This window comes from Streptomyces sp. NBC_00873, assembly GCF_045207415.1.
GTDB lineage: Bacteria > Actinomycetota > Actinomycetes > Streptomycetales > Streptomycetaceae > Streptomyces.
In genome coordinates this window covers 4,521,847-4,578,470 of the sequence record NZ_CP108803.1, presented here as the reverse complement: position 1 = coordinate 4,578,470, position 56,624 = coordinate 4,521,847, and the positions used below count along the sequence as shown (strand labels likewise).

The window sequence follows — 56,624 nt, the reverse complement described above, 5'->3', positions numbered from 1 at the left end:
GGCCCGACCTCCGCCTCGATCTTGGCGAGCGCGAGGCCGGCGAGCTGGCGGTCCAGCGTCAGCGACGTCAGCAGCTTGTGCTCGCCCGCGTGGTAGACCTGCGCGCCCTGGCCGCAGACCGCGATGCCCTGGTAGCCCAGGTCGTCCAGGATGTGCCGGGTCCACGGGACGGCCCGCCCGGTGACGATGATGTGCGCGGCACCGGCCGCGGTGACGGCGGCCAGTGCCTCGCGGGTGCGCTCGGAGACCGTGTCGTCGTTACGCAGCAGCGTCCCGTCGAGGTCGGTGGCGACGAGCTTGTACGGGAAGGTCACTTGGCGACCGGTTCCAGGACCTCGCGCCCGCCCAGGTACGGACGGAGCACCTCGGGCACCCGTACCGAACCGTCGGCCAGCTGGTGGTTCTCCAGGATCGCCACGATCGTGCGCGGTACAGCGCAGAGCGTGCCGTTCAGCGTGGCGAGCGGCTGGAGGACCTTCTTGCCGTCGCGGGTGTCGCGCATCCGGACGGAGAGGCGGCGCGCCTGGAAACCGTCGCAGTTCGATGCGGACGTCAGCTCGCGGTACTTGCCCTGGGTCGGGATCCACGCCTCGCAGTCGAACTTCCGGGAGGCCGAGGCCCCCAGGTCGCCGGTGGCCACGTCGATCACCTGGAAGGGCAGCTCGAGGCCGGTGAGCCACTGCTTCTCCCAGTCCAGAAGACGCCGGTGCTCCGCCTCGGCGTCCGCCGGGTCGACGTACGAGAACATCTCGACCTTGTCGAACTGGTGGACGCGGAAAATGCCCCGGGTGTCCTTGCCGTACGTACCGGCCTCGCGGCGGAAGCACGGCGAGAAGCCCGCGTAGCGGAGCGGCAGCTTGTCCGCGTCGATGATCTCGTCCATGTGGTATGCGGCGAGCGGGACCTCGGAGGTGCCGACCAGGTAGTAGTCGTCCTTCTCCAGGTGGTACACGTTCTCCGCGGCCTGGCCGAGGAAGCCGGTGCCCTCCATTGCGCGCGGGCGGACCAGCGCGGGGGTCAGCATCGGGATGAATCCGGCCTCGGTGGCCTGCGCGATCGCGGCGTTGACGAGGGCGAGCTCCAGCAGCGCGCCGACACCCGTCAGGTAGTAGAAGCGCGAGCCGGACACCTTGGCGCCGCGCTCCATGTCGATCGCGCCGAGCGCCTCGCCGAGCTCCAGGTGGTCCTTGGGTTCGAAGCCCTCGGCGCCGAAGTCGCGGATGGTGCCGTGCGTCTCCAGGACGACGAAGTCCTCCTCGCCGCCGACCGGCACGTCCTCGTGGACGATGTTGCCGAGCTGCAGCAGCAGGCTCTTGGCCTCCGCGTCGGCCTCGTCCTGCGCCGCGTCGGCCGCCTTGACGTCGGCCTTCAGCTGCTCGGCCCTCTTGAGCAGCTCGGCGCGCTCCTCGGGAGAAGCCTTGGGGATGAGCTTTCCGAGCGATTTCTGCTCGGAACGGAGTTCGTCGAAGCGGACACCGGACGACCTGCGCCGCTCGTCGGCGGAGAGAAGGGCGTCGACAAGCGCGACGTCCTCTCCACGGGCGCGCTGGGAGGCGCGAACACGGTCGGGGTCCTCACGGAGCAGGCGAAGGTCAATCACCCCTCCAGGCTACCGGTGTGCGCTTCCGTAGCTCGAACCGATATTGCCAAGCGTGTCATTTTGCCCGAATTGCCGGAATTGGTAAAAGGGGGGAGAATTATCGCCCGTGATCGATCCCGGCTGTCAATAAGGAGCCCCTATTCCCCTAAATGGGGCAGAAAGAGCTTTCGCCCTTGACGTATCAGTCATGCATGTAAGGGGGGTTGGGGGCGCTTGTCCACAGGGGTAGGGAGTCCTCCAGGGTTATCCACAGGCTGTGGGGGAGGTCTGTGGATGCAGGAAGAGATCATTCCGAAAGCCGCATGAAGGGTCATGGATTCCCCGTTCGAACTCACTTCACGCACTCATTCGGGTGGGAATTCCTCGCCCTAAGGAGTTGATCAATGGAATTGAGATGACACGGGCAGCCTGTAGTCCTGTGGGCGGATGTGGGGCGAGTGGGGCGATTTGTCGACCATGTCATGTTGAGGTGTCGACTTGTCCCCAGGTCGAGAACTGACCCTGTGGATAACTCTTGTGGATTGTGAAAATCGGCAGGTAATACCGGCGATGTGCGCACGCAGCCGTTCCAGGGACGCCAACTCCGCTATCGGCCCAGGCGCCGGGCAGGGTTTCAGCGCCGGCCGTCACCCCGGGCCCATCAGGCTCGATCGTCCGGTTCCCGGTCAGGCGCGGCCGTCCTGGACCCGGGCCAGCCAGTCCGAGGCGTCCGTGAACTCCCTGTCCGACGTCCCGTCGCGCAGCGGTCGCATGTCCTCCGGCGCCACCCCCGCACGCGGATACGAACCGAGGAACCGCACCTTCGGGCAGATCCGCTTCAGCCCCATCAGCGCCTCCCCGACGCGACGGTCCGCGATGTGTCCCTCGGCGTCGACCGCAAAGCAGTAGTTCCCGATGCCCGCCCCGGTCGGCCGCGACTGGATCAGCATCAGGTTCACCCCGCGCACCATGAATTCCTGGAGGAGTTCGAGCAGTGCGCCGGGGTGGTCGTCGCCCAGCCAGATGACCACCGACGTCTTGTCCGCGCCGGTCGGCGCCGCGGGCCGGGCAGGGCGCCCCACCAGCACGAAGCGCGTCTGCGCGTTCTCCGCGTCGTGGATCTCCGTCACCAGCGGTTCGAGGCCGTAAGTGGCCGCCGCGAACTCACCGGCGAAGGCGGCGTCGTACCGCCCTTCCTGCACCAGCCGCGCACCGTCCGCGTTGGACGCGGCCGACTCCCATACGGCCTCCGGCAGATGGGCCGCCATCCAGTTGCGTACCTGTGGCTGTGCCGCCGGGTGCGCGGTGACGGTCTTGATGTCGTGCAGCTTGGTGCCGGGCCGCACGAGCAGCGCGAAGGTGATGGAGAGCAGCACCTCGCGGTAGATCATCAGTGGTTCGCCGGTGGTCAGCTCGTCGATGGTCGCGGTGATGCCGCCCTCGACGGAGTTCTCGATCGGTACGAGGGCGGCCGCGGCAGCCCCGCTCCGTACCGCGTCCAGAGCCGCCGGTACGGAGACCATCGGGACGAGTTCCCGAGTGGCGGCTTCCGGGAGTGTACGGAGGGCGACCTCGGTGAAGGTGCCTTCGGGACCGAGATAGGCGTAGCGCGTGGCGGACATACCGTCACCCTAATGCGCCGTGCCCGCTCAGGACTCCAGGAGCCGCTGCCCCACGTATTCCCCTTTCGCCGCACCGCCCGGCACTGCGAAGAGGCCGCTCGCCTCGTGCCGGACGAACGGCGACAGCGCGTCGCCCCGGTCGAGTTTGCGCTGCACCGGTACGAATCCCTTCAGCGGATCCGCCTGCCAGCAGATGAACAGCAGCCCGGCGTCGGAAGTGCCGTCGGCCGCGATGCCGTCGTGGTACGAGAAGGGGCGCCGCAGCATCGCAGCCCCGCTGTTCCGCTCGGGGGAGGAGATCCGGGCGTGGGCGTTGTCCGGGATCAGCAGCCTGCCGTCGGGGCCCGCCTTGTCGAGGTCCATCGGGGTGGTCTCGGTGCCACCGCTCAGCGGCGCGCCGTCCGACTTGCGCCGCCCTATGACCCGCTCCTGCTGTGCCACCGGGAGTTTCTCCCAGTCGTTGAGCAGCATCCGGATCCGCCGTACGACCGCGTAGGAGCCACCGGCCAGCCAGGCGTACTTCGCCTCGTTGCCCGCCTTCGGCTGAGACGGTACGAAGATGCGCCGGTCGAAGTCGCTCTCCGAGGGTTTCGGGTTCCCGGTGCCGTCGATCTGCCCCATCAGGTTGCGGGCGGTTGCCGGCGCGGCCGTGGCACCGGGGGTGCGGTTGAAACCGTTCATCTGCCAGCGGACCCGGGCCGTTGTGGCGGCCTCCTTCTGGATGGCGCGCAGGGCGTGGAATGCGACGAGCGCGTCGTCGGCGCCGATCTGCACCCAGAGGTCGCCGTGGGAGCGCTTGGCGTCGAGCCGGTCGGCGGAGAACGGCGGCAGGGGATCCAGCCCGGGCGGCCGGTGGTCCGCCAGGCCCGTGCGTTCGAAGAAGGTGTGCCCGAAGCCGAAGGTGATGGTCAGCGAGGAGGGTCCGGCGTCCAGCGCTATCCCGGTGTCGTGTTCCGTGCCGTCCGCGCTGCCCCCACGGGTGGGTTCGCCGGCCATCAGGCGCTGGGCCACGGCCGACCAACGGCGCATCAGGGCGGCGGCTTCCTTCCGTCCGGTGCCGGGTGCCAGGTCGAAGGCGATGAGATGGCCACGTGCTTGAAGCGGAGTGGTGATCCCCGGTTGATGTTTCCCGTGAAACCTTTCCTCGGTCGAGCCGACCGTCGTCAGTGCTGTCGGCTCGTCGGGGCGGGCTGCGGCGTAACCGATCGCACCACTTGCCGCGCCCAGCACCACTCCGGTCGCCCCGGCCGCACCCACGGTGCCGAGCAACCGTCGCCGGGAGATCTCGCCGGTGGAGCTCTCCTCGTTGTTTCCGCTCTTCTTGCTGTCTGTGCTCACGATCCCGCTCAGCCGATCTTCACGTTCTTGCCGATGGTGGTCTGATCGATGTCCGACGTACGGACCGTCACCGTGACCGTCCAGTCGCCCGCCATCGGGATCTGGATGCTGCTCGCCGTCCAGTGCCCCTCGGTGAGCCGGTCGGGGAGGACGGGCAGCGGCCCGATGTCCTTGGACTTCAGGGTGAGGGCGAGCTTCACCTCGGGGACGTCCATGGGCTGTCCGTCGGGTCCGTCGATCCAGAGGTGAAGCCCGTTGGCGCCGGTACGGCCGGGGTCGATGTCCATCCGGACCGTGCCCTTGCCGTTTTGGCCTCCGGTGTCGAACGGCAGGCTCAGCGTGACGGGTCCTTCGGCCGCGGGCGCGGATGCGCCGGTCGAGGCCCGGGCCGCTTCCTCCTCGGTACGTCCCGGCTCGGTCGAGGTCAGTACGGTCGTCACTGCCAACAGCGCCACCGCGACGCCCACTTCCGCCAGCACGGAGCGGCGGAGTCCGGACCGCTCGGGGTCGGCATCGCGGATCCGCTTCTTCGTGGCGGTTGCCACAGCGGCTTTCTGCCGGGCGAGCTGGGCGGCCCGTGACGGGTCCTCGGACTCGTCCGCAGGTTCGCTCTCCACCTCGGCGGAGGCATCCGCGTCCGTCCGGGGGTCCACCGGGGTCCCGACCTCGGTCGGGGCCGCCGTCAGCCGAGCCGTCCATCGTCGCGAAAGCCACGCGACCCCGACCAGTACGGTGACGAGTCCCACCTTCACGAGCAGCAACTGCCCGTACCCCGTGCCCGTGAGCGCGGACCAGTAGCCCACCTGGCGCCAGGACTGGTAGAGCCCGGTCGCGGTGAGTACGAGCACGCTGCCGAACGCGACACGGGAGAAGCGCCGTACCGCCGTGGCTCCGATGTCCGGCGTCCGGTACAGCGCGACCAGGAGCGCTGCGAGTCCGCCCAGCCAGGCGGCGACGGCGAGCAGATGCAGCACGTCGACCGGCATGGCGATGCCGGGCTGGATCCCGGTCGAGGCGTGCTCGGCGAGCGCCCACGTCCCGGCGATCCCGGCGGCGATGACCGCGCCGCCGATGGCCAGTCCGAAGGTGAGGTCCTTCTTCTCCCGTTCGTCCTCGCGCTTCGCGTACGCCCCGAACAGGACGGCGATGAAGAGTGCGGCAGCCCCGAGGAGCAGCAGCCGTGAGACCAACGCGGCCCCGGCCTTGGTGTCGAGCACGGCCTTCAGGCCGTCCAGGTCGAAGGCGTCCGCGAGCTTTCCGGAGCCGGTGTACGGGCTCCGCAGCAACAGCATGGCCAGGGTGGCTGCGGTGAGGGTCATCCAGCCGCGCACGACCAGACGCTGCAGCGGGCGCGCGCCCGCCCCGCGCTGCCAGCAGGCCAGGACGAAGGCCGCGCCACCGGCCAGCACGATGAACCCGGCGTACGCGGCGTACCGCGCGATGCCGTAGAGCGCGCCGACCAGGCCACCGCCGGCCTCGTCCGACGGGAGGGCGACGGTGGTCTCGGAGGGGGCCCCGATGGAGAAGGTGAAGGCACCGGAGACCGGGTGGCTGTCCGCGGAGACTGCCTGCCAGGCCACGGTGTACGTACCGTCGGGCAGCCCGGAGTGGAGCGTGACGCCGTACTTGACGGTGGAGCCGCTCTGCAGATCACGCGGAGCCGCACCGGTGTCGGCGCGCTTGCCGCCGGGGTCCAGGACCCGGATGGCACCGTCGCCCATGGCGACCTGCTCGGAGAAGGTGAGCGTGACATCCTTGGGTGCGGTGGCGACCACCGCCCCGTCCTGCGGATCGCTCCCGGTGAGCGCGGCATGTGCGGACGCGGGTGCCGCGCCGCCCAGCAGCAGGCCCGCCACCATGGTGACGAGCGCGGCGAGGAGTGCGGCCGCGGCGAGTGGCCGGCGCATCGGGGGCACGGACGGGGACGGCCCGAAGTGCGGGGCGGTGGCTGTCATGGTGTGTCAGTCCCTCACTGCTTCTTCGGGTTGTGGGTGGTCTCCTTCACGGGAAGGTCGACCGTTATGGGGTCGGCCTTCTCGAAGTGCAGTTCCACGGTCACCGTCTCGCCCTGCTTGGGCCGCTCCTTGAGTGCGGTGAACATGATGTGGCTCCCGCCGCGCTCCAGATCCAGCTCGCCGTCGGCGGGCACCTCGAAGGACGTCACCATGCGCATCGTCTGGTTCTTCGTCTCGTGGATCGTGACGTGGTCCGAGAGCGGGCTGGTGACCGACGTGAGCCGGTCGGAGCTGCCGCCGGTGTTCCGTACGACGAGGAAGCCCGCCGCCATGTCGCTGACGGGCTGCGGCATGAACGCGCCGGTCACCTTCAGCTCGGGCTTGCTGTCCGAGGCCGAGCATCCCGCAAGCGCCAGTCCGGTGGTGAGGGCGAGGGCGCCGGCGAGGGTGGTGCGGCGATTCACGGAGTCTCCCCCTTGATGATCTTGGGGAGGTCCTTGGTGTAGTCGTCGGGCGAGGTGTCCTCGCTGTACAGCACGTACCCCTTGTCGGTCTTCGGGGAGAACGCGATGACCTGCGACCCGTGCATCGAGACGACCGTGCCGTCCTTCTCCTTCTTCGGCGGGTCGATGCCGATGCCGATCTGGCGTGCGCCCGCCTGGATGGTCGGGAAGTCGCCGGTGAGGCCGATGAAGGAGGCGTCCTGGGCCTTGAGCCAGCTGCCCAGCGAGGACGGGGTGTCCCGCTCGGGGTCGGTGGTGACGAAGACGACCCGGAGCTTGTCCTGGTCGGCCTTGGGCAGGGACTTCTTGGCGATGGCGATGTTGCTCATGATCAGCGGGCAGACATCGGGACAGTTGGTGTAGCCGAAGTAGATGAGCGTCGGCCTGCCCTTGGTCTGCTCACGCAGGTCGTACTTCTTGCCGTGGGTGTCGGTCAGGACCAGATTCGGCTTGGTGAACGGCTGGTCGAGCACCGTCGCGGCCTTGGTCTTCGCCTCGGCGGAGACATCGGCGATGGGCTTCTTGGCACTGTCGTCGCTGCTGCCGCAGGCCGACAGGGTGAGTGCGGCCGCGGCGACGAACGCCGCGACCAGCACAGTCTTCTTACGCATGGATCGCTGATTCCTGATGGGTCGGTGAAAACGGTGGGGCTCGGGGCCCTCTTCCGGATCAGGCCGGGCTCCTGGGCCCGGGACCGCGCGTCTGCGGCCCGGTCCGGAAGAGCGGCCTGATCCGAAAGAGAGGGCCGGGGGGTCTCAGACGCTGCTGCGGCGGCGGCCTGCGAGGACGCCGAAGGCCACCCCCGCGATGCCGATGGCGATGCCGACCACCCCGAGGACACGAGCGGTGGTGTCACTGGAGGACGAGGCGGAAGCAGCCTCCGTGTGCTCGTCCTTCGCCTCGTCGGCGGTCGCCGCACCGCTCTTGTCGTCGGCGCTGCTGCCGTGCCCGTCGGTGGTCGCGGCGGTCAGTTTGAGGACCGGCGCCGGGCTCTCGGGCTCCTCGGCGCCGTCCTTCGGCTCCTCGATCCAGCGGACGACTTCCTTGTTGTCGTACGTCTGGATGGCCTTGAAGACCAGTTGGTCGGCGTCCTCGGGGAGCTGGCCGACGGAGAGCGGGAACTGCTGGAACTCTCCCGGGCGGATACCGAGGTCGTTCTTGCTGCCCTCGGCGGTCCAGGTGACCTTGGAGACGGCCTCGTTGATCTTCTGGCCGTGCATGTCCAGCGGCTTCGCCAGCTTGCTCTTGGTGACGTCGATCTTCCAGCCGGGCACCGGCTGTGGCATCACGGAGGCCAGCGGGTGGTCGGTCGGGAAGTTGACCTCGAGCTTGGTCGTCGAGGCGTCGTCGCGCTCGTTGGGGACCTTGAAGTTGATCGTGGCGTAGCCGCCCTTGGCTGCCTCGCCCTGCGGTTGCACGCTGACGTGAGCAGAGGCCGTACCGGCGAGGATCAGCACGGTGGACGCGGCGACGCCGCCGACCAGGGCGATGCGGGAAACGTTCATGGCAGGAATCACTCCACAGAAGCACGAAGGAAGGGTGGTGCGCCGCGCAGGTGCGCGACGGCATCGCGACACCTCTTCCGCACGTGCGGCGTGCGTGCACCGTGCCGGGCGGGCGCCACCGGGCATGGGCCGGGTGATGACCGCGAACGGTTCGTGCGTGCTACGAGTGGAGGGCGTCGCGTCAGGCTGCGAGGGTGACTACGGACGGAGGCCCGCGCCTGATCACCTGGTGCTGCAGTGGATCGCCGGTGACCGGAGCCGGTGCGTCCGCTGCGGTACGGAGGGTGCGCGGCCCGGTCGCCGCCTCAACCGGGAGACCGGCCCGCAGCGCTCGTACGAGAACGAGCGCGGCCCACAGCGCGCGCAACCGGGCCCCGGCCGCGAGTTGCTGGGCGCCGTGCGCGGACAGCCTGGCCAGCTTGAACAAGGCGATCTCGCCGCGCCGCAGCAGCCAGCCCGTGGCCAGCGCGGCCAGCAGATGGCCGAGTAGCATGGGCAGGCTGGGCAGCAGACCCGTGAGGGTGGTCGGGGCGCCTCCGGCGGCGGCCATGGACTGATGGCCCATGCCTGTCACCGTCGCCGGATCGATGCCCGCGTCGCTGACGATGCGGTGGGCTTCGGCGGCGTTCAGCTGCGCCGGTCCGGCACCGCACACCAGGCTTGCGGCGAACCGGATCAGGGAGCCGTCGTCCGCCGCTGCCTGCGCCGGCTTACCGGACGCGCTGTGCGTGCCCAGCCCGAACAGGGTGTGCAGGGCGAGCTGTCCACCGGCCAGGGCGGCGGCGATGGACGGCAGGGAACGCTCGCGTCCGGCGAGCGCCACCACCACCGCGAAGACTCCGAGGAAGCCTGCGAGCAGCGTCCACCAGGGGACGCTCGCGCAGGAGGCCAGTGCATGCCCTGCAGCGGACAGCGCGACACAGACCGCGGTGAACACCGCGGCCCTCAGGAGCCGCAGACCGGCTCCGGCGCGTGCGACAGGCGTAGACATGGCCGGGCCATCATCGCACTGCGCCCCGGGAATCGGTACGGCAGGTCCGGAAGGTCGCCTTCCGCCTGATTGGGTGCGCGGCGTTCCTGCTGTCGGGCCTGGCATACACGGGTGCTCCAAGTGCGGGTATCCGCCGAATGAGCGGTTTCACATCAGGTCTGTGCTTACGAACCGCCCGGTGCGGCAATACGTATCGGTATGTCGAGCCGCAGCCAGGAGGCTGGAGCATGAGCATGTGGTGGTCCCTCCATTTGCGGCGCGAAGCTGCGAGCGTTCCGCTCGCCCGTCGTTTCCTGCTCGGCACCATGGAGACCGCCGGCGTGGATCCGGACATCTCCTTCGATCTGTCGGTCGCGCTCAGCGAAGCCTGTGCGAATGCCGTCGAGCACGGCGGGGACCGGAGAGACGCCGGCGACGTCGACGCCCCCCGGGCCCCATGGGACACATGGGACGCCTGGGACGAGCAGTCCGGTTCGGCCTCTGGGCAGTACCGGGTCACCGCGTATCTGGACGGCGAGAAATGCCGTATCGAAGTCGCCGACTCGGGGCCCGGTTTCCCCGCGCGTCAACATCAGCAGCAGTTCCTGCCGCCCGTCGGCGCCGAGGACGGCCGGGGGCTCTGTCTGATCGAGCAGCTCGCCGACCACGTCCACTTCGGCAACCGCCCCGGCCGCGGCGCGGTGGTGAGCTTCGACAAGGTTCTGAAATGGCGGGAGGGCGCCCTGCTCATGGTGTCCTGAGCAGGGCGCCCTCCGGCGCACGGGTGCGGATTCCCGGTGGTCAGCCCTTGAGCTGGGCCATCCAGGCCTCGATCTCGTCGGCCTGGCGTGGCAGCTTGTCAGAGAGGTTCCGGTTGCCCTCCTCGGTGACGAGGATGTCGTCCTCGATCCGGACGCCGATGCCGCGGTACTCCTCCGGCACGGTCAGGTCGTCGGCCTGGAAGTACAGGCCAGGTTCGACGGTGAGGCACATGCCGGCCTCCAGCGTCCCGTTGACGTACGTGTCCGTGCGCGCGGTGGCGCAGTCGTGGACGTCCATGCCGAGCATGTGGCCCGTGCCGTGCAGGGTCCAGCGGCGCTGGAGACCCAGCTCCAGGACCTTCTCCACGGAGAGGTCGCCCAGCAGGCCCCAGGCGACGAGCTTCTCGGCGAGCACGCGCTGCGCGGCGTCGTGGAAGTCGCGGAAGGCCGCGCCCGGCTTGACGGCGGCGATGCCCGCCTCCTGGGCCTCGTACACCGCGTCGTAGATCTTCCGCTGCAGCGGCGTGAACGTGCCGTTGATGGGAAGGGTCCGGGTCACGTCGGCGGTGTAGAGGTCGTTGGTCTCGACGCCGGCGTCGAGGAGCAGCAGATCGCCGGAGCGCACGGGGCCGTCGTTGCGCACCCAGTGCAGGGTGGTGGCGTGCGGGCCGGCCGCGCAGATCGAGCCGTAGCCGATGTCGTTGCCCTCGACGCGGGCGCGCAGGAAGAACGTTCCCTCGATGTAGCGCTCACTGGTGGCCTCGGCCTTGTCGAGGACCTTCACGACATCCTCGAAGCCGCGCGCCGTGGCGTCGCAGGCCTTCTGCAGCTCTGCCGTCTCGAAGGCGTCCTTGATCAGTCGCGCCCCGGAGAGGTAGATCTTCAGTTCCTCGTCGCGCTCCGCGGTGACCTTGTCGGTGAGCGCGGCCTCGATGCCCGCGTCGTGGCCGCGGAGGTTGCGGACCGGGCCGGTGGCCTCGGCCAGCGCGGCCGGGAGCTCGCGCACATCCTTCGCCGGGAGGCCCAGCAGCTGCTCGGCCTCGGTGAGGGAGTGGCGGCGGCCGACCCACAGCTCGCCCTGGCCGTCGAGCCAGAACTCGCCGTTCTCCCGGTTGGAGCGCGGCAGCAGGTAGATCGTCGCCTCGTGGCCGTCGTCCTTCGGCTCCAGGACCAGCACACCGTCCTGGGTCTGGTCGCCGGTGAGGTACGCGTACTCGGTGGACGCGCGGAAGGCGTACTCGGTGTCGTTGGCGCGGGTCTTCAGTTTGCCTGCGGGAATGACCAGACGCTCGCCGGGGAAGCGGGCGGACAGCGCGGCGCGGCGGTCGGCGGTGTGACCGGCCTGCGCGATCGGCTCGAGGCCGTGCAGCTCGGTGTCGGCCCAACCCGACTTCATGCCGGCGGCGAGCTCATCGGAGACGCCCGGGTACAGGCCGTTCTTCCGCTGCTTGACCGTCTCGTCTTCTTCGGTCTCCGGGTTCTCCGGGTTCTCCGGGATGAGCTCCTCAGACACGGCTTGACTCTCCTTGATACGACACTGGATCCCGTCCATCGTACGGGCGCACGGAAGGGGGCCCAGGGCCGTAGGACCTCTTACACACGGAAGCCGGAAGACACCACTCAGCCGAAATGATCGGTTCAGTCGAAGCGTGCGGCGAGGATCACGACGTCCTCCGTGCCGTCGGCCTGGTCGAGCCCGTCCGGAAGGACGGTCCGCAGGACATGGTCGGCGACGAACCCGGCGTCGTGGCGCAGCGCCCTCGGCACGCTCGCGGCCGCCGAGTGGAGCCGTGCGAACGCCCGGTCCATCGAGTCTCCGGTACGGCGCAACAGCCCGTCGGTGTAGAGCAGCACGGTCTCGCCGGGCGCCGGGGCGATTTCCACGCTCGGCGCTTCCCAGCAGGCAAGCATGCCCAGCGGTGCGGACAACGAGGTCTCGACGAACTCCGTGCGCCGGTCGCCGATCACCAACGGCGGCGTGTGCCCTGCGCCGGCGAGCAGGATCCTGTGGCGGGCGGGTTCGCAGTAGGCGAAGAGTGCGGTCGCGGACCGGGCGGGTTCGGTCAGCCGCAGCAGCAGTTCCAGATCGGACAGGACGGCGACCGGATCCTCGCCCTCCATCACCGCGTACGCCCGCAGGCCCGCCCGCAGCCGTCCCATGGCGGCCAGGGCGCTCGGCCCGGAACCGCCCACCGAACCGACGGCGAGACCGAGTGCGCCCTCCGGCAGCGCCAGCGCGTCGTACCAGTCACCGCCGCCGCGCGGTGCCGTGCGATGGCGGGCGGCCAGCTGTACGCCGATGACCAGGGGCAGCCGGCTGGGCAGCAGCTCCTCCCTGATGGTGGCGACGTCGGCCCTGGCCCGTTCCAGCTCCAGCAACCGGGCCAGATGCTCACTCGCGTACCCGGCATACAGGCCGACGAGATGACGTTGGCGCTCCAGCGGCTCGGCGGGCTCGTCGTACAGCCAGACGGCTGCGCCGAGTCGTCCGGTCGCGTCGGTGGTGATCGGCAGGGCGTAGCTGGCGGCGTATCCGAGCCGGGCGGCGACCTCGCGGTGGCGGGGGTCCACGCTTGCGTCGCCGAGAAGGTCAGGGCTGGTCAGTGGGGTTTCGGTGGCTGGAAGGCCGTCCAGGATCCGGCCGTACGAAGTGGCGCTGCGCGGCACCGTCTCGATGTGCCCGAGCTCGGCATGGGCGAGCCCGAGACCGATGGTGGAGACCGGGCCGCGACGGTCGGAAGGTTCGAACACGATCAGTCCGCGGCGGGCGCCGACGAGAGCCGCGCCGGCATCCAGTAGTTCGTGCAGTGCGTCGTCGAGGGTGCTGGTTCTGGCCAGTCGCTCGGTGAGTTCATGGAGCGTCGTGAGGTCGGACACCCAGCCGGCCAGACGGTCCTGGATGAAGGCTCCCGGTGCGGCGGCCGCATCGGCCAGGGGCCCGGCAGTGTGCGCTGAAACAGGAACCATGGGATCGATTCCAGCCACTTTCGGCAGGTGAGGGGCGCTCATGGCAACCGGCTTTCCGACCAGTGCGTTTCGTCGAATAGCATCGCAAACCCCCATGTCATTCTGCGCCGCTATCAGTGCATCCACATGTACACGCACAAGTGAGCCGATGTCCAGCATTGTCCCTACGGCATTTGTGGTGTCCATGGGACCACCAAGTTGGCCAAAAAATGCACCCTATGGCGTCTAATTGCGGTCGACTGGGTCTGGCTCGACAGGGGGTGCCCGCGGGGTGAAGTCCCGGCGGGAGCGTCATTCCGGGCCTGCGGGGTACGTAATCGGTGAGGAACCAGGGGCAGTTCCGGTCGCCCCGGAACCTGGCAGAGAGCCCGGGCGTCCTCACTACGACGACCGCGCCCCACCCCCGAGTGGCGGGGTTGTGCACCATCGGACGGCAGGCGCGACGCGCGCTGCCCCTCGCCATGCTCATGCTTTTGGCTGGACCTGGCTCAGCTCGACTCGGCTCACGCTCGGTACCGACGGGTGACCCCGTACCGCAGACATAGAGAGCATGTACGCACGGTGAAGTACTGCACACGTGATGTGACGCGCACGTGGTGTGATGTGGCCCTCGGCGTTCAACGGAAAGGAACGAGCGCTCATGCGCGAGATCCTCGGAAGGCGACGCAGGCTCCGGCTCCGGCGCAAGGCAAGGCCCGCTCAGCTCGACGCGGCCCTGACCTGCGCCACTGCATGGCAGTGGCCCGTGCTCCCCGGAGTGGGACTGGACGCAGCCGGTGGCCGCGGTGACCGTGGCCGCGACTGTGCCTGCCCCGATCCCGAGTGCGTCGTACCCGGCGCACACCCCTTCGACCCCGGTCTCCTCGCGGCGACCACCGACGAGCGCATGGTGTGCTGGTGGTGGAACAACCGGCCGACCGCGCCGATCGTGCTGGCCACCGGTGGCCGTGCCCCGTGCGCTCTGAGCCTGCCGGCCGTGGCCGGTGCCCGGGCGCTGGCCGGGCTCGACCGCATGGGCATGCGGCTGGGCCCGGTGGTGGCGACACCGACCCGGTGGTCGCTGCTGGTCGCCCCTTACACCCTCGAACGGCTGGGTGAGCTGTTGCATGCCAAGGACTGGGTCCCCAGTTCGCTGCGCTTCCATGGCGAGGGCGGCTATCTCGTCCTTCCCCCGTCGGGGGTGGGTGCGGGACAGGTGCGCTGGGAGCGGGCTCCGCTGCCCGGCTCGGCGACGCCCTGGCTGCCGGACGTCGAAGCCGTCCTGGACGCACTGGTCGAAGCGAGCACCAGCGCTCCCGACGGCGGCAGTCGGCTCGCTTACTGACGGGCGCGGCTACCGGGGCCGGCGTACGAGCGGGTCGGTGGACGGCCGGGGGCGGATCGGCTCACTCCTTCGGGTGTGAGCCGGTCCGGGTTCTGCGGTGCGCGGGCGTGCTCCACCCGGGTGCCCCCATGGCGCCGATGCCTTCGCGCAGCGTCAGGAATTCCCGTCGGCTGAGAGGTGGGACCACCATGAATCTCCGCATGATCATTATGGCGGGTGTGGTGGTGTCCGCCGTCGTGCTCCCGCTCGTCGCTTCCGCCGAGCCCACGGAAAGCCTCGATTCCGTACCAGGCCATGCAAAGTCTGCCCATGTAAAGTTTTATGTCGACGGGCTTTCTGATGCACCTTCCGAAAAAGGTTCGGAGGGCGTTATGGGCACTGCCGCAAAGGGATCTCCGGACGGGAGTTTCGGTGTCGGACTTCTGCCCGATACTGACCGCTCACGGGGGGCGGTGAGGCCAGGGTGGTCCCCGGATTCGGCGTCGCCACCGGCCCCGGCGCTGCTGGTTCCGCTCCGCGGACCGTTGCCCGCTGCGGCCCCGAGCTGATTTCCCCGGGGGCGTCGAGGCGCAGACCCGCGTCATGACCGAAGGCCGGGGCACCTGGGCGCGCAGCTCCTACCGCAATACGACGGGTGGCGAACTCCGGTCCGTACTCATCCTGATGGGGCTCGGCGGCCGGACCGTCGAAGTGCGCTGCACAGTGGACGCACAGGACGAGCCGGGGACTGCGAAACGCCTCGCCGCTCGTCACACGGAGGCCCCGACGCGTACACGGCAGTGGCTGAGTACGCGGGCGAGGGGCGGCCGAGGAGGCTCCGCTCCGGCTGAGGGCCGGTTCCAATCCGGCGTCCCCTGCGGCGGGTTGACGCCGGTCCGCAGCTGCTGTGCGCCAGGCGCCGTCCGCTCAGTGGACCGCGCCGCGCGCCGGGTCCGGGCATGAGAATGCCCGATCGCTGGCGACGGGGGATGCACCAGCGACCGGGCTTCTAGAACCGTAACAAGAGATCTGCCGTTCGCAAATTCGATCTCACTTATTCGGACAGTGATTTACCTGCGGGTACGAAAGGTGTGACGTGAGTCACCGGGCGGCCCGCAGGGGTCGTCACGTCCGCACGGTCAGCTGAGCGTCACCTGGCGGTTGGTGAGCCCGCCACGGGCCCGGCGCTCCTCGGCGGTGAGCGGGGCGTCCGAGGCGAGCGCCGTCGTCAGCCGCTCCGCGAGCTCGGCTGCGGGCTTCTCGCACTCCTCCGCCCCCATCGCGCTCGGCAGGTCCCAGACCGGAACCATCAGCCCGTGCGCGCGGAAGGATCCGACCAGCCGGGTCCCTTCGCCGAGCGAGGAGGTGCCGGCGGCGTGCAGCCGGGCGAGCGCGTCGAGCAGCTTCTCCTCGGGGTGCGGCATGACCCAGCGCAGGTGGTTCTTTTCCGGGGTCTCGCACCAATACGCGGCGTCCACCCCGGAGAGCAGAACGGTCGGGATCGCCGCTTCGTTCGCGCGTTCCAGGGACGCGGACACCTCGGGCGTGGCGTTCTCCGCGTCCGAGACCCAGAACTCGAAGCCGGAGTGGACGGCCGGCTCGAACGCCGCTTCCGGGTCGAGCAGGTCCTGCAGGCGTGGACCGTCGGCCGGTACGCGGCGGGCGGCGACGGGCGAGCCGGGCTCGGCGGCCAGTGCACGCTGCAGAGTGTCCGCGAGGTCTCGGCTGAGGTCACCGGAGGAGGTGTCGTTCTGCAGGGCGACAAGGACGGAACCGTCGTCGCGGCGCAGTGCCGGCCAGGCCATCGGCAGCACGGTCGCGAGCGTCACGGACGGAACGCCCTCGGGCAGCCCGCCCTTGAGTGTCAGTTCGACGGTGGCGGCGGGCACCAGCTCGCGCAGGGCGACCCAGTCGCACTCGCCCGCCAGGCCCTCGAAGGGGCGGTGGACCAGCTCGGTCACGGCCTGGGCGGCGGCGCGACCGTGGCACGCCTTGTAGCGGCGGCCCGAACCGCACGGGCAGGGCTCACGAGCCCCGACCACCGGGATCTCTCCGTCCTTGAGTTGCTGCTTCCCGGCCTTGGTCTGAGGGTGCTTCTTGGCCATGGTGGGCTTTCTCCCGATTGCGACAGTGCGGTCTGGGCCGCGAGCCTAGCCGCCCGTGTCGGGTACGGGGCACAGACGCCCGGGTGCCTGCGTGTACATACGCCGGAAGATCGGCCGGGACACCGGTCGGCACGCGTGCCGGTACGCGGCCCGCCCGCCGGTCCGTACAGCGGTCTGTCCGCCGGGCGGCGCCTCTGTTGCGTCCAGGCGGCGCGCAACGGGTGTGTCGGCGTCAGCCCGCGTCGTCGAAGGCGTCGGCGAAGTTCAGCCCGTCGAGCCCCGGCACGTGTCCGTTCCCGGCCCCATGGCCTTCGCTGACCACCACCCAGACGGTGACCTCGCCGGACGAGCTGTCGCGTACGCCCCACTCCTCGGCGAGCGCGCTGATGATGTTGAGCCCGCGTCCGCCGCGCGCCGTCACCGAAGGCGTGGCCGGAATCGGTCTGGTGGGACCACCTCCGTCGGTCACTTCGACGGTCAGTCCGCCTGTTCTGTCGACGCGCCATGCGGCGCGGACGTCACCGTCACCCACATCTGTGTGTCGCCCCAGCGGCCTGCCGTGTCGACAGGCATTGCTGAGAAGTTCGGAAAGGATCAATACAGCATCGTCGACGACCGAATCCGACACCCCGTGGCTGCGCAATTGCTCGCGCATCCGGTGCCGCGCCTGGCCCACGCCCGCAGGGCCATGGGGTACGGCCATGCTCGACGACGTGGGCACTTCCTGTGCCACCACCAACGCCACCCCCGAGACCTCCTTTGCCCCACGCCACGGAGTGAATGCCCTCCTGGACTGGGCCGGAAACCGGCCAATGGTCTGCCAGTGACGCACTCGTAACGATCGAATACAGACCGAATGCGCCGGTGTACTCCCTGTAACTGATGTTAAAGATGACCCAGTTGCGACAGGACCTGTTTTGGGCGATTCGTGATGATTGCCTCGACGCCCAGGCGGGTGCAGAGCTCGACGTCCTCCGGTTCATTGACCGTCCAGACGTGCACGCGGTGGCCCGCGCGGTGCAGTCGCTCGACGTAGCCGGGGTTACTGCGTACGATCCGCAGGCCCGGACCGGCGATCCGGGCACCGGCGGGCAGTCGCCCGTCGCGCAGCCGCGGCGAGACGAACTGCATCAGATAGACGGTGGGCAGGGTGGGCGAGGCGGCCTGGATGCGGTACAGGGAGCGCGCCGAGAAACTCATGATCCGTACCGGCGAGGGGCCGTCCGCCGGTGGCGTGTCGAACTCGTACCGCTTCAGGAGGTGCAGCAGCCGTTCTTCCACCTGGCCGGCCCAGCGCGTGGGGTGCTTGGTCTCGATGGCCAGTTGCAGGGGGCGCCCGGCGGCTCGCGTCTCGACGACCAGCTCGAGCAGCCGCTCCAGAGTGAGTACGGAGGTGAGCTCGCCCGGCACCGGGTCCCAGTCCGGAGACTCCTCGCGGTCCTTCCAGGAGCCGAAGTCGAGTGCGGCGAGTGCGGAGAGCTCCAGGGCGGAGACGGCACCCCGCCCGTTGGACGTGCGGTTCACCCGGCGGTCGTGGACGCAGACGAGGTGGCCGTCGGCGGTGAGACGTACATCGCACTCCAGGGCGTCGGCGCCGTCCTCGATCGCCTTCCGGTATGCGGCCAGGGTGTGCTCGGGTGCGTCGTCGGACGCTCCGCGGTGTGCGATGACCTGGATGGGGTGGTGCAGGGTGTGCTGCCGTGCGTGGGTCACCACGTCATCGTGTCACCGTGGGGCGACGGGCGCGTGCACCTCGCAGCGAGGGACCGTTTTGCCGGATATAAAGATTGGTGTGCGGACACACAGGTCCTGCTTACAGTGGCCTGACGGGTCATGGGAAAAGCTGGCTCCAGGCACGTGTACAGCGGATCTCTTGCCGAAACTGATGAGGAACCGAGGAGTAAAGAGCTGTGAGCACAGAGAACGAGGGCAACGAGGGCACCGCGGCTCAGGCCGTTCCGTCCGTTCCGTCCGCACCTCCCGTGCCGGCCGCTGCTCCTGAGGGCGCGTCTGCGTCCCCGCCGGCGCCCGCGAGCCCGGAACCGTCGGAGGCGACGGCAACGGAGCAATTCCAGCAGCCGGAGCAGCCGTCTCAGCAGCCGCAGCGCTCGAATGACTGGCCGCCGCCGCAGCCGCCGCAGTCCCAGCCCGCGGGTACCTGGCCGTCTCCCCCGCCCGCTGTTCCCGCGTATGCCCACGGTGGTCCCGTGTGGGGTGCCCCCGGCCAGCCGCAGACGCCCGAAGCCCCGCGCAAGCGGCGAGGTGGCGGCCTGGTGGCGGCGGTGGCAGTGGCGGCGCTCGTGGCGGGCGGTGTCGGCGGCGCCCTCGGCTACTGGGCGGCCGACCGGAACGACAACTCCTCCGGTTCGACCACGGTCACGGCATCCAACCCTCAGGTCCTCAAGCGCGATCCCGGTACGGTCGCGGGCGTCGCGGCCAAGGCGCTGCCGAGTGTGGTCACCATCGACGCGCAGAGCGGCGACGGCGAGGGCGGCACGGGCACCGGTTTCGTGTACGACAAGGAAGGCCACATCCTCACGAACAACCACGTGGTGGCCTCCGCGGCGAACAGCGGCCAGCTCACGGCGACGTTCTCCAACGGCAAGAAGTACGACGCCGAGGTGGTCGGCCGCGCGCAGGGTTACGACGTCGCGGTGCTGAAGCTGAAGAACGCACCGTCGGGTCTTACGCCGCTCGCCCTCGGAAACTCGGAGCAGGTTGCGGTCGGTGATTCAACGATCGCGATCGGTGCGCCATTCGGTCTGTCCAACACGGTCACGACGGGCATCATCAGCGCCAAGAACCGCCCGGTGGCCTCCGGCGACGGTTCCGGCGGCAGCAGCTCGTACATGAGCGCACTGCAGACCGACGCCTCGATCAACCCGGGCAACTCCGGAGGTCCGCTGCTCGATGCGCGTGGTGCGGTCATCGGCATCAACTCGGCGATCCAGTCCACCAGCAGCAGCGCCCAGTCGCAGGCGGGATCAATCGGCCTCGGCTTCGCGATCCCGATCAACCAGGCGAGGAATGTCGCCCAGCAGCTGATCAAGACCGGTCAGCCGGTCTACCCGGTGATCGGTGCCACGGTCACGATGGACGAGAAGACCGGCGGAGCCGTCATCTCGGACCAGGGCTCGGGCGGCACCCCGGCCGTCTCGCCGGACGGTCCGGCGGCCAGGGCCGGTCTCAAGGCAGGCGATGTCATCACGAAGTTCAACGAGTCGGTGATCGACAGCGGCCCGACCCTGATCGGCGAGATCTGGACCCACAAGCCGGGCGACAAGGTGATGCTGACATATAAGCGCGACGGCAAGGTGTCGACCGCCGAAGTCACCCTGGGACAGCGCAAGGGCGACAACTGACCGGACCGGCTGTCCGCAGTCAGGAAAGATGCAGGTGAGGGGGGCCGAGCGATTCGGCGGCCCCCCTCGTGCGTCCCACAGTGCAGGGCCGAGGCGGTCGCGGTCACTCGTCCGCAGGGCGCGGCAGTCGTTCAGCTCGTGTCGATGCTGCGGATGGGTGCCGATTCGTCGTGCGTATCGCGGCCCCGTTTGGGGATGCCGGCCTCGATGGCCGCACGGGCCACCGACCCGGTGAGTCCTTGGGCGACGGTTTCGGACGGGACACCTGCCCGAAGGAGCGCGCCGTCGACGTCGATGCCGAACCAGTCGGCATGGCTGCGCAGATGCTGCACGGCCTCTGCGAACCGCACGCGACCCGCTCGTCCGCACCTCTGGCATGGACATCCGGATCATGTGCGCGGTCGTGCCGCGCACACCGAACAAGCCCGACGGCTCCCTGGCATTCGTTACGGCTGCCCAGGACCGGGCCTGCTCAGCCCTGGGCACCACCCCACGCGTTCTGTCGGTGCTGTCCATGCGCGAAGCCTTCGCTCATGCCACGCTCGGCAACCGGGACTCCACTCACCGGGCGATCGCGGAAGCGCACCGCCACTTCGAGCAGATCCGCCTGGCCCGGAGTAGATCAGGGGCTGGATGGGTCCAGGATGCCACCCTGTCTCCTCCTGGACTTCGCGGGCTGCCGCCCGCGGCCCCTCTCGATCGGTCTCCTGGATCTCAGACCGATGCAGAGTCGGACGCGAGTTCGGCTCTTTTCGCGTCAGTGTGACGAGATGGTCTTGCGGCACCGTTCAGTCGGGCAGCTTCATGCGCCTGCGGTGCAAGGTCCTGTGCTGTCCCTTTGCCCCGTCATTGAAGACGAAACGCCAGATGAATCGAGGGGTGACGGCGAGGAAGACAGCGACGACAGCGACCCCCAGGCCGGCTCCAGCACCGACGACGCACACGCGGCTCAGCCAGATGTGATGGTGGTCGTCGGCCCAGGCGCCAAACAAGGCTGCCCCGAAGAGGAGCGCAGCGCCAGGGACGGCAGCGAGGGCGAAGCGCAGGCGGACACGCATGGTGATTCACCTCCGCCGCTCTTCGTGCACCAGGCCGCCACGGCGTCCCCGCCACCGCCAGATCACCCCGGCCAGCACCGAGGCGAACACCAGCGGCCCGGCGACACAGCGAATAAGGGCCGTCGGCCAGCCCAGCTCCTGGATGTCCATCCAGCTCACCACCTCGGCAATGAGGGACACACCCAGCACCACGTAGCCGACGCCCCAGGTGCGGATGGCCCACGTGGGAGCTTGCATGATTTTCGGAGACTGCCGGGGTCGTCGTACGCCTGTCCACCCCAGCCACACGCACCCCACCCCCAGGACCAACATGAACACGTTCGCGGCCTTGTCCAGCAGCTCGAACATGGTCCCGAGCATCCACCCCACCACCTCACGCTCATCCGCTCAGCGCCGGTCGGCAGCCCATCCGGCGTTGATCACCCGCCATGATGACCGCCCGACCGGGCTCGCGCGCCTGCCCAACATGGCAAAGAGGTCACGCCTCGGCCTTCCGGCGCCTGGCAATGAGCCTCACCCGCCCCTCACCTCTGGCCGGACCGAGCCGAAGACCTTGAGCGTATGGGCAGGTCTGCGCCCGGCGCGGTGAGGTTCCTTCATTCTCAATGGACCCCGTGTGGACCACGACCCCCGCGCACCGCGTGAGGCCGGTACGCTGTACCCGCTCCGACCCTGGTGGGCCGGGGCGAGGGTGGGTTGCCCGAGCGGCCTAAGGGAACGGTCTTGAAAACCGTCGTGGCAGCGATGTCACCGTGGGTTCAAATCCCACACCCACCGCACCACCTGTGAAGGGGCGTCCGAGAGGGCGCCCCTTCTGCGCTGCCTGCCCGGCATGTCCGGTCAAGGCGACCGGTCGGAGCTGCCCTCCGGGCCGGCGGGGCGGCCGGAGGTGAGGCGGGCGGCCGAGGCGATGGTGGCGCGGGCTTCGTGTTCGGTGAGGCCGGTGCGGACGGCGGCCCTGGTGAGGGCATCCGCGAGAGCGTCGCCGAAGCCGTGTTCGTACGCACGGCAAGCTGCCCAGAAGAGGCGAGTGTTGCGCTGTCCTTCGTGTGCCGCGAGGACGAACTGGACCAGGCCCCGGCCGTGGTGGGGGCGGGGCGAGGGGCGGTGAGGGCGCGCGGGGGGTGTGAGCAGCCGCAGGAGTGCGCGGGGGCAGGGGGTCGGGGAGAGATCGGCGGCGCCAGGGGCGAGTCGGTAGGTGCCGCCGGTGGTGACCGAGCCGGGGCCGACCAGGTAGCCGCCGGCGCCGCGGATGTCGATGCCGGGGGCGAGGCGGCCGGCGGAGTTCGGTACGGGCACCCCGGGCGGACCGGTGAGCCAGATGTGGCGCCCGCCGCTCGGTGTGATGACTGTGACGGTTGGCGGGATGGTGAACAGATGGTGCAGGGCCAGCTGCTGGAGGGCCGCCGCGGAGTCGTTGCGGCCATAGGCATCGATGTCGAGGTCGATGCCGATGAGGTGGTGCGGGGCCCGTCCGCAGGCGATGCCGTAGCCGGTGGCCCACGGAGCGGCGGCGAACAGGGCCCGTACGGCGGCGGGGTTCGTGGTGGCGTCATGGACCCCGTGTCCGGGAAGGCCGCAGGCGCCCCGGCAGCTGACTGGCCGGTCGTCGCCGCGGTGGGGGGAGCGCAGGGCGGGGAGCTTGGTGGCGGACAGCGGGATGACGGGAAGCCCGTGCTCGGCGGCGGAGAGCGCGTGGGCGAGGGCCAGGGTGGCGGTCTGCCAGTCGGTGATGGCCATAGTTCATTTTCGTACAGGTGTTCGAGAAAAGGAAGGGGGTGAGGTGGGATCGGCGTGTCGATGGGTGGGCTTGCGGGCGCTTGGGCGCAATGGGGTGGATTGGCAGAAAATGTGCAGGAACGCTTTTCCTTCGGGGTGTGCGGTTCGCGTGGTGCGGATCCATGCGGGGGGTGTGAACCGGGGCTTTGAGGGCGTGCGGGAGGTTTATCGGGTGTTCCTCATGCTTGCGGGGGAATCATGGATCATGGGTGGTTCGTGGGGGATTCGGTGGGCAACTTTGGTCTCGCGACGTCGTGACCAACACCGGGGCGGTCGGCCAACTGCCTTGGGACAAGCTGCACTTCCGGTTCCTGGAGGAATTGACATGGCAAGCATCCGTACCGCTCGCGCCCTCGCCGCTGTTGTCGCACTGCCTCTCGCCGCCGCACTCTTCAGCGGCGTGGCCCAGGCCGACAACGGCTCGTCCGCGAACGATGGATCGAACGCGGGCGTTGCGACGATCAGCGGCAGCGGAGTCGGTGGGGACAACTTCGGTAATTCGTCCACGTCGCAGCAGCAGGCCACCGGCTCCGGGGCGTCGAACCGGAGCAACTCGGCGCAGGTGAACGGCTCGGCCTTCACCGTGATCGATCAGTCCAATAGGAGTATCGCGGTGTACTTCACCAATCTCTGGTGAGCCGGGGGCCGCCGCGGGCCGGTCGGGGGGCCGGGGCGCGGCGGGGCGAACAGCGGCCTGTGCGAGGACACTTCGGTTTCCTTGCGCAGGCTGTTCGCGTTCCGGAGGGGGCGGGCGGGGGTGTTCGGGCGTCGCCGGCCTTGACAGCGATCAGCAATCTGACGGACAGTCAGAAACCCTGATCCGCCCGCCCGCGCCCGGGAGGCCGCCGCCGTGCACCTCGCCCCGACGGAACGTCAGCGGCAGCTGCGCGCTGAACTCCGCACGTATTTCCGCGATGTGATCTCCGGGACGGATCCGGCCGCTCGAGCCGACACGGCCCGCGGGACGGACGGAACTCCTGGGGCGGAGGGGAAGCCCAGGCCCCGGGCGGCGCCCGAGGACCCGGTCGAGCAGCGTCGGCTGGTGCGGCGTATCGGTGCCGACGGGATGCTCGGGCTCGGCTGGCCCGTCGAGTACGGAGGACAGGGCCGCGGACACGACGAGCAGTTCGTCTTCTTCGACGAGGCGTACCGGGCGGGCGCACCCGTGTCCATGGTCACGCTCAACACCGTCGGCCCGACGCTGATGAGGTACGGGACCGAGGTGCAGAAGGATTATTTTCTCCCGCGGATCCTGAGCGGGGACCTCGTTTTCGCGATCGGCTACAGCGAACCCGAGGCCGGCACGGACCTGGCCGCGCTGCGGACCAGGGCGGTGCGGGACAGAGGAGGCACCTCACGCTCGAGCGAAGCCGAGAGCGGGGGCGACTGGGTGATCGACGGGCAGAAGATCTTCACCAGCAATGCGCAGAACGCGGACTGGATCTGGCTCGCCTGCCGTACGGATCCGGAGGCGCCCAACCACAAGGGCATCTCGATCGTCCTGGTTCCGACGGACGCGCCGGGCTTTTCCTGGACCCCGATCGAGACCGTGGGCGGACTGATCACGACGGCCACCTATTACGACGGGGTCCGGGTGCCCGCCACGAACCTGGTCGGCGAGGAGAACGGCGGCTGGGGACTGATCACCAACCAGCTGAACCACGAGCGGGTGGCGCTCGCGGCGATCGGGATGCAGGCCGAGGACTTCTACGAGGCGGCGCTCGCCTTTGCCCGCACCCCCGATCCGGCGACGGGGCGGCGTCCGGTTGACGAGCCGTGGGTGCGGTCCCGGCTGGCCGAGGCGTATGCCCGGCTGGCGGCAACCCGCCTGCTCAACTGGCGTCTGGTGGGGGACGTCGGGGCGGGCTCGGTGGCCCCCGGGGACGCGAGCGGCGTGAAATTCGTGGGAACCGAATCGGCCGTCGAGGTGTATCGAATGTGCCAGGAAATCACGGGCGAGGCCGGGATGGTCAGGGGCGGATCGCCCGGCTCCTTCGGGGACGGGGAGCTGGAGCGGATGAACAGGGCGGCGCAGATCAACACCTTCGGGGGCGGGGTGAGCGAGGTGCAGCGGGAGATCGTCGCGACGATGCGGCTCGGCATGAAGAGGGGGAAGCGGTGACGGACGCAGGGGACCAGTTGCACGGGAGGCTCAAAGCGTACGAAGGGCGCGCGGCCGCCACGGCCGGCGTCGGCAAGGACCTGGTCAACGAGGCGATGATCAGGCACTGGTGCGAGGCGATGGGGGACGGGAATCCCGCGTACGTGGGGCCGGGGGCGATCGCGCCGCCGACGATGCTGCAGGCGTGGACGATGGGCGGTCTGTCGGGGCACACCGACCGGTCCGGGGCGTACGACGAGCTGTTCGGCCTGCTCGACGGTGCCGGGTACACCTCGGTGGTCGCGACCGACTGCGAGCAGGAGTACCTGCGGCCGCTGCGGCCCGGGGACCGGATCACTTTCGATGCGGTGATCGAGTCGGTGTCGGAGCGGAAGACGACGAAGCTGGGGACGGGCTATTTCATCACGACGCGGATGGACCTCCGAGCGGCCGGTGAACCGGCCGGGACGCATCGCTTCCGGATCCTGAAGTACACGCCCGCAGGGGGGAAAGGGGGGCAACGGGGTGGAGGACGAAGGTTGAGGCAGGGCGGCCGGAGTCTGCGGCCGAGACCGGTGATCAACCGGGACAACGCCGGTTTCTGGCAGGGCGTCGCCGAGCACAGACTGCTCATCCAGCGGTGCCGGGAGTGCGAGACCCTGCGTTTTCCCTGGCTCCCCGGGTGCAATGAGTGCGGCTGCCAGGAGTGGGACACGGTCGAGGCGGGCGGCGAGGGCACGGTCTTCAGTCACGTCGTGATGCATCACCCGCCCTTCCCCGCCTTCAGCACCTCCGACGACGCCGGGCCGTACGTGGTGGCGCTGATCGAGCTGGCGGAGGGCGTGCGGATGGTCAGCAATGTGGTCGGTGTGCCCTACGACAAGGTGCGGACGGGAATGTCGGTGAGGCTGGAATTCCTGCGTACGGACCCCGAGTTGGAGCTGCCGGTCTTCCGAGGGAGCGAGGGCTGACATGGACTTCACGCCCACGGAGGAGCAGGGCGCGGCACAGGGGCTCGCCGCGCAGATCTTCGGTGACCTGGCCACGCACGAGCGACTGGCCGCCGCAGGGTCGGGGACGGATGCCGAGTTGTGGAAGGAGCTGTGCGCAGCCGGGCTCACGGCCGCCGTCGAGGAGATCGGGCTGCTGGGTCTGGTGCTGCTGTTGGAGGAACAGGGCAGGACGACCGCGCAGGTGCCGTTCGCCGCGAGCTGTGTGTACGGGCTGCTCGCCGTTGCCGACCACGGTACGGACGAACAGCGGGAGCGACTGCTGCCACCCCTGCGGGACGGCACGGCCGTGGCCACCGGAGCGTTTCCGGCACGCTCCGGTCTGCGGACCGACGGGGAAGGGCGGCTGAGCGGCGTCGTGCCCTATGTGCCCTGGCTGCGGGACGCCACCCTGGTGCTCGTGGCGGATGCGGACCGGGTGCTGCGGGTCGTGCGGACTGCCGGTCCGGGCGTGGTGGTCGTGCCGGTGGAGACGACGGCGCCGTGGTCGGCGGCGCGGCTCGTCCTGGACCGGGCTCCCGGCGAGCGGCTCGGCGGGCCGGGGCCGGGGCCGGAGCTGGGCCCCGAGCCGAGCCCGGAAGCAGAAGCAGAAGGGGGAACGGGTCGGGAGCCGGACGCGGAGACAGGAGAGGCGGCGGCAGCAAGGATGTACGGGGCGGTGCTGGCCGCGAGCCGGACGGCGTTCGCGGGATTGCAGGCCGGGGTGTGCGCCGGGTCGCTGGCCCGAGCGGTCGCCCACGCCACCACCCGGGAGCAGTTCGGGCGCCCGCTCTCCACCAACCAGGGGGTGCTGCTGCGCGCAGCCGACGCCCATATGGACACAGAGGCGATACGGGTCACGGCGTACGAGGCGGCATGGCGCCACGACCAGGGTCTGGCCTACGGCGCCCAGGCGCTCACTGCGGCCTGGTGGGCCTCGGAGGCGGGCAAGAGAGTCGTACACGCCGGACAGCATCTGCACGGCGGTACGGGCGCCGATCTCGACCACCCCGTCCACCGTCACTTCCTCTGGGGCCGTCAGCTCGACTCCTATCTGGGATGCGGCAGTGAAGTGCTTGAGGAACTGGGCGAGTTGCTGGTGAAGGAGGGATCGCAATGAAGGTCGGCGAGGAGCTGGCACCGCTGGAGATCGCGGTGACCCGCACCCTCATCGTCGCGGGTGCCGTCGCCTCCCGCGACTACCAGGACGTGCACCATGACGCGGAGCTCGCGCAGCAGAAGGGTTCCCCGGACATCTTCATGAACATCCTGACGACCAATGGCCTGGTGGGGCGGTACATCACCGACCACTTCGGGCCGTCTGCGGTGCTCCGCAAGGTCGCCATCAGTCTGGGGGCACCCAACTACCCTGGAGACACCATGGTGTTGAGCGGCACCATCACGGCCCTCGATGACGCCGGGACGGCCGAGGTGACGGTCGTCGGCGCCAACGGTCTCGGCAGGCATGTCACCGGCACGGTGACCGTCAGCGTTCCGGAGGGATCGGCATGAGCGTGCGCAGGGCCGATTCGCTCGGCGGCCGGGCAGCAATCGTCGGGATCGGGGCGACCGAGTTCTCCAAGGATTCCGGGCGCAGTGAACTCAAGCTGGCCGTCGAGGCGGTGCGAACCGCCCTCGACGACGCCGGGCTGACCCCCGCCGATGTCGACGGTCTGGTCACCTTCACCATGGACACCAGCCCCGAAATCACGGTGGCCCAGGCGGCCGGCATCGGAGAGCTGTCGTTCTTCTCCCGCATCCACTACGGCGGCGGGGCGGCCTGCGCGACCGTGCAGCAGGCGGCGCTCGCCGTGGCGAGCGGGGTGGCCGATGTCGTGGTCTGCTACCGCGCCTTCAACGAACGCTCGGGGCGGCGCTTCGGATCCGGGGTGCAGCACCGGGAACCCACCGCCGAGGGGACGGCGCTCGGCTGGAACCTCCCCTTCGGGCTCCTCACCCCCGCCTCCTGGGTGGCCATGGCCGCCCAGCGTTACCTGCACACCTACAACCTGACCCCGGAGGCCTTCGGCCATGTCGCGGTCACCGACCGGCGCCATGCGGCGCGCAACCCGGCGGCGTACTTCTACGAGAAGCCGATCACCCTCGCCGACCACGCCGCGTCGCGCTGGATCGTCGAACCGCTGCGGCTGCTCGACTGCTGCCAGGAGACCGACGGCGGACAGGCGATCGTCGTGACCAGCGCCGAGCGGGCCAGGGACCTTCCGCGTCCGCCTGCGGTGATCATCGCCGCCGCACAGGGCGCAGGGCGGGCGCAGGAGCAGATGACCAGTTTCTACCGTGACGGGCTGACCGGGCTGCCGGAGATGGACGTCGTCGCCAGGCAGCTCTGGCGTACCTCCGGACTCACCCCTTCCGACATTGATGTGGGCATTCTCTACGACCACTTCACCCCGTTCGTGCTGATGCAGCTGGAGGAGTTCGGCTTCTGCGGGCCGGGCGAGGCCGCCGACTTCGTGGCGGACGGCGCGCTGCCCCTGAACACGCATGGAGGCCAGTTGGGGGAGGCGTATCTGCACGGGATGAACGGCATCGCGGAGGCGGTCCGGCAGATCCGGGGCACGTCGGTGAACCAGATATCCGGGGCGGCCAGAACCCTGGTCACAGCGGGCACAGGAGTGCCTACCTCCGGACTGATTCTGGGCACCGATGATTGACCGTGGCGCAGGAGCGGGCCCGTTGTCTCAGGGGGGCGACCCTGAGTCCTGATGACGAGCTCTACTCCTCCAGGAGGTGGGGCCGGCCCTACCCCTACAACCTGAGGCGGACGTGGCTTCGGGACCTGGGGCCGATCCCCCGGGTAGCACCCGCTCCTAGCGTGGACCTATGACCACGCCAGTCTGCACGGGCGCCTCCAGGGGGGCCACTGCCGCCACCGGACACACGCCGCTCACCTCGCCGGCGTCGCACACGCAGCATGCGTCGCATGGTTCACCGGGATCGCACGGTTCGTATGCGGTGCGGGCGCCCTACGCTCCCTACCCGTCGTTCTCGTCGTTCGTGCGGGCGCGGGGGCCCGTGCTGCTGCGTACCGCGCGCTCGCTGACCGCGAACCCGAGCGATGCCGAGGATCTGCTGCAGACCGCGCTCACCAAGACATACGTCGCGTGGGAACGGATCGAGGATCACCGGGCGCTCGACGGCTATGTCCGCCGGGCCCTGGTGAACACCCGCACCTCGCAGTGGCGCAAGCGGAAGGTGGACGAATTCGCCTGCGACGAGCTGCCCGAGCAGGAGACGGCTCCGGCGCCCGATCCGGCCGAGCAGCAGTCGTTGCACGATGCGATGTGGCGAGCCGTGCTGAAGCTCCCTGACCGGCAGCGGGCGATGGTCGTCCTGCGCTACTACGAGGATCTCAGCGAGGCGCAGACGGCCGAGGTGCTCGGGGTGTCCATCGGCACGGTCAAGAGCGCGGTGTCACGGGCGCTCGGCAAGCTGCGCGAAGACCCGGAGCTGACCCCCGTCCGCTGACTCCGCGAGCCCGCCCGTTTGCGATCCCTGGCTCAAGCCCGCGGGACCGCCGGCCTGTGAGCCCCTGTGAGTTCCTCTGAGCCGGCATAAGACCGGCCGGCAATTGGGGGGCAGCGTCACGGGGCTGGGGCGCGTACCTCGCGGTGTTGTCGTCCATCACCATGTTCCCCGAGCTCTCGGCTTCGCTCGAGCAGGGGAGGCCCCATTCGCCATGGCTCAATCCTCCGCCTTGCGATGCACGCACCCCAGCCCCGCTCCTTCACCCCCCCCATTGCCGGCCGGTCTAAGCCGGTGAGCCCGCGTGAGCCCGCGATCCGGCCAGTCCGTGAGCTCGTGAGTTCGTGACCCCGCTCGTCGGCGACCAGGCCCGTCGAAGTTGACGAGTGCATGGAAGACATCCAGGTCACCGGCGGATTCCGGTCCTCTATCCCGGGATTCCGTGCCCCGGACGCTCCGCCGATGCGTGCAGGAGAAGTCGACAGACACCGATTCGTATGCCCGGGACTAGTGACATACCACTTGGTATGTGCGCAGAATCAGCGGAACCTTACTGCCGCGTAGCGCCCACCGGGAGGACGCCGTGCTGAGCACCATGCAGGACGTACCGCTGACTGTCACCCGCATCCTGACGCATGGGATGACGATCCACGGGAAGTCGCAGGTCACGACCTGGACCGGCGAGCCCGAGCCGCAGCGGCGAAGCTTCGCCGAGGTGGGGCGCCGTGCCACGCAGCTCGCCCACGCCCTGCGCGACGAGCTCGGTGTCGTCGGCGACCAGAGGGTCGCGACCCTCATGTGGAACAACGCCGAGCATGTCGAGGCGTACCTGGCGATCCCCTCCATGGGTGCCGTGCTCCACACGCTCAACCTGCGGCTCCCCGCCGAGCAGCTGATCTGGATCGTCAAGCACGCCGACGACAAGGTCGTCATCGTCAACGGCTCGCTGCTGCCGCTCCTCGCGCCGCTCCTCCCGCAGCTGACGTCGATCGAGCATGTGGTCGTCGCCGGGCCCGGTGACCGTTCCGTGCTCGACGGCGCCGCGCCGCGGGTGCACGACTACGAGGAGCTGATCGCCGGCCGCCCGGCCAGCTACGACTGGCCGGAGCTGGACGAACGTCAGGCCGCCGCCATGTGCTACACCTCCGGCACCACTGGTGACCCCAAAGGCGTCGTCTACTCCCACCGCTCCGTCTACCTGCACTCCATGCAGGTCAACATGTCGGAGTCGATGGGGCTGACCGACAAGGACACCACGCTGGTGGTCGTCCCCCAGTTCCACGTCAACGCGTGGGGCCTGCCGCACGCGACGTTCATGTCCGGCGTCAACATGCTGATGCCGGACCGGTTCCTGCAGCCCGCCCCGCTCGCGGACATGATCGAGCGCGAGAAGCCGAGCCACGCCGCCGCCGTTCCCACCATCTGGCAGGGGCTGCTCGCCGAGGTCACCGCCAACCCGCGCGATCTGACGTCGATGGCCCGCGTCACCATCGGCGGCGCCGCCTGTCCGCCCTCCCTCATGGAGGCGTACGACAAGCTGGGCGTCCGTCTCTGCCACGCCTGGGGCATGACCGAGACGTCGCCGCTCGGCACGATGGCGAACCCGCCCGCCGGGCTGACCGCGGAGCAGGAGTGGCCCTACCGCATCACCCAGGGACGATTCCCGGCCGGAGTCGAGGCGCGACTGGTCGGCCCCGGCGGAGAGCATCTGCCCTGGGACGGGGGGTCGGCCGGTGAGCTGGAGGTCCGCGGTCCCTGGATCGCCGGTGCGTACTACGGCGGCGCGGACGGCGAGGCGCTGCGCCCCGAGGACAAGTTCAGCGAGGACGGCTGGCTGAAGACCGGTGACGTCGGCGTCATCAGCGAGGACGGCTTCCTCACCCTCACCGACCGCGCCAAGGACGTCATCAAGTCCGGCGGCGAGTGGATTTCCAGCGTCGAGCTGGAAAATGCCCTGATGGCGCACCCGGATGTGGCCGAGGCCGCCGTCATCGCGGTCCCGGACGAGAAGTGGGGCGAGCGTCCGCTGGCGACCGTCGTTCTCAAGGACGGCGCAATCGCGGAATACGAGGCGCTGAAGGCGTTCCTCGCCGAGTCCGGCATAGCCAAGTGGCAGCTGCCGGAGCGCTGGTCGATCATTCCGGCGGTGCCGAAGACCAGCGTCGGCAAGTTCGACAAGAAGGTTATCCGTGAAGCACATAGGTTGGGCGAGCTCGACGTGACCAGGGTCGACTGACCTCACCGGGCACCCACTCGGGGCCCGTGGTCGTCGCCTTCAGGGAGCCCCTGGCGTCCGCCGGGGGCTCTTGCCGCTCCTCCTGAACCACGCCCTTGACGCGATCACGCATACGTCGCAAGGGCCGCTGCGTAGAAGTCCTTGCTGCGGAGCTGATGACCAAGCGGCCGACCTGATCGCCGCTTCTCGCTCCGCTGAGTCCATGTACGTCGAATGGCGACGCCTACAGCGCACGGGACTGCGCCGACTCCAAGAGCCGTACGTGCCACTCTTCGAGCGCTCCCAAGCATCCTCGGGTGGCCGCGCCGGCCAAGCCCCGGCGGCGGCGTAGCGCGAATTCCAAGCCCGTACAACGGACCAACAGGCTCCCGCCCTTGGTCGCGTCATATTGCGGTCTGTGCGCCGGATGGCGCGGCATCTGGTGCCCCGAATGCTGCGGCTTCGAGGGATGCCGCACCTGCCGCTACACATCCAAAGTGCCATGCCCGCAGTGCGCGGGCGGAACCTTGGAACCGATCAGATGGTGAAGTACCCGGTGCCAGGTCACCACCGACCTGGTCCCACGTCGCATGATCCGCAGCAGCCTGCGGCCTTCGTCATCGTCGGTCTCCCGAGCCTGAAAGCTGTCGGCCACGCTGGCCAGTGTGCGCTGAACGCGCTGATCGGGAGCGGAACCCGATCAGCACGTCGCGGACAACAGGGGTATCAGGCCAGGTGACGGGCGAAGAAACGCAGCGTGCTGTCCAGCTCGAACGCCGGGACATCTCCGTGCTTGCCGGGGTTGGCGTGCAGCGTCTTCTCGGTTGAGGCGAAGGCGTCGAACAGCGCCAGAGCCGCTGCCCGTGACACCCTCTCGTCGTCCCACTGCAGCAGGAACTCCAGCGGGACGGTGATCCGCGCGGCGGCCTCGGCCGAGGTCTCCGCCCCGTTCAGACCCAGCACCGCCGCGCGGACGCGGGGCTCGGCGGCGACGAACGGAACGCCGAGGCCGCAGCCCAGCGACATCCCCCAGTAGCCCACCGGACCGGCGCCGACGTGGTCGAGTTCCTGGACCGCGTCCAGGACCGTCCGCCATTCCGGGACGCTCTGGTCGGCGAGGAACGTGTGGAGACCGGCTACCAGCGAAGTCACGTCCCCGCCGGTCTGTGCCCGGGCCCGCATCTCGGAGATGAGCCGGTCCAGTTCCTCGGTGCGCGGCCGGTCGCCGTGGCCGGGCGCGTCGACGGCCGCCACCGCGAAACCGCACTCGGCCGCGAAGCGGCGTGCGCGCGCCACGATGCCGGGGGCCTTCTTGTGCTGGCCGCCGCCGTGTCCCATCAGGATCAGGGGACGGGTTCCGGCGGCGCCGTCCGGCGTCCACAGCACGCCGGGGATCTCACCGAAGGGGAAGGGGAAGGTGAAGAGCTTTTCGGTGACGCCGTCGGACGACGTCTGGGAGGTGAAGCGCATTCGCGTTTCAAGCCTTTCGGGATGCCTTCTGCGGGCGCTCCCTAGGCCATGCGAGGGAGGGAGCCCCGACCTGTCACAGCGTTGATCGGTCTCACCTCCTCAGTTCGCAGCAGTAAACGGCGACGCCGAACGTACCACAACCCGCTTCTCACCAGGGCGAATAGTGATCGCAGAGCAGGGGGCTACCGCACAACTACGGTGGTAAATGCAGGTTCTTGAAGAAGGTGATCCGCAAGCAGTACGCGGCGGGCGAGCTGGACATCACGCAGCTCTGAGCGGTGCGCTGACGGCTGGGGTCTTTCGTTCGGATCATGCCTGGCTCGCGGGGCCCGGCATGATCCGAACGAAAGACCCGAGGGCGGTGCGGGAAGTCCCGTACCGCCCTCGCCCGTCGTCGGCGACGACAACTGCCTCAGTTCGTGCCGATCTTCGCCAGCAGGTCGACGATGCGGGACTGGACCTCTTCGCTCGTCGAGCGTTCCGCCAGGAAGAGCACGGTCTCGCCGGAGCTGAGCCTCGGCAGCTCCGCCCGGTTGATGTCGGCCGAGGTATAGATGACCAGCGGGGTCCGGTTGAGCTGGCCGTTCGCGCGCAGCCAGTCGACGATTCCGGCTCGGCGGCGGCGTACCTGCATCAGGTCCATCACCACCAGATTCGGCCGCATCCGGGTGGCGAGGGAGACCGCCTCGCTGTCGGTCGAGGCGCACGCGACCTGCATGCCGCGGCGTTCCAGCGTCGCCGTCAGCGCTACCGCGATTTCCTCGTGCTCCTCGATCAGCAGTACCCGCGGCGGGTGCTGCTCGCTGTCGCGGGGGGCGAGCGCCTTGAGGAGCACCGCGGGGTCGGCACCGTACGCCGCTTCCCGCGAGGCCTGCCCCAGACCGGCCGTCACCAGCACCGGAACCTCGGCCGCCACGGCCGCCTGGCGCAGCGACTGCAGCGCCGTACGCGTGATCGGCCCGGTCAGCGGGTCCACGAAGAGCGCGGCGGGGAACGCTGCGATCTGGGCGTCCACCTCCTCGCGGGAGTGCACGATCACCGGCCGGTAGCCGCGGTCGCTCAGCGCCTGCTGGGTGGAGACGTCGGGCGCGGGCCAGACGAGCAGTCGGCGCGGGTTGTCCAGCGGTTCCGGGGGGAGCTCGTCGTCGACCGGCTGCGGCGATGGACGGTTGGCGACCTCGACCGCGCCGCCCGGGCCGTCCAGCGGCTCCGGACCTTCGGCGCCCTCGTCGGGTGCCCCTATGGCGTACGCACGCCCCTCGGCGGCCGGGGCGGAGAGCAGCTGCCCGGAGGCACTGGTGGTGGGCGCGGTGCCGGGCTGGGGGGCGGCGGCCGGTGCGGTGGCCGGCTGCGGCAGGGCGGGCTCCGCGGCGCGCTCGTCGCCGGGTGGGGCGGCGAGCTTACGCCGACGCCCGGCACCGCCGAGCGTCTGGTTCTGCTGGTGTGCGAGGTGCTGGGAGAACGGCACGCCCTGTCCGAGGGTCCGCACGCTGAACGCGCGCCCCTGCGTCGAGTCGGTGGAGGCGGGTGCGGCAGCAGACACCGGCGCCGACGCGGGCATCGGTGCCTCGGCGGGCAGCGGCTGTCGCCGGGGGTCCGGCGCCGGCTCGGCCACGGGAGCGGGCTCGGGCGCGATGGCGCCCGGACGGCTCTCCGCCGGGCCGGCCGGGGCAGTGGTGGCCGTGGTGCCGGTGGTGTGCCCCGTTCCGGGCCGGGGCAGGTCGTTGCCGGGGGCGTTCGGGGCGGCCAGGCCCTGTCCCGAGGTGCCGTTCTCCGGCCGGCCGCCGGGCTGCTGGGGCTGCATGGGCTGCTGCGCGGGTTCCGGCTGTTCAGGCTGCTGCTGGGGCGCGTCCGGGGCGTGACGGGCACGGCGGCGCCCGGTCGGTGCGGGGTGTTCCTGCGGCGGCGTGTGGTGGTTGTCCTGGGGCGTTCCCGCGGCGTCATGGCGTCCGGGCAGCGAGGCGTCCGCCGCACCGGCCGTGGGCGGGATCCGGTCGGCATCGGCGGGCGGGAGGGCGAATGCGGTACGCGGCCCCACCGGTTCGGCCGCGGCGGCGCGGTCCTGCGCGGCCGCCAGCGCCCGGCGGGCACGTCGCCCGGTCGGCTGCTGCTGCACTTGATGCTCGGTCTGCTCGGTCTGCTGACCCTGTGGTGTCTGCGGTCGGCCGGTCCGGGACGCGGTCCGGTCCTGCGCCGGGGCAGATGCGAGGGCCGGGAGGGCCAGCTGGTTCTCGTTGCCCTGGCGTGCCCGTCCACCGCCCGAGGGCACCGGCACGGGCGCCTCGGCGGGCACGCCCTGCGGCGGTACGGTCTGCCCACGCTGCGGACGGCTGCCCACGCCCTGAGCGCCCTCGGCCGCTGTCACCACCGACCCCTCGGACGGCGCCGCAGCCGCGGGCAGCGCCAACGCCTGCCCCGGCTGCTCCACGCGCTGACCGGTGCCCGTCTCGGCCGGGCTGGGCCGTCCCCGCCTGCGACCGGATCCCTCGCCCTGCTGGGCCGGGATGAGCTCGTGGGGCGACTGCTGGGGCTGCTGTGCGGTCGGCTGCTGAGCCTGCTGCCCGCCGTGCTCGTCCTGCGCCGCCGCTTCACGACGCGCCCTGCGCCGCCCCGTCGGCTCCGCCGCAGCGGTGTCACCGGACTCGGCCCCCGCAGCGGCCGTCCGACCGCCCACCGGGCTCTCCAGGAAGGCGTCCGTCGACGCGCGTCGCGCCCTGCGCCGTCCGCCGCCCGGCGTCCCCTGCTGCTGCCCGGTCTCCTCGGGCGCAGCCGGAACAAGAGGCGTCTGTGGCGGGAGTACGGTCCCCGCACCCGCGCCCAGCGGCACTTCGAGGACGTACGCGCTGCCGCTCATCCCCGGCATCTCGTGCGTCTGCAGCACGCCGCCGTGCGCCCGTACGATCCCGCGCACGATCGGCTCGTGCACCGGGTCGCCCCCGGCGAACGGTCCGCGCACCTCGATCCGTACGACCTCACCGCGCTGCGCCGCCGCCACGACCACTGTCGAGTCGACGTAGCCGCCGCCCGGCACCATCCGCGCCTTGCCGGTCGAGTCGATCCCGGCGACGTCCGCGACCAGGTGGGCGAGCGCCGTCACCAGCTGCCGCGCGTCCACCTCGGCCTCGATCGGCGGTGCGTGCACAGCGAACTGCGCGCGCCCCGGACCGATCAGTTCCACAGCGCCGTCGATACCGGCCGTCACGACCGAGTCGAGCAGCACCTTCTCCTTGACCAGCACCTCCGTCCCGCTGTCGAGACGCTGGTAGCCGAGCACGTTGTCGACGAGCGTCGTCATCCGGGCGTAGCCGGCGGCCAGGTGGTGCAGGATCTGGTTGGCCTCGGGCCACAGCTGGCCCGCCGGGTCGGCGGCGAGCGTCGAGAGCTCGCCGCGCAGCTCCTCCAGCGGCCCGCGCAGCGACTCGCCGAGGACAGCGGTCAGCTGCGCGTGCCGGGCGGTCAGTTGTGCGAGCCGCTCGGTCAGCTCCTCCGACTCGGCCGCGGACCGCTCGGTCCGGTCGGCCAGCTCGGCGGCATGCCGTTCGGTCAGCCCGGTGACCTCGGCGGCATGCCGTTCGGTCAGCCCGGTGACCTCGGCGGTGTGCTCCTCGGTCAGCCGGGTGACCTCGGCAGTGTGGCTCTCGGTCAGCTCGGTCAGCTGCGCCGTGTGCTCGTTGGCGAGTTCCTCGTACGGCCGGCGGTCGGTGAACGTCATCACCGCACCGACCAGCTGGTCCCCGTCCCGGACGGGCGCGGTCGTCAGATCGACCGGCACCTGCGCGCCGCTCTTGGACCACAGCACCTGCCCGCGCACCCGGTGCTTGCGACCGGACTTGAGCGTGTCGGCGAGCGGCGACTCCTCGTACGGGAACGGCTCGCCCTCCGCACGCGAGTGCAGGATCAGCGGATGCAGCTCCTGGCCGCCCAGGTCGCTGGCGCGGAAGCCGAGGATCTGCGCGGCGGCGGGGTTGACCAGGACGACCCGGCCGTCGGTGTCCGTGCCGACGACCCCCTCGGCCGCGGCCCGCAGGATCATCTCGGTCTGCCGCTGCGAACGGGCCAGCTCGGCCTCGGTGTCGACGGTGCCCGACAGATCCCGTACGACGAGCATCAGCAGCTCGTCGCCCGTGTAGCTGCCGTTGTAGCCGGCCTGGAAGTCGTTGTACGCGGCCTGCCCGTCCTCCAGGCTGGCGCTGGTGACCTCGACCGGGTACTCGTTGCCGTCGGTCCGCCGCGCGATCATCCGCGTTGGCTTCGTCCGGCCCCGCTCGTCCGCCGCCTCGGGCCTGCGCATCGACCCCGGGATCAGCTTGGAGTCGAACTCCGGAAGCAGATCGAGGAGTCCGCGACCGACGAGCGCGGTGCCCGGCGTCTCGAACATTTCGAGGGCGATGGTGTTGGCGTTGACGACCGTGCCGTTGCAATTGACGAGCAGCAGCCCGTCAGGGAGGGCGTCGAGTATGGCTGCGAGGCGAGCAGCGCCTCGGGATGGCCTGCTGCTCACGACGACGCTTCCTCCCTGGTTACCGCACCTTGCCGACAGCGGGCCCCATCTTGCCCCTCGGGCCGCAGGCTGTCACTGGAGGAGTCTAAAGGCAGGGAAGGGGCATCCGGCGGCGGATAGGGGGGAGCTCTCACCAAGGTTCTGTGCATACCGTGTACGACCCCTGCCCCTGACGTGTCCCGTGACGGCCCCGGCCACCCCGGGTCACCGGACATTCGGGAGCACCGGCCGCAGGTTGTTCCATCGTGCGATCTCGCATCCGTTGGTCCGGTCGAAGGCGGCGTCGACACGCTGCCCGTGCCAGGTCCCGGTGACCCGGGCCGTGGCCGATCCGCCGAACTGCTGGGTGCACATGGTGCCGGTGGGCATCGGACGGAAGGGGTTTCTGCCGTCACCCGTGGGCTCCCCCAGCTCCGCGAGCCGGTCGCACGCCTGCTGCGCCACCGGGTGGCTGCCGCCGGCGGGGAGGCACATCAGTTCGTACACGCCGTCGGCGGCGCGGTCTCCGGAATTCGAGACCGTGACCGTCAGCTGGGTCTTCCGGGCGCTGTCGTCGCCCTGGAGCGCCGGTACCGGCAGCGGGAGGGGCAGCGGAAGGCGGCCGGTGGCAGCGGTCGCGGCCGGTGCGGCGGCTGACAGCACGGCGAAGGATGTGACGGCGGTGAGGGCGAGGCGGCGCAGCATGCGGGCTCCTGTGGACGTGTGGAAGACGGAGAGGCGGTACCCCGTCATCACTAACGCTCCGCATGCCCCGGCGTTGCGCAACCCGAAGACTTTGCCCTGGCGGCCGACGGCCTAGTACCGTAGGCGGCGATTGGTGAGGCAGCACTCGGCTGTGTCATCATCTGCACGCACCACTCGCGTTCGCGCGGGGTGTGCTGGAGGCGTCGCCTAGTCCGGTCTATGGCGCCGCACTGCTAATGCGGTTTGGGTCTTAAAGCCCATCGAGGGTTCAAATCCCTCCGCCTCCGCTTGATCACTGAAGCCCCGTGCCACTGGCCGGGGCTTCAGTCGTATCCGGATGGGGCGCGCATCCGCGACGGCGCGTGCAGAGGTGGCCCAACATGGCGTTTCTGCAGGTCAGGGGCGGTTTGGGTAATGGATTTCGCGTGACGGCGCAGGTCATGTAATGTTGTTCCCGCAACGCCGACCAGGCAGAAAAGCCCGGAACGCCAAGCACTCGTAGCTTAACGGATAGAGCATCTGACTACGGATCAGAAGGTTGCAGGTTCGAATCCTGCCGAGTGCACAGCAGGCCGGAGGCCCTCAGGAGAAATCCTGAGGGCCTCCGGTTTTTGCGTTGACGGCAGTGTTTGACGGGCTGTGGAGCAAAAGGGAGCTGAGGCCAGGAGGCCAGGGCGAGCGCCCAGTTCGAATCGGCGAGCCGGAATCCGCAGTGACCCTTCGCGGTGCCTGGGGCCCCGTGACTATGGCGGCCGACCTGCGCGGCTTCACCCACCTGTCCGGGCCGGCGCCCGAGTTGTCGTCCAAGGCCCGCAGAAGCACGGCCGGGTCAGGCCGACGCCTTGACGGCCGAGCCCGCCCGGGCCCCCTCCTGCACGACGCGGCGGCGCCGGGTCGGCATCCCGAGCGTCGGGTTGGCGACGCCCCAGGTCGCGCCTTTGCAGGCCAGCTCCTTGCAGACGGCGGCGAGCCGTCCGGTCAGGGCCGCCCGGACGGCGCGGTCGTCGGCGGTGACGGACTGGATCACGCCTTCCCTGCGGCCCAGTGAGATGCACTGGTTGAAGTAGCGGAGCGGCGCGTTCGGGAGCTTCCCGCCGGTCAGGCGTGCCGCGATGGCGTCGGCGGCCTGCCACGCGGTGGGGATGCCCGAGGCGCACGACATCCGCAGCGGCTTGTCGCCTGGGCCCATGGCCATGGCCGCGTCGCCGATGGCGTACACGTCCGGGTGCGAGACCGAGCGCATGGTCCCGTCGACCACGATCTGGCCTGTGCCGGTGACCTCCAGAGCGGTGGCCTTCGCGATCGGGTGGACCGCGAAGCCGGTGGTCCACACGGTGACCGCGGCCGGGACGGACGTGCCGTCGGCGGTGGTGACGCGGTCGGCCTCCACGCCGGTGACGGCGGTGTGCTCGTGCACGGTGATGCCGAGCTTGCCGAAGACCTTCCGCAGGTGCCGGCGGCCTTGGGGCGAGAGCCAGTCGCCGAGCCCGCCGCGGGCGGCGAGGGCGATATCGAGGTCCGGGCGGGCCTCGGCGATCTCGGTCGCGGCCTCCAGGCCGGTGAGGCCGCCGCCGACGACGACCACGGGCTGTCCGGCGTCCAGGCCGGCCAGGCGCTTGCGCAGCCGGAGCGCTCCGGGGCGGCCGGTGATCTCGTGGGCGTGCTCGGCGGTGCCGGGGACGCCTTGGGTGTTCCAGCCGCTGCCGAGGGCGTACACGAGGCTGTCGTACTCGAGCTCCTCGGCGCCGTTCGCGTCGATGACGGCGGCAGTCTTGCGGCCGACGTCGACACGGGTGACCTTCGCGAGCTTCAGTTCGACGCCGGTGCCCGCGAACATCTCGCTGAAGGGCCGGGGCTTGAGGTTCTGGCCGACCGCCAGCTGGTGCATCCGGACGCGCTCGACGAAGTCGGGCTCGGCGTTGACGAGGGTGATGGCGACGTCCTCGCGGCGCAGCCGCTTGGCGAGGCGACCGGCGGCGAAGGCTCCGGTGTATCCGGCTCCGAGGACGATGATTCGGTGCTGCATTTCCCTGCTCCTGTCTCGCGCGGGTTCGCCACCTGAACCGGGCAGCCCGCTGTTTCCTGACAAGAACGCGATGTGACGCATCTCACATCGCGGTCAGAAGATGTTTAGCAGGGGTTCCCCGTGGTCGGCGGCCGCCCACCGCTGGGTCGCGCGTTCGAGCTTGTCGGGGTTGACCTGGTTGCGGAACGCGGCGATGCCCTCGGCGGTGACCTCCAGGCACATGACGCCGATGACCCGGCCGTCGACGACAGCCACGAGGGCGGGGGCGCCGTTGGCGGTCGTGGCGTAGATCTCGGGGGAGCCGCCGACGATGGCGCGCTTGGCCTTGCCGGGCTTGAACACGCCCCGCATGAATGTGGCGACCGCGAGGGCGCCCTCGAACGCCTTGGCGCGGGCCGGGACCTTCCCGCCGCCGTCGCCGATCGAGATGGCGTCTTCGGTGAGCAGCCGCACGAGCGGCTCGGTCCGGCCGCTGGTGGCGGCCGCGAGGAACTCCTCGACGATCCGCCGGGCGGCGGCCTCGTCGATCTCGGTGCGGGCCTTGCTGTCCGCGACGTGCTTCTTGGCGCGGTGGAAGATCTGCTGGCCGGCGGCCTCGGTGATGTCGAGGATCTCCGCGATCTGCCGGTGCGGGTAGTCGAAGGCCTCCCGCAGCACGTACACCACCCGCTCGTTGGGGGAGAGGCGCTCCATGAGGGCGAGGACCGCGTACGAGACGGATTCGCGCTGCTCGGCGGTGTCGGCCGGGCCGAGCATCGGGTCCCCGGCGAGCAGCGGCTCGGGCAGCCATTGGCCCACATAGGTCTCGCGCCGGGCGCGCGCCGAGGTGAGCTGGTTGAGGCACAGGTTGGTGAGGACCTTCGTCAGCCAGGCCTCGGGGACCTCGATACGGTCGATGTCGGCGGCCTGCCAGCGCAGGAACGTGTCCTGCACGGCGTCCTCGGCATCGCTCGCGGAGCCGAGGAGGCGGTAGGCGATGGCCTTCAGGCGGGGCATGGAGGCCTCGAACCGGTCCATTTCGTTCATGGTCAGACCATGGCCCGGATCCTGGCTCTCGCGGCGCGCGACAGGCCGTGGGCTGCGTCCCTGCGCTACTCGACCGGTGCTGTTCGGCTTCCCGGACGCAGTGGATCGCGTCGCCCGTGTCGCCCGGGGGCCCCGCGTGCGCCGATCGCCCTTCCCCGCGCGGCCGGTTGATCGGGATCCCCGCTCCGCCGCGGAGCCTCGTTACGATCGCACGCATGAGCTGGCACTGCACCGGGTTGCGATGGCCCCCAGAAGGGCCGGTCCTGGGGTGGCAGAAGGACGGGGCGAAGGGCCGGGCGGTGGGCGGGGCCGGTTCGGCGCGGGTGAGTGTCCTCGGGTACGGGAAGGAGCTCGGGTTCCGGGCAGCGGGCGAGCGGCACTGTGTGGGGGCGCGGGGGAACGTGTGTCCGCTGGGCGCCCTGGTGTCCGGGCGGAGTACCGGGGCGCGATGCCCGGAGTGTGCGCGGCTGGACCGGGCGCATTCGGTGGCCGCCGACACGATCGCCGACGACCCCCGGACGTACCGTGTCTATCTCGCCTGGTTCGGGCCCGGGATGGTGAAGGTCGGCATCACCGCGGAGGAGCGCGGCGCGGCGCGGCTGCGGGAGCAGGGGGCCGTGGTCTTCAGCTGGCTTGGGCGCGGCCCGTTGATGGCGGCGCGGCGGACCGAGGAGCTGCTCCGTGCGGCGCTGGGGGTACCGGACCGGATCCCGTACGCACGCAAGCGCGCCGTGCGGGCCGTGCTGCCGGGTGCCGCCGCGCGGGTCGCGGAGGTCGAGGAGCTGTACGGGCGGGCGGCGGCGCTGGAGACGGGGGCGGGATGGCCGCAGGCGCTGGAGCGGCTGCCGTTCGATCCGGTCGACCACACAGGGGTGTTCGGACTGGACGGGCCGGTCGAGGTGGGGCGGGCGGTGACCGAGCTGGTGGACGGCGGGGTGGCCGGCGGGCGGCTGGTCGCGGCCGCCGGGCCCGATCTGCATCTGGCGACCGCGGACGGGGTGGTCGTGCTGGACACCCGGCTGATGACCGGGTGGGAGCTGGTGGGGGCCGATGCGCGGTCGGGGGTGACCGTGCCGGTGGTCGACATCGGGGGCGGCGGCGTGCAGGACGGGCTGTTCTGAGATCGTCGGTGCTCCGGGCGGGCCGGGTGAGGAGTGCGCGATGAGTGGCGAGAACAATGACGTGGTGCGGTTCTGGGAGCGCCTCGGGCTGCCGGGGCTGATCGACGTCCATACGCACTTCATGCCGGAGCAGGTGCTCCGCAAGGTGTGGGCGTACTTCGACTCCGCCGGACCGCTGACCGGCATGGAATGGCCGATCGCCTACCGGCACGACGAGGACGAACGGCTCGCGCTGCTCCGGTCCTTCGGGGTGCGGCGGTTCACCTCGATGCTCTACCCGCACAAGGCGGGGATGGCGGCCTGGCTGAACGGCTGGGCGGCCGACTTCGCGCGGCGGGTGCCCGACTGCCTGCACACCGCGACCCTCTTCCCCGAGGAGGGCGTGGAGCGTTACGTCCGCGAGGCGGTCGAGGCGGGGGCACGCGTCGTCAAGTCGCACGTCCAGGTCGGGGCGTACGACGCCAACGATCCGCTGCTGGAGCCCGTGTGGGGGCTGCTCGCCGACGCCGGGGTCCCGGTGGTGATGCACTGCGGGTCCGGTCCCGCACCCGGCAAGTACACCGGCCCCGAGCCGGTCGGCCGGCTGCTCGCCCGGCATCCGCGGCTGCGGTTGGTGGTGGCACACATGGGGATGCCCGAGTACGCGGAGTTCCTCGCGCTGGCGCAGGCGTACCCGGAGGTGCGGCTCGATACGACGATGGCGTTCACGGACTTCTTGGAGGAGTTCACGCCGTTCCCGGTGGCGGAGCGGGGGCGGCTCGCCGATCTCGGGGACCGGATCCTGCTGGGGACGGACTTCCCGAACATCCCGTACCCGTACGTGCACCAGCTGCATGCCCTGGAGCGGCTGGAGCTGGGGGACGACTGGTTGCGGGCGGTCTGCTACGGGAACGCGCACGCGCTGTTCGGCCGGGGCTGAGAGGCTGTCGGGCACTTCGCGCTTTCTCAGGGAATTCACAGAATAGGGAAAGGACTCTTTCAGAGGCGTCCCGCACCGTCGAGGCATGACGACGACCTCGCCCCAGGGGCGTACCGAACTGCTGAGGCCGGACCGCAGCCCCGTCCGTGTGCTGGTCGTGGACGACGAAGCTCCGCTTGCCGAGCTGCTCTCCATGGCCCTGCGCTACGAGGGCTGGGAGGTGCGCAGTGCCGGGGACGGTGCGGATGCCGTCCGGGCGGCACGCGATTTCCGGCCCGACGCCGTGATTCTCGATGTGATGCTGCCCGACACGGACGGGCTCTCGGTCCTCGGCAGGCTGCGCCGGGAGCTCTCCGAGTTTCCTGTGCTGTTCCTGACCGCGCGCGACTCGGTGGAGGACCGGATCGCCGGGCTCACGGCGGGCGGCGACGACTACGTGACGAAGCCGTTCAGCCTGGAGGAGGTCGTGGCGCGGCTGCGCGGGCTGATCCGGCGGTCAGGGACGGCGACGGTACGGAGCGAGTCGACGCTCGTCGTCGGTGACCTGGTGCTCGACGAGGACAGCCACGAGGTGAGCCGGGGCACGACGTCCATCCACCTCACCGCGACCGAGTTCGAGCTGCTGCGCTTCCTGATGCGCAATCCGCGAAGGGTGCTGAGCAAGGCGCAGATCCTCGACCGCGTGTGGAACTACGACTTCGGCGGGCAGGCGAACGTCGTCGAGCTGTACATCTCGTATCTGCGCAAGAAGATCGACGCCGGACGGACGCCGATGATTCACACCCGGCGCGGGGCGGGATATTTGATCAAGCCCGGCGAATGACCCGGCCGACCGGCTGACTTCGCGGTCCCTCAGCGCCGGAGCAGCAGCAAATCCGCGACGACCGGGCGGTGGTCCGAGGCGAGTGTCTCGGCCACCGCCGCGTCGCGTACCCGTACGCCGTCCTTCGACGCCGCCACGAAGTCGATCCGTTTCACCGGGTCCAGTGCGGGGAAGGTCGGCGCATTCGGTTCGGCATCGGTCAGGTCCTCCCACAGCGGGGCCAGTTCCGGGGCGCCCGGTTCCGCGTTGAAGTCGCCGAGGAGCACCTTCCGCCCCTCGTCCTCCGCCATGATCCGCCGGGTGTCGGCGACCTGTGCGATCCGTACGGACGGGTCGCCGCGGTAGTCGAGGTGCGTCACATACACATGCACGGGCATCCCCTTCACCCGTACGACCACCTCACCGAAGCCGGGCGCGGGCTCCGGCACGGGGCTGGGGACCTGGGTGGAGAGCCGGGTGATCTCGTGGTTCTCGGCGCTCACGATCCGGTACTTCGACAGCACCGCGACCCCGAACTCGCGCCGGGACGCACCGGGAGTCTCCGGATCGAGGCTGTAGATCGGGGCGAACGACACCTGCATGTCCAGCCGCTTTGCCAGCTCGTCCGCGACATCGCGCCACTCGCTGCGCGTGCCCCAGTGGACGTCGACCTCCTGAAGTCCGATCACATCGGCGTCCAGCGAGCGGAGTTCCGCCGCCTGCCGGTCCAGATCGAAGACGTTGTCCATGCCCGAGCCGGCATGGATGTTGTACGTGGCGACGCGCAGAGGCACCGGATGCCCATGCCCGGCAGCTCCGGCCGGTGGGGCGGCGATCGCCCCCAACAGACTCGCGGCAATCAGGACTTCCACCGTACGACGACGCAGTGACATGCCACTCCAGCCCTGGTCGGCTCCCTGTTGGTCAGAGTCGAGCACCGTACCGTGCGAAAGTCGCTTGTACACCGTATGGGAGGTGCTTTACGGTGTGAAGCGCTTCCCCCGTACACCGTATAGGAACCTCAGGAGCTCAAGGAGCCCGCATGACGGCGACCGCCGCCGAGCAGAACCACCTCTCGCCACCGAGCCACCCGCAACGCTGGCTGATCCTCGGCGTCATCTGCCTCGCCCAGCTCACCGTGCTGCTCGACAACACCGTCCTCAACGTCGCGATCCCCTCCCTCACCCGGGAGCTGCACGCGTCCACCGCCGACGTGCAGTGGATGATCAACGCCTATTCGCTGGTCCAGTCGGGTCTGCTGCTCACGGCCGGCAGTTCCGCCGACCGCTACGGCCGCAAGAAGATGCTGGTCGCCGGCCTCGCCCTGTTCGGTATCGGCTCGCTGGTGGCCGGACTGGCCCAGACGTCCGTGCAGTTGATCGCCGCCCGCGCCGGCATGGGCATCGGCGGTGCGCTGCTGATGACCACGACCCTTGCTGTCGTCGTCCAGATCTTCGACGACACCGAACGGGTCAAGGCGATCGGCGTCTGGTCGACCGTCAGCTCGCTCGGCTTCGCCGTGGGACCGCTGATCGGCGGAGTGATGCTCGACCACTTCTGGTGGGGTGCGATCTTCCTGATCAACATCCCAGTTGCCGTCATCGGCCTGGCCGCGGTGATCCGTCTCGTCCCGGAGTCCAAGAACCCGCGCGGTGAGCGCCCCGACCTGCTCGGCGCGCTGCTGTCCACCATCGGCATGGCCTCCGTCGTATACGCGATCATCTCCGGCCCGGAGCACGGCTGGACCTCGGGCCAGGTGCTGCTGACCGCGTTCATCGGGGTCTCGGTCCTCACCGGATTCGTGCTGTGGGAGCTGCACATTCCGTATCCGATGCTGGACATGCACTTCTTCCGGAACCAGAAGTTCATCGGGGCGGTCGCGGGCGCGATCCTGGTCGCCTTCGGGATGGGCGGCTCGCTCTTCCTCCTCACCCAGCAGCTCCAGTTCGTCCTCGGATACGAGCCGCTGGAGGCGGGTCTGCGTACGGCTCCGCTGGCGCTGAGCGTCGTCGCGCTCAACCTCATGGGCCTGGGCGCCAGGCTGGTGCCCAAGCTGGGCACGCCCGTCACGATCGCCGCCGGGATGAGCCTGCTGGCCGCGGGTCTCGCCTCGATCGCCCTGCTGGGCGGCAACGGCTACGGCGGCATGCTGCTCGGCCTGGTCGTCATGGGCGCGGGCATCGCACTCGCCATGCCGGCCATGGCCAACGCGATCATGAGCGCCATCCCGCCGGCGAAGGCGGGGGTGGGTGCGGGGGTCAACGGCACGCTCGCCGAGTTCGGCAACGGTCTGGGGGTCGCGGTCCTCGGCGCGGTGCTGAATTCGCGGTTCGCGGCGCTCGTGCCGGCGGCCGTCGGGGCCGCCTCGCTTCCCGCGGCGCTTGCCGCGGCGACCGACGACGGCGAGCGGCAGCGGATCACCGACGCCTTCGCCTCGGGACTGGAGACCAGCCAGCTGGTCGGGGCGGGGGCGGTGCTGGCGGGCGGGCTGCTGGCTGCCGTGCTCCTGCGCCGGGCGGAGCGGGCAGAATCTACTCAGGCAGACTCGGCCGCGGCAGCGGCATAGCATCAGGCGGGGCGTACCGGACTGTACGAATCCGATTCGTGCGCACGGGGTACGGATCCGGTTCAGTCATCCCGTCCGTCCCGCCGGCAAGACGAGGAGAGTGCGCCATGGTGTCCGCGGCCGACCGTGTGAAGAACCCTGCCAGGACCAGTGTGTGGCTGGATCAGCGGGCACCGTCGCGCACCCGTAAATCGGACCAGCCGGCCGGCCTCGACCGAGACAGGATCACCGCGGCGTCGGTCCGGCTGCTGGACGCCGAGGGTCTCGCCAAGTTCTCCATGCGCCGGCTCGCCGCCGAACTGGACGTCACCGCGATGTCCCTCTACTGGTACGTCGACACGAAGGACGACCTGCTGGAGCTGGCCCTCGACTCGGTCTACACCGAGATCGCGCCTCCCCGGGAGGAGGCACACTGGCACGACCGGCTCCGCGAACTGGCCACCACCTACCGGGAGCTCCTGGTCCGGCACGTCTGGGTGTCGCCGCTCGCCGGACATTTCCTCAACATCGGCCCGCACTCGATGCTCTTCTCGTACGCCGTCCAGGACGTGATCCGGGCGACCGGGCTGCCGCTGCACCAGCAGACGGGCGCTCTCTCCGCGGTCTTTCAGTTCGTGTACGGATTCGGCACCATCGAAGGCCATATCGTGCAGCGTTCCGCGGATGCGGGGCTCAGCCAGGACGAGTTCTTCCAGCAGGCGATGGGCGCGATCCGGTCCCAGCCGCAGCTCAGCCGGATCGTCGAGTCGTCGCAGGATCTGATGGACGCCCGCGGCGGCGACACGGTCGAGGAGATGCGCGAGCGGGACTTCACCTTCGCCCTGGACCTGCTGATCGCGGGGATCGAGGCGATGCGGGACCGCTAGTGCCGTGACCGGCAAGGAACCACACCGGCGGCCCGCCCCGCAGCGCATCCGGCAGTGCGGCCCCGAAACAGATGAAGGGTTTCTCCGGTTTGCCGGAGAAACCCTGTTCCACCGGGCGGCCGGTGATCCGCTCCAGGCCGCGGACGACGGAGGCGCCGACGGCCGGTGCGGCCGGCAGCCGGGCCCGCGCGAGCAGGCCCGGCGCCGGAAGGACGTTCCCACTCATCCCGGAACAGCCGTCAGCTGCCGGGCGCCAGGTGGGCGGGGAAGCCGCCCGTGGCAACGGGCCCCCACCGCTCCGGGGTGATCCGGATGATCGACTTGCCCTGCTTCACCATCGCCGCCCGGTACTCGTTCCAGTCCGGGTGCTCTCCCGAGATGTTCCGGAAGTACTCGACGAGCGGTTCGACCGAGTCGGGCGCGTCGATCACCTCGGCCGACCCGTCGATCTGCACCCACGGCCCGTTCCAGTCGTCCGACAGGACGATCACGCTCACGCGCTCGTCCCGCTTCGCGTTCCGGGTCTTCGCCCGTTCGGGGTAGGTCGAGACGACGATCCGGCCGGCGTCGTCGACGCCGCACGTCAGCGGGGATCCCTGGGGGCGGCCGTCGGCCCGGGTGGTCAGCAGGATCGCCCGGTGCCGGGGCCGTACGAACGCCAGCAACTCATCGAGTTCCACGGCAGTGTTGGTCGCGATGTCGGGTGCCATGTCCGCAGACTACGACGGCAGGGACTCGCCCTGCACGGCCTGGATGTCCAGCCCCACCCGCAGCGTCGTGCCGATCGCCGAGATGCCCGCCTGCACCACCTGGTTGTAGTTCATGGCGAAATCGTCGCGGCGCAGCTCGGTCGTTGCGCTGAACGCCGCGCGCACCCCGCCCCACGGGTCGGGGCCGGTGCCGAGGTAGCTCAGGTTCAGGTCGACCGGGCGCTCGACGCCGCGCATGGTCAGCAGGCCGTGCACGGTCCAGCGGTCGGGGCCGGCCGGGGTGAGCCCGTCCGAGTGGTACGTGATCTCCGGGAACCGGTCCACGTCGAGGAAGTCCGGCGAGCGCAGGTGCTTGTCCCGCATGCCGTTGCCCGTGTCGATGCTGGCCGCGCTGATCACGGCGTCGACGCGGGAGCGGTGGACCTCCTCCGCGATCTCGATCCGGCCGCCGAACTCGGTGAACCGGCCGTGCACGCTGGAGATCCCCAGATGCTGCGCGACGGCGCCCACCGAGCAGTGCGCCGGGTCCAGCGACCAGGCGCCCGGCGGCGGCAGTTCCACGCCGCCCTGGCGGGCCAGTACCACTGTGCCGGCCTCGACCCGTCCGCTCGCCGTGACGAGGGCGGTCGACGCGGCGGGCGCATATCCGACCGCGGTCACGATCACCGTGTACGCGCCGGCCGGGAGCAGGGCGTCGGTCCGTACCGCCCCGTCCTCGTCGGCGGCGGCTCGCAGCACCTGGGTGCCGGTCATGTCGGTCACCGTCACGACCGCGTGCTGGACGGCCCAGCCGTCCCGCGTCCGTACCTGTGCGCGAAGTCCCATCCCGTTTCTCTCCTTGCTCCATGCCTCAATGAGTCGGGCCCCGGGGCGGGGACGGCAGGCCGTCCCCTGCCTGCCGTCCCCACCACCGGGGCCCATTTCCACCGGGGGCAGCCTCTCCGCTCGAGGCGTTGCTCGCCAGGGGTCTGCGTTACTCGATCACTCGCCGGCGTGGGCGAGCTCGATGTCGTGGCCGTCGACCCCGCGACCGGCCACGGTCAGTGCGCCGGCCACCGGCGGGTAGCCGGTCGCGATGACCGAGTACTCGCCCGCGTCCAGGTCGGCGAAGGCGTACGCCCCGTCCTCCCCGGTCGTCGAGGTGGCGACCACATTGCCCGCCGCGTCGACCAGCGTGACGCGGGCGTCCGGCAGCGGCCGCCGGGCCGAACCAACCCGCACGACACCCTGGACCAGCGCACCGGACTGCAGTACGGCGTCGACCAGGGTGACACCCTGGCCACCGATCTCCACCGGCAGCGCCAGCGGACGGAAGCCGGCGGCGTTCACCGCGACGGTCACCGCACCGGGGACCAGCTCGGCGAAGGTGAACTCGCCGGTCCCGGCGGACTTGCCGCTGGCCAGCACATCACCGCGCACATCGGTCACGATGACCATGGCGCCGTCGACCGGATCACCGCTTCCGGCGGCCCGCACGGTCCCGGCCAGGCCGCTCGTACCGGCGAGCAGGATGTCGTACGACAGCTGCTGGTCGCCGATGACCACGGTGGACGCCTGCGGCTGGAAGCCGTCGGCGGACGCGATCAGTACATAGCTGCCTGCGCCCGGCGCGTCCAGACGGTAGCTGCCGTCGGCCTGGGCGACGGAGCGCCCCAGCTGCCGGCCGTCCAGCGAGATCAGCGTGACCGCGGCCCGGGCGACGGGTGCGCCCTCGGCGCCCCGCACCACACCGCTCACCGGGGTGCCGTCCACGGTTGCCACCGGAGCTTCGAGCGTGTCGGCCGGGGTGACCCCGGCCGCGCCCTCGGAGACCAGCGCGGCTGCACCGGACGGGACCTCGGCGAGCACCGCGGCGGGAGCCTCGGCCTCCGCCGGGGCGTCGTTCGCCGCGTTCGACCTCAGCGCGACCTCCTTGATGAAGGTCGTGATGAGGAAGGCGATCAGCGCGGCCGGAGCGGCGTACAGGAAGACGTCGCCGACACCGTGCCCGTAGGCGCTCTCCACGACCGTGCGGAACGGTGCGGGCAGCTTGTCCAGGTCGGGGATGCCCCCGCCGCCGGTGCCGCCGTGGCCCAGGGCCGCGCCCTTCGGACCGAGGTCCGCGAGGCCGTCCTTGACGTAGTGGGTGACGCGGTTCGCCATGACGGCGCCCAGCGCCGAGACGCCGATCGCACCACCGAGGGAACGGAAGAAGGTGACGACGGAGCTGGCCGAGCCGAGGTCGGACGGAGCGACCTGGTTCTGCGTGGCGAGCACCAGGTTCTGCATCATCATGCCGATGCCGAGACCCATCACGGCCATGAAGACGGCGATGTGCCAGTACTCCGTGTCGTACCGGAGGGTGCCCAGCAGCCCGAGTCCGGCGGTGACCAGGAAGCCACCGCTGACCAGCCAGGCCTTCCAGCGGCCGGTCTTCGTGATGATCTGGCCGGAGACCGTCGAGGAGATGAACAGGCCTGCGATCATCGGGATCGTCATGACGCCGGACATCGTCGGCGACTTGCCCCGCGCCAGCTGGAAGTACTGGCTGAAGAAGACCGTGCCCGCGAACATCGCGATACCGACGAACAGCGAGGCCAGCGAGGCCAGCGTGATGGTGCGGTTGCGGAAGAGGCGCAGCGGGATGATCGGCTCGCTGACCCGGGACTCGGTGTAGACGAAGAGCAGGGCGAGGATCAGGGAACCCGCGAGCATCACGCCGGTCTGCCAGGACAGCCAGTCGTACTTGTCGCCCGCGAAGGTCACCCAGAGCAGCAGCAGCGAGACGGCGGCGCTGATGAAGAACGCGCCGGTCCAGTCGACCTTGACCTCACGCTTGACGACCGGGAGCTTCAGGGTCTTCTGGAGCACGATCAGCGCGATGACGGCGAACGGCACACCGACGTAGAAGCACCAGCGCCAGCCCATCCAGCTGGTGTCGGTGATGACTCCGCCGAGCAGCGGACCGCCGACGGTGGCGACGGCGAACACCGCACCGATGTATCCGCTGTAGCGACCGCGCTCGCGCGGGGCGATCATTGCGGCCATCACGATCTGGGCGAGGGCGGAGAGACCGCCGACGCCGATGCCCTGGATGACACGGCAGGCGATGAGCATGCCGCTGCTGGTCGACATGCCCGCGACGACCGAGCCCAGGACGTAGATGACGAGCGCTATCTGGACCAGCAGCTTCTTGCTGAACAGGTCGGAGAGCTTGCCCCACAGAGGAGTGGTGGCGGTCATCGCGAGCAGCGAGGCCGTGACGACCCAGGTGTACGCGGACTGCCCGCCACCGAGGTCCGAGATGATCTGGGGGAGAGCGTTGGAGACGACGGTCGACGACAGGATCGCGACAAACATGCCGAGCATCAGCCCGGCCAGTGCTTCCATGATCTGCCGGTGTGTCATCGGCGCGCCGTCGGAGGAAGAGCTTCCTCCGTGCTTGGCGTGGCCGCCCCGCACACCGGTTGGTGTGGTCGTAGCCATTGAGTTCCTTTGCTTTGCTTCTGTTACACGGGTGTACGGGTGTGCGAGTCGTCGTCGCTGTCGGCGGGCCGCGTGCGGCACTCGTGGCTGTGCCTTCCGGGGGCGCAGCCACCGGAACCGCGACAGGCGAAACTGTCACGCAGCCGGGCCAACAACGTGTTGAGCTGTCCGACCTCGTCGTCGGACCATTCCTGAAGGTTGTGGGCGAACATTTCGGTGGTCCGCCGGTTGAGGTCGCCGAGTACCGCGTTTCCCGCGGGGGTCAGCCGCAGGATGCGGGACCGCTTGTCCGCCGGGTCCGGAGACCGTTCTATCCAGCCTCGCTCGGCCACATGGGCGACATGTCGGCTCGTCACCGACATGTCGACGGCCATCAGCTCGGCCAGTCTGCTGATCCGCATTTCGCCGTGCCGGCTGAGCAGGGCCAGCACGGCGGCGGATCCGCCAGGACATTCAGCAGGGAGGATGCGGGCGAGTCCGCGTTTGACGGACCCGACGGCACTGAGTTGCCGGGCCAGTTCTTCGTACTGACTCCGTGCGGCCACGGGACCCCCAGACGATTGTCGCGGCATCTTGTTGCTTAGGGCAACCATAGAAGTATTGGTTGCTGCAGGCAAACGAAAGTTCCCTTGCAGAAGTAAAGGAACCCAAAAGGATGTGTAGGGCTCGAGTCAATGGCCCAGCGTGCGGGGGGTGGGTGTCGGTCCACTGCGTGATACGTCACAGGTGGCCTCGAAACCCCATAAGGCCCGAGTGTCACTCGGGGCCTGGCCGGAGCCCGTGGGGGCGTGAGGTGCTGGCGGACCGCTAGGGTCCTGACCCATGGCACACAACCGTTCCTGGGCGCCCGGCGCGAGGAGCTATGCGCCCGGCGGGCCATCCCGAACGGTCTTGGATGACCTGGTTCTCCGCTTTCGCACCTCGGTGGCGGCACGCGTCACGCGCGTGATCCAGCCCGTGGCGGGCAGAGTCCCTGGTGTGCAAGAGAGGTTGAGCGTTTAGCGGAGGACCATTCTGCACTGCGTCAACGCTACAGTTCCACAGGCTTCATATCGCAGTATCTGACGAGCACTTCACCCGATCGAGTGGGAACGTATCCATGCGTAATCAGCCGCCGGTAAATGGCAACCCCCAGGGCCCCGAGGGCAATTACGACCCCGCGGGCAGCACCCAGATGTTCCGCGCCTTCGTCGACGAGGGCGAGCCGCAGCGCCGGCAGCAGCCGGCCGCGTCGTCCGGACCGAAGACCGGGGTGATCGTCGCCGTCGTCGCGGTGATCGTCATCCTCGGCGCGGTCGCCTGGCTCGCGCTCGGCTGACCCGACCCCGCCCTTCCCATCCGTCACTTCCAGACGGCGGTGATGTCCCGGGTCTCGACATGCATGCCCAGGGGCACCCGCCAGGCGTTCACACAGACGGTGTACGTCTTCTCCCGCGCCGCTCCCGCGTCGATCGGCGCGGGCAGCGGCGCGGTCGTTTCCACGGTCGCCCAGTCGATCCCGAGCCCGCCGATGATGTGCGTGGCGAAGGTGACCGTTCCCGACCGGGCCGGTGAGCCGCCGGTATTGCGGAACTCGACAGTCACCTTCTCGCACCAGCGGTGATCGGCCGCCGCCCGCTCTGGTGCGCCCAGGGTCAGCGCGGCAGGTCCCGCGGGCGCGGTGGACCCCGGTGCGGACGGGGTGGAGGGAGTTGCGGAGCCGTCCCCCGTGCCGCCCGAGGCCGTGCCATCGGTACCGCTGCCATCGGTACCGCTGCCACCTGTACCGCTGCCACCTGTACTGCCGACGGAGCCCGTGCCGCCCGCGGAACCCGCGGAACCCGCGGTGCCCCCGGTGGTGCCGGCGGATGTGCCGCCGGATCCGCTGGAGGACTGCGCACCGCCGCTCGTGCGGTCGCCCGCACCACTGCCGGTGCCGCCCATACCGCCGGTGTCACCGCTCGCCGCGGAGGTGCCCGGCTCCGGTTCCTTGTCCGCGCTGCCGCCGCCCTCCCCGTCCAGCGGAATCAGCGTCACCCTGCCCGAAGGGGCGACCGCGCCCTTGGGTGCCTTCTCCGGGCCGGTGCCCGCCGCGCCGACTGCCGCATAGCCGTCTCCGTCGCCCGCCCTGGCGCCGCAGGCGGCGAGTGCGCCGCCCAGGCACAGCACGGCCGCCGAGGCGGCGATCACGGCGCCCCGGCGGCCGGTCGAGCCGAATGTCTGACGTCGCATCGCGCCAGTGTGACTGACGGCCCGTCAATTCGGAACCCTCGCACGACTGCGCGTGGGTCAGTCGGCGATGAGCCCCTCCCTGAGCTGAGCGAGCGTCCGGGTCAGCAGACGTGAGACATGCATCTGCGAGATGCCGACCTCCTCGCCGATCTGCGACTGGGTCATGTTGGCGAAGAACCGCAGCATGATGATCTGCCGCTCCCGGGGTGGGAGTTTGGCCAGCAGCGGCTTCAGCGATTCGCGGTACTCGACGCCTTCCAGCGCGGAGTCCTCGTAGCCGAGCCGGTCCGCGAGCGAGCCCTCGCCGCCGTCGTCCTCCGGGGAGGGCGAGTCCAGTGAGGAGGCGGTGTACGCGTTGCCGACGGCCAGGCCGTCGACCACGTCCTCCTCGGAGACCCCGAGCGCCACCGCGAGCTCCGGCACGGTCGGCGAACGGTCGAGCTTCTGGGCCAGCTCGTCGCTCGTTTTCGTCAGCGCGAGCCGCAGCTCCTGGAGCCGGCGCGGCACCCGCACCGACCAGGAGGTGTCGCGGAAGAAGCGCTTGATCTCGCCGACGACGGTGGGCATCGCGAACGTCGGGAATTCCACGCCCCGTTCGCAGTCGAACCGGTCGATCGCCTTGATCAGGCCGATCGTGCCGACCTGGACGATGTCCTCCATCGGTTCGTTACGGCTCCGGAACCGTGCCGCGGCGTACCGCACCAGCGGGAGGTTGAGCTCGATGAGCGTGTCCCGCACGTAGGCACGCTCCGGGCTGTCCGGTCCGTCGGGCCCCGGCGTGGGACCCAGGGCGGCGAGCCGCAGGAACAGGGAACGGGACAGAGTCCGGGTGTCGATGGCTTCCGACGAGCTGGTGAGCACAACGGGTGCGGGTGCGCTCTTCGTGAGCGTGAGCACCTTCGAGCTGCCCTGTTCTGCGGACATGCCACCCCCTTGAGGTCGCGGACGGTCGCGGTAGCCACGACCATCGGAGGAACGCAGCCTCCACCTGAATACCGGAGGTGGGGCTGCGGCAAACGCGGTTCACGCAGAATGTCACATGTCGGCAACACGCTGTAGTGACATGTCGACAAGTCCAGGTGACGTATGCGCAGTTAACAGGGGGTGTGCGGCATTCGGGCTGCCCGAGAGGGACTTTGATCGGTTTACCCGATCCGGTTACGCCTCGATCCTGTTTGCGGATCGAAGTCGTGCGAAGCTTCTGGCCAGCAGTCTTGACACATGCATCTGAGAAACGCCCAATTCGGCGCTGATCTGTGATTGCGTCAGATTGCTGTAGTAGCGCAGCAGCAGGATCCGCTGCTCGCGCTCGGGCAGCTGGACGAGCAGATGGCGGACCAGGTCACGGTGCTCGACCCCGGCGAGGGCGGGGTCCTCGTAGCCGAGCCGGTCAAGCAGTCCGGGCAGCCCGTCGCCCTCCTGGGCGGCTTCCAGCGAGGTCGCGTGGTAGGAGCGCCCTGCCTCGATGCAGGCCAGCACCTCCTCCTCGGAGATCTTCAGGCGCTCGGCGATCTCCGCGGTGGTGGGCGAGCGGCCGTGCGCGGTCGTCAGATCCTCGGTGGCGCCGGTGACCTGCACCCAGAGCTCGTGCAGCCGCCGCGGCACGTGGACGGTCCGCACGTTGTCCCGGAAGTACCGCTTGATCTCGCCGACGACGGTGGGCATCGCGAAGGTCGGGAACTGGACGCCGCGTTCGGGGTCGAACCGGTCGATGGCGTTGATCAGCCCGATGGTGCCGACCTGGACGACGTCCTCCATGGGTTCGTTACGGCTCCGGAAGCGCGCCGCGGCGTACCGCACGAGGGGGAGGTTCGCCTCGATCAGCGCGGCCCGCACCCTGCCGTGCTCCGCACTCCCCGGTTCCAGCTCCTTGAGCTGGCCGAAGAGGACCTGGGTGAGCGCCCTGGTGTCCGCGCCCCGGGTCCTGGCGGGCGTCGTGCCATCGGGCGTCTCGGTCTGGACGGTCTCGGCCACCGGGGCGGCCCGGGTCGCCGGGGCGGACTGATCGGACTGGGCTGCTTGGGTGGTTTGGGCATCGTCGTTCTGGACGATCTGGGGAGGCACTTGAGGCGCTGTACTGGCCGGCACGGTGAGGCCACCCCTTTGCGGTCAACTTCGGTCAACTCATCCGTCAAAAGCGGTCATAGCATCACAAGACATGTCCACTGTGTGCAAGCACCGTGCAGTGTCGTGTTGGGGTCAGGTTGGTTTAAACACATGGAAAAGCCCCTCACCGAAATGGCGAGGGGCCTGTGGGTTCCGGGACCGCGGAGGTCAGAAGGGGTAGTCGGCAATCACCCAGGTGGCGAAAGCCTTCCACTGTCCGGCGGCGGCCTGATGGGCCGGGTGTGCGACGTAGCGTCCCAGGGCGTCCTCGTCGGCGACCGCGGAGTTGATGGCGAAGTCGTACGCGATCGGCCGGTCGGTGATGTTCCAGGCGCACTCCCAGAACTCCAGCTCCGGGATCTGCCCTCCGAGCTCCTGGAACGCCTTCGCCCCGGCGACAACACGCGGATCGTCACGCTTCACGCCGTCGTTCAGCTTGAACAGGACCAGATGACGGATCATGGGGTACTCCTACTTCACGAGCTCGGTCATGAAATCGCCGACGCCCTGTGCCGCACTCGAAATGCCCTCGAACCCTACCCCGACAAGATCC

At 69.9% G+C, this 56,624-nt stretch carries 51 protein-coding genes, 3 tRNA genes and 2 pseudogenes (2 of these 56 only partly in view); 22 read left to right on the top strand and 34 right to left on the bottom strand.

The window, feature by feature from the left end; all coding sequences use genetic code 11:
• From OH809_RS21085 to OH809_RS21045, 9 genes are all read right to left on the bottom strand, one after another.
• Window positions 1-314, bottom strand: the 5' end (the start) of a protein-coding gene (locus OH809_RS21085) for an HAD family hydrolase (RefSeq protein ID WP_406420965.1). The gene continues 484 nt to the left of window position 1, outside the view; 314 of the gene's 798 nt are visible here — the first part of the coding sequence; the start codon lies at window positions 312-314; its stop codon lies off the left edge, out of view.
• Window positions 311-1,600, bottom strand: a complete 1,290-nt coding sequence (gene serS / locus OH809_RS21080; protein WP_406420966.1) for a serine--tRNA ligase — start codon at window positions 1,598-1,600, stop codon at window positions 311-313. The genes OH809_RS21085 and serS overlap by 4 nt, the downstream gene beginning before the upstream one ends.
• A gap of 665 nt (window positions 1,601-2,265) precedes the next feature.
• On the bottom strand, window positions 2,266-3,201 hold the full coding sequence (pheA, locus tag OH809_RS21075; protein ID WP_406420967.1) for a prephenate dehydratase: 936 nt from the start codon (window positions 3,199-3,201) through the stop codon (window positions 2,266-2,268).
• Between the two features lie 27 nt (window positions 3,202-3,228).
• Entirely contained in the window at window positions 3,229-4,539 is a 1,311-nt protein-coding gene (gene efeB / locus OH809_RS21070; protein WP_406420968.1) for an iron uptake transporter deferrochelatase/peroxidase subunit, read from the bottom strand.
• 8 nt (window positions 4,540-4,547) lie between these two features.
• Complete coding sequence (locus OH809_RS21065) at window positions 4,548-6,494, bottom strand: copper resistance protein CopC (protein ID WP_406420969.1); 1,947 nt, start codon at window positions 6,492-6,494, stop codon at window positions 4,548-4,550.
• A 14-nt stretch (window positions 6,495-6,508) separates the two neighbouring features.
• The gene (locus OH809_RS21060) at window positions 6,509-6,958 is read right to left on the bottom strand and encodes a copper chaperone PCu(A)C (protein WP_406420970.1); all 450 of its coding nucleotides are present in this window, start codon (window positions 6,956-6,958) and stop codon (window positions 6,509-6,511) included.
• On the bottom strand, window positions 6,955-7,608 hold the full coding sequence (locus OH809_RS21055; RefSeq protein ID WP_393297373.1) for an SCO family protein: 654 nt from the start codon (window positions 7,606-7,608) through the stop codon (window positions 6,955-6,957). The genes OH809_RS21060 and OH809_RS21055 overlap by 4 nt, the downstream gene beginning before the upstream one ends.
• A 144-nt stretch (window positions 7,609-7,752) precedes the next feature.
• Window positions 7,753-8,502: a YcnI family protein gene (locus tag OH809_RS21050; protein ID WP_406420971.1), complete on the bottom strand. Its 750-nt coding sequence runs from the start codon at window positions 8,500-8,502 to the stop codon at window positions 7,753-7,755.
• Window positions 8,503-8,683: 181 nt separating this feature from the next.
• A complete protein-coding gene (locus OH809_RS21045) occupies window positions 8,684-9,493 on the bottom strand; it encodes a hypothetical protein (RefSeq protein ID WP_406420972.1) in 810 nt (269 codons plus the stop codon).
• 227 nt (window positions 9,494-9,720) lie between these two features.
• On the opposite strand from OH809_RS21045, the gene OH809_RS21040 reads away from it, so the two are divergent.
• Window positions 9,721-10,233: an ATP-binding protein gene (locus tag OH809_RS21040; protein WP_406420973.1), complete on the top strand. Its 513-nt coding sequence runs from the start codon at window positions 9,721-9,723 to the stop codon at window positions 10,231-10,233.
• A 40-nt stretch (window positions 10,234-10,273) separates the two neighbouring features.
• On the opposite strand, the gene OH809_RS21035 is transcribed toward OH809_RS21040, so the two are convergent.
• A complete protein-coding gene (locus OH809_RS21035; protein ID WP_406420974.1) occupies window positions 10,274-11,746 on the bottom strand; it encodes an aminopeptidase P family protein in 1,473 nt (490 codons plus the stop codon).
• 125 nt (window positions 11,747-11,871) lie between these two features.
• Entirely contained in the window at window positions 11,872-13,359 is a 1,488-nt protein-coding gene (locus tag OH809_RS21030) for a PP2C family protein-serine/threonine phosphatase (RefSeq protein ID WP_406425073.1), read from the bottom strand.
• Between the two features lie 481 nt (window positions 13,360-13,840).
• On the opposite strand from OH809_RS21030, the gene OH809_RS21025 reads away from it, so the two are divergent.
• Window positions 13,841-14,524: a bifunctional DNA primase/polymerase gene (locus OH809_RS21025; protein ID WP_406420975.1), complete on the top strand. Its 684-nt coding sequence runs from the start codon at window positions 13,841-13,843 to the stop codon at window positions 14,522-14,524.
• Window positions 14,525-15,642: 1,118 nt separating this feature from the next.
• On the opposite strand, the gene OH809_RS21020 is transcribed toward OH809_RS21025, so the two are convergent.
• The 3 genes from OH809_RS21020 to OH809_RS21010 form a co-directional block, all read right to left on the bottom strand.
• Window positions 15,643-16,608, bottom strand: coding sequence for a DUF5926 family protein (locus OH809_RS21020; protein ID WP_406420976.1), 966 nt, complete (start codon window positions 16,606-16,608; stop codon window positions 15,643-15,645).
• 232 nt (window positions 16,609-16,840) lie between these two features.
• A complete protein-coding gene (locus tag OH809_RS21015; RefSeq protein WP_406420977.1) occupies window positions 16,841-17,440 on the bottom strand; it encodes an ATP-binding protein in 600 nt (199 codons plus the stop codon).
• 53 nt (window positions 17,441-17,493) lie between these two features.
• Window positions 17,494-18,321: a glycerophosphodiester phosphodiesterase gene (locus OH809_RS21010; RefSeq protein WP_406420978.1), complete on the bottom strand. Its 828-nt coding sequence runs from the start codon at window positions 18,319-18,321 to the stop codon at window positions 17,494-17,496.
• A gap of 197 nt (window positions 18,322-18,518) precedes the next feature.
• Between OH809_RS21010 and OH809_RS21005 the strand changes: the two genes are divergently transcribed.
• Complete coding sequence (locus OH809_RS21005) at window positions 18,519-19,970, top strand: S1C family serine protease (protein ID WP_406420979.1); 1,452 nt, start codon at window positions 18,519-18,521, stop codon at window positions 19,968-19,970.
• Window positions 19,971-20,101: 131 nt separating this feature from the next.
• Here the strand turns inward: OH809_RS21005 and OH809_RS21000 are convergent, their stop codons facing one another.
• Window positions 20,102-20,320 carry a hypothetical protein gene (locus OH809_RS21000; RefSeq protein WP_406420980.1) on the bottom strand — a complete coding sequence of 73 codons (219 nt, stop codon included), beginning with the start codon at window positions 20,318-20,320 and terminating at the stop codon, window positions 20,102-20,104.
• A gap of 68 nt (window positions 20,321-20,388) precedes the next feature.
• Here OH809_RS21000 and OH809_RS20995 point away from each other — a divergent pair.
• Window positions 20,389-20,577: pseudogene (locus OH809_RS20995) on the top strand (hypothetical protein); the annotation flags it as partial.
• 181 nt (window positions 20,578-20,758) lie between these two features.
• On the opposite strand, the gene OH809_RS20990 reads toward OH809_RS20995, so the two are convergent.
• Window positions 20,759-21,028, bottom strand: coding sequence for a hypothetical protein (locus OH809_RS20990; RefSeq protein ID WP_406420981.1), 270 nt, complete (start codon window positions 21,026-21,028; stop codon window positions 20,759-20,761).
• 6 nt (window positions 21,029-21,034) lie between these two features.
• Window positions 21,035-21,376, bottom strand: a complete 342-nt coding sequence (locus OH809_RS20985; protein ID WP_406420982.1) for a hypothetical protein — start codon at window positions 21,374-21,376, stop codon at window positions 21,035-21,037.
• Window positions 21,377-21,718: 342 nt separating this feature from the next.
• Between OH809_RS20985 and OH809_RS20980 the strand changes: the two genes are divergently transcribed.
• Window positions 21,719-21,805: transfer RNA gene (locus OH809_RS20980), tRNA-Ser, on the top strand.
• Window positions 21,806-21,868: 63 nt separating this feature from the next.
• Here OH809_RS20980 and OH809_RS20975 read toward each other — a convergent pair.
• Complete coding sequence (locus OH809_RS20975; protein WP_406420983.1) at window positions 21,869-22,768, bottom strand: bifunctional DNA primase/polymerase; 900 nt, start codon at window positions 22,766-22,768, stop codon at window positions 21,869-21,871.
• A gap of 364 nt (window positions 22,769-23,132) precedes the next feature.
• On the opposite strand from OH809_RS20975, the gene OH809_RS20970 reads away from it, so the two are divergent.
• From OH809_RS20970 to OH809_RS20930, 9 genes and pseudogenes are all read left to right on the top strand, one after another.
• On the top strand, window positions 23,133-23,444 hold the full coding sequence (locus OH809_RS20970; protein ID WP_406420984.1) for a hypothetical protein: 312 nt from the start codon (window positions 23,133-23,135) through the stop codon (window positions 23,442-23,444).
• A gap of 213 nt (window positions 23,445-23,657) precedes the next feature.
• Window positions 23,658-24,929 carry an acyl-CoA dehydrogenase family protein gene (locus tag OH809_RS20965; RefSeq protein ID WP_406420985.1) on the top strand — a complete coding sequence of 424 codons (1,272 nt, stop codon included), beginning with the start codon at window positions 23,658-23,660 and terminating at the stop codon, window positions 24,927-24,929.
• On the top strand, window positions 24,926-25,879 hold the full coding sequence (locus tag OH809_RS20960) for a bifunctional MaoC family dehydratase N-terminal/OB-fold nucleic acid binding domain-containing protein (RefSeq protein WP_406420986.1): 954 nt from the start codon (window positions 24,926-24,928) through the stop codon (window positions 25,877-25,879). Before OH809_RS20965 ends, OH809_RS20960 begins: the two co-directional genes overlap by 4 nt.
• Window position 25,880: 1 nt before the next feature.
• The gene (locus OH809_RS20955; protein ID WP_406420987.1) at window positions 25,881-27,017 is read left to right on the top strand and encodes an acyl-CoA dehydrogenase family protein; all 1,137 of its coding nucleotides are present in this window, start codon (window positions 25,881-25,883) and stop codon (window positions 27,015-27,017) included.
• The gene (locus OH809_RS20950) at window positions 27,014-27,409 is read left to right on the top strand and encodes a MaoC family dehydratase (RefSeq protein ID WP_406420988.1); all 396 of its coding nucleotides are present in this window, start codon (window positions 27,014-27,016) and stop codon (window positions 27,407-27,409) included. The genes OH809_RS20955 and OH809_RS20950 overlap by 4 nt, the downstream gene beginning before the upstream one ends.
• Window positions 27,406-28,572, top strand: a complete 1,167-nt coding sequence (locus OH809_RS20945; RefSeq protein WP_406420989.1) for a lipid-transfer protein — start codon at window positions 27,406-27,408, stop codon at window positions 28,570-28,572. Before OH809_RS20950 ends, OH809_RS20945 begins: the two co-directional genes overlap by 4 nt.
• Window positions 28,573-28,741: 169 nt before the next feature.
• A complete protein-coding gene (locus OH809_RS20940; RefSeq protein ID WP_406515442.1) occupies window positions 28,742-29,386 on the top strand; it encodes a SigE family RNA polymerase sigma factor in 645 nt (214 codons plus the stop codon).
• 580 nt (window positions 29,387-29,966) lie between these two features.
• Entirely contained in the window at window positions 29,967-31,619 is a 1,653-nt protein-coding gene (locus OH809_RS20935) for a long-chain fatty acid--CoA ligase (RefSeq protein ID WP_406420991.1), read from the top strand.
• Between the two features lie 145 nt (window positions 31,620-31,764).
• A pseudogene (locus tag OH809_RS20930) lies at window positions 31,765-31,908 on the top strand (transcriptional regulator); the annotation flags it as partial.
• A 174-nt stretch (window positions 31,909-32,082) separates the two neighbouring features.
• Here the strand turns inward: OH809_RS20930 and OH809_RS20925 are convergent.
• The 4 genes from OH809_RS20925 to OH809_RS20910 form a co-directional block, all read right to left on the bottom strand.
• Window positions 32,083-32,253: a hypothetical protein gene (locus OH809_RS20925; protein WP_406420992.1), complete on the bottom strand. Its 171-nt coding sequence runs from the start codon at window positions 32,251-32,253 to the stop codon at window positions 32,083-32,085.
• A gap of 71 nt (window positions 32,254-32,324) precedes the next feature.
• Window positions 32,325-33,068 carry a dienelactone hydrolase family protein gene (locus OH809_RS20920; RefSeq protein WP_406420993.1) on the bottom strand — a complete coding sequence of 248 codons (744 nt, stop codon included), beginning with the start codon at window positions 33,066-33,068 and terminating at the stop codon, window positions 32,325-32,327.
• Window positions 33,069-33,480: 412 nt separating this feature from the next.
• A complete protein-coding gene (locus OH809_RS20915; protein ID WP_406515441.1) occupies window positions 33,481-37,569 on the bottom strand; it encodes a PAS domain-containing protein in 4,089 nt (1,362 codons plus the stop codon).
• A 204-nt stretch (window positions 37,570-37,773) separates the two neighbouring features.
• Window positions 37,774-38,253, bottom strand: a complete 480-nt coding sequence (locus tag OH809_RS20910; RefSeq protein ID WP_406425075.1) for an SSI family serine proteinase inhibitor — start codon at window positions 38,251-38,253, stop codon at window positions 37,774-37,776.
• A gap of 196 nt (window positions 38,254-38,449) precedes the next feature.
• Here OH809_RS20910 and OH809_RS20905 point away from each other — a divergent pair.
• Both OH809_RS20905 and OH809_RS20900 read left to right on the top strand, forming a co-directional pair.
• A tRNA-Ser gene (locus OH809_RS20905) sits at window positions 38,450-38,540 on the top strand.
• A 205-nt stretch (window positions 38,541-38,745) separates the two neighbouring features.
• Window positions 38,746-38,818: transfer RNA gene (locus tag OH809_RS20900), tRNA-Arg, on the top strand.
• 264 nt (window positions 38,819-39,082) lie between these two features.
• On the opposite strand, the gene OH809_RS20895 is transcribed toward OH809_RS20900, so the two are convergent.
• Both OH809_RS20895 and sigJ read right to left on the bottom strand, forming a co-directional pair.
• Window positions 39,083-40,279: an NAD(P)/FAD-dependent oxidoreductase gene (locus OH809_RS20895; RefSeq protein WP_406420995.1), complete on the bottom strand. Its 1,197-nt coding sequence runs from the start codon at window positions 40,277-40,279 to the stop codon at window positions 39,083-39,085.
• A gap of 93 nt (window positions 40,280-40,372) precedes the next feature.
• Window positions 40,373-41,305, bottom strand: a complete 933-nt coding sequence (gene sigJ / locus OH809_RS20890) for an RNA polymerase sigma factor SigJ (RefSeq protein WP_406420996.1) — start codon at window positions 41,303-41,305, stop codon at window positions 40,373-40,375.
• Between the two features lie 215 nt (window positions 41,306-41,520).
• Between sigJ and OH809_RS20885 the strand changes: the two genes are divergently transcribed.
• The 3 genes from OH809_RS20885 to OH809_RS20875 all read left to right on the top strand — a co-directional run bounded on the left by OH809_RS20885 (window position 41,521) and on the right by OH809_RS20875 (window position 44,168).
• Window positions 41,521-42,426 carry a DUF2797 domain-containing protein gene (locus tag OH809_RS20885; RefSeq protein ID WP_406420997.1) on the top strand — a complete coding sequence of 302 codons (906 nt, stop codon included), beginning with the start codon at window positions 41,521-41,523 and terminating at the stop codon, window positions 42,424-42,426.
• 40 nt (window positions 42,427-42,466) lie between these two features.
• Window positions 42,467-43,345, top strand: a complete 879-nt coding sequence (locus tag OH809_RS20880) for an amidohydrolase family protein (RefSeq protein ID WP_406420998.1) — start codon at window positions 42,467-42,469, stop codon at window positions 43,343-43,345.
• Between the two features lie 85 nt (window positions 43,346-43,430).
• Window positions 43,431-44,168: a response regulator transcription factor gene (locus OH809_RS20875; protein WP_406420999.1), complete on the top strand. Its 738-nt coding sequence runs from the start codon at window positions 43,431-43,433 to the stop codon at window positions 44,166-44,168.
• 29 nt (window positions 44,169-44,197) lie between these two features.
• Here OH809_RS20875 and OH809_RS20870 read toward each other — a convergent pair whose 3' ends face one another.
• Window positions 44,198-45,040 carry an endonuclease/exonuclease/phosphatase family protein gene (locus OH809_RS20870; RefSeq protein WP_406421000.1) on the bottom strand — a complete coding sequence of 281 codons (843 nt, stop codon included), beginning with the start codon at window positions 45,038-45,040 and terminating at the stop codon, window positions 44,198-44,200.
• A 149-nt stretch (window positions 45,041-45,189) separates the two neighbouring features.
• On the opposite strand from OH809_RS20870, the gene OH809_RS20865 reads away from it, so the two are divergent.
• A complete protein-coding gene (locus tag OH809_RS20865) occupies window positions 45,190-46,713 on the top strand; it encodes an MFS transporter (protein WP_406421001.1) in 1,524 nt (507 codons plus the stop codon).
• A 107-nt stretch (window positions 46,714-46,820) separates the two neighbouring features.
• Window positions 46,821-47,579, top strand: a complete 759-nt coding sequence (locus OH809_RS20860; RefSeq protein WP_406421002.1) for a TetR/AcrR family transcriptional regulator — start codon at window positions 46,821-46,823, stop codon at window positions 47,577-47,579.
• 239 nt (window positions 47,580-47,818) lie between these two features.
• Here the strand turns inward: OH809_RS20860 and OH809_RS20855 are convergent, their stop codons facing one another.
• The 4 genes from OH809_RS20855 to OH809_RS20840 all read right to left on the bottom strand — a co-directional run bounded on the left by OH809_RS20855 (window position 47,819) and on the right by OH809_RS20840 (window position 52,299).
• Window positions 47,819-48,289, bottom strand: coding sequence for a PPOX class F420-dependent oxidoreductase (locus OH809_RS20855; protein WP_406421003.1), 471 nt, complete (start codon window positions 48,287-48,289; stop codon window positions 47,819-47,821).
• Window positions 48,290-48,298: 9 nt separating this feature from the next.
• On the bottom strand, window positions 48,299-49,114 hold the full coding sequence (locus OH809_RS20850) for a YceI family protein (RefSeq protein ID WP_406421004.1): 816 nt from the start codon (window positions 49,112-49,114) through the stop codon (window positions 48,299-48,301).
• Window positions 49,115-49,270: 156 nt separating this feature from the next.
• On the bottom strand, window positions 49,271-51,754 hold the full coding sequence (locus OH809_RS20845; protein ID WP_406421005.1) for an MFS transporter: 2,484 nt from the start codon (window positions 51,752-51,754) through the stop codon (window positions 49,271-49,273).
• A gap of 23 nt (window positions 51,755-51,777) precedes the next feature.
• Window positions 51,778-52,299, bottom strand: coding sequence for a MarR family winged helix-turn-helix transcriptional regulator (locus OH809_RS20840; RefSeq protein WP_406421006.1), 522 nt, complete (start codon window positions 52,297-52,299; stop codon window positions 51,778-51,780).
• Between the two features lie 554 nt (window positions 52,300-52,853).
• Here OH809_RS20840 and OH809_RS20835 point away from each other — a divergent pair.
• On the top strand, window positions 52,854-53,072 hold the full coding sequence (locus OH809_RS20835; protein ID WP_266983534.1) for a hypothetical protein: 219 nt from the start codon (window positions 52,854-52,856) through the stop codon (window positions 53,070-53,072).
• Between the two features lie 23 nt (window positions 53,073-53,095).
• Here the strand turns inward: OH809_RS20835 and OH809_RS20830 are convergent, their stop codons facing one another.
• From OH809_RS20830 to OH809_RS20810, 5 genes are all read right to left on the bottom strand, one after another.
• On the bottom strand, window positions 53,096-53,965 hold the full coding sequence (locus OH809_RS20830) for a hypothetical protein (protein WP_406421007.1): 870 nt from the start codon (window positions 53,963-53,965) through the stop codon (window positions 53,096-53,098).
• Between the two features lie 57 nt (window positions 53,966-54,022).
• The gene (locus tag OH809_RS20825) at window positions 54,023-54,889 is read right to left on the bottom strand and encodes an RNA polymerase sigma factor SigF (protein ID WP_406421008.1); all 867 of its coding nucleotides are present in this window, start codon (window positions 54,887-54,889) and stop codon (window positions 54,023-54,025) included.
• 234 nt (window positions 54,890-55,123) lie between these two features.
• Window positions 55,124-56,053: an RNA polymerase sigma factor SigF gene (locus OH809_RS20820; protein WP_406421009.1), complete on the bottom strand. Its 930-nt coding sequence runs from the start codon at window positions 56,051-56,053 to the stop codon at window positions 55,124-55,126.
• A 186-nt stretch (window positions 56,054-56,239) separates the two neighbouring features.
• Window positions 56,240-56,533: a Dabb family protein gene (locus OH809_RS20815; protein WP_359109554.1), complete on the bottom strand. Its 294-nt coding sequence runs from the start codon at window positions 56,531-56,533 to the stop codon at window positions 56,240-56,242.
• A 9-nt stretch (window positions 56,534-56,542) separates the two neighbouring features.
• Window positions 56,543-56,624, bottom strand: the final stretch of a protein-coding gene (locus OH809_RS20810) for a hypothetical protein (protein WP_406421010.1). It continues 83 nt past the right edge of the window; the window shows 82 of its 165 coding nt (coding positions 84-165); its start codon lies beyond the right edge, outside the window — the gene reads right to left on this strand; its stop codon occupies window positions 56,543-56,545.

Bases quoted from the DNA above. Each gene is read 5' to 3' on its own strand.
- pheA (WP_406420967.1), bottom strand. From the start codon at position 3,201: ATGTCCGCCACGCGCTACGCCTATCTCGGTCCCGAAGGCACCTTCACC.
- OH809_RS21065 (WP_406420969.1), bottom strand. From the start codon at position 6,494: ATGACAGCCACCGCCCCGCACTTCGGGCCGTCCCCGTCCGTGCCCCCG.
- OH809_RS21055 (WP_393297373.1), bottom strand. From the start codon at position 7,608: ATGCGTAAGAAGACTGTGCTGGTCGCGGCGTTCGTCGCCGCGGCCGCA.
- OH809_RS21050 (WP_406420971.1), bottom strand. From the start codon at position 8,502: ATGAACGTTTCCCGCATCGCCCTGGTCGGCGGCGTCGCCGCGTCCACC.
- OH809_RS21045 (WP_406420972.1), bottom strand. From the start codon at position 9,493: ATGTCTACGCCTGTCGCACGCGCCGGAGCCGGTCTGCGGCTCCTGAGG.
- OH809_RS21040 (WP_406420973.1), top strand. From the start codon at position 9,721: ATGAGCATGTGGTGGTCCCTCCATTTGCGGCGCGAAGCTGCGAGCGTT.
- OH809_RS21030 (WP_406425073.1), bottom strand. From the start codon at position 13,359: ATGCTGGACATCGGCTCACTTGTGCGTGTACATGTGGATGCACTGATA.
- OH809_RS21025 (WP_406420975.1), top strand. From the start codon at position 13,841: ATGCGCGAGATCCTCGGAAGGCGACGCAGGCTCCGGCTCCGGCGCAAG.
- OH809_RS21020 (WP_406420976.1), bottom strand. From the start codon at position 16,608: ATGGCCAAGAAGCACCCTCAGACCAAGGCCGGGAAGCAGCAACTCAAG.
- OH809_RS20990 (WP_406420981.1), bottom strand. From the start codon at position 21,028: ATGCGTGTCCGCCTGCGCTTCGCCCTCGCTGCCGTCCCTGGCGCTGCG.
- OH809_RS20985 (WP_406420982.1), bottom strand. From the start codon at position 21,376: ATGTTCGAGCTGCTGGACAAGGCCGCGAACGTGTTCATGTTGGTCCTG.
- OH809_RS20975 (WP_406420983.1), bottom strand. From the start codon at position 22,768: ATGGCCATCACCGACTGGCAGACCGCCACCCTGGCCCTCGCCCACGCG.
- OH809_RS20970 (WP_406420984.1), top strand. From the start codon at position 23,133: ATGGCAAGCATCCGTACCGCTCGCGCCCTCGCCGCTGTTGTCGCACTG.
- OH809_RS20955 (WP_406420987.1), top strand. From the start codon at position 25,881: ATGGACTTCACGCCCACGGAGGAGCAGGGCGCGGCACAGGGGCTCGCC.
- OH809_RS20950 (WP_406420988.1), top strand. From the start codon at position 27,014: ATGAAGGTCGGCGAGGAGCTGGCACCGCTGGAGATCGCGGTGACCCGC.
- OH809_RS20945 (WP_406420989.1), top strand. From the start codon at position 27,406: ATGAGCGTGCGCAGGGCCGATTCGCTCGGCGGCCGGGCAGCAATCGTC.
- OH809_RS20940 (WP_406515442.1), top strand. From the start codon at position 28,742: ATGACCACGCCAGTCTGCACGGGCGCCTCCAGGGGGGCCACTGCCGCC.
- OH809_RS20920 (WP_406420993.1), bottom strand. From the start codon at position 33,068: ATGCGCTTCACCTCCCAGACGTCGTCCGACGGCGTCACCGAAAAGCTC.
- OH809_RS20910 (WP_406425075.1), bottom strand. From the start codon at position 38,253: ATGCTGCGCCGCCTCGCCCTCACCGCCGTCACATCCTTCGCCGTGCTG.
- OH809_RS20895 (WP_406420995.1), bottom strand. From the start codon at position 40,279: ATGCAGCACCGAATCATCGTCCTCGGAGCCGGATACACCGGAGCCTTC.
- sigJ (WP_406420996.1), bottom strand. From the start codon at position 41,305: ATGAACGAAATGGACCGGTTCGAGGCCTCCATGCCCCGCCTGAAGGCC.
- OH809_RS20885 (WP_406420997.1), top strand. From the start codon at position 41,521: ATGAGCTGGCACTGCACCGGGTTGCGATGGCCCCCAGAAGGGCCGGTC.
- OH809_RS20880 (WP_406420998.1), top strand. From the start codon at position 42,467: ATGAGTGGCGAGAACAATGACGTGGTGCGGTTCTGGGAGCGCCTCGGG.
- OH809_RS20875 (WP_406420999.1), top strand. From the start codon at position 43,431: ATGACGACGACCTCGCCCCAGGGGCGTACCGAACTGCTGAGGCCGGAC.
- OH809_RS20870 (WP_406421000.1), bottom strand. From the start codon at position 45,040: ATGTCACTGCGTCGTCGTACGGTGGAAGTCCTGATTGCCGCGAGTCTG.
- OH809_RS20865 (WP_406421001.1), top strand. From the start codon at position 45,190: ATGACGGCGACCGCCGCCGAGCAGAACCACCTCTCGCCACCGAGCCAC.
- OH809_RS20860 (WP_406421002.1), top strand. From the start codon at position 46,821: ATGGTGTCCGCGGCCGACCGTGTGAAGAACCCTGCCAGGACCAGTGTG.
- OH809_RS20855 (WP_406421003.1), bottom strand. From the start codon at position 48,289: ATGGCACCCGACATCGCGACCAACACTGCCGTGGAACTCGATGAGTTG.
- OH809_RS20850 (WP_406421004.1), bottom strand. From the start codon at position 49,114: ATGGGACTTCGCGCACAGGTACGGACGCGGGACGGCTGGGCCGTCCAG.
- OH809_RS20845 (WP_406421005.1), bottom strand. From the start codon at position 51,754: ATGGCTACGACCACACCAACCGGTGTGCGGGGCGGCCACGCCAAGCAC.
- OH809_RS20835 (WP_266983534.1), top strand. From the start codon at position 52,854: ATGCGTAATCAGCCGCCGGTAAATGGCAACCCCCAGGGCCCCGAGGGC.
- OH809_RS20830 (WP_406421007.1), bottom strand. From the start codon at position 53,965: ATGCGACGTCAGACATTCGGCTCGACCGGCCGCCGGGGCGCCGTGATC.
- OH809_RS20825 (WP_406421008.1), bottom strand. From the start codon at position 54,889: ATGTCCGCAGAACAGGGCAGCTCGAAGGTGCTCACGCTCACGAAGAGC.
- OH809_RS20815 (WP_359109554.1), bottom strand. From the start codon at position 56,533: ATGATCCGTCATCTGGTCCTGTTCAAGCTGAACGACGGCGTGAAGCGT.